Origin of the sequence: Mesorhizobium sp. CA4, assembly GCF_020165075.1 — a bacterium.
GTDB lineage: Bacteria > Pseudomonadota > Alphaproteobacteria > Rhizobiales > Rhizobiaceae > Mesorhizobium.
Genome location: NZ_JAIUHK010000021.1, coordinates 1 through 52,762, shown reverse-complemented (window position 1 = coordinate 52,762; position 52,762 = coordinate 1). Strand labels below are relative to the sequence as shown.

The following is a 52,762-nucleotide window of genomic DNA, read 5'->3' as shown; positions in this document are numbered from 1 at the left end:
AGCACCGCGCAGGGCACCGCGGCGCCGATCCGGAAACCATCAGCCGTTTCGGTGATGTCGGCCAGGCCGCCGATTGCCTTGATGTCGACGATCAGCTCGGGCTCGATGAAGCCGCCCTTCATCCTGACCAGAAGGTCGCTGCCCCCGGCCAGAATCGCGGCCGGGCCTACCGCCTTGGCGAGCTCGCCAACGGCATCTTCTATTGAAAGCGGACGTATGTAACGCATCGTCTCCCCTTGGTGATCGCTTTGTCAGCGACCGTTATAAAGCGTCTGGTTATAATGGCCATCCCGTTCGTGCATGTCCGGGTTGGGCCAGAGCCCTGTTCCAGATGCGCCCAGAGGGCGGGCCAGGGTGTTGCAGCTTCTCCCGTCTCCCGTCACTATGCGGGCAGAAGGTGCCCGAAGGGCGGATGAGGCGCGGCGCCGACGTTGGTCATTGCCCGTCCCCGCCGCAAACCGCAAAACTGTTATTCCCCTCAAGCAATCGCGGTTCCCGATGTCCATACCGGCTCGAACGACACATTGCGCAGCCCGGCCTTGCGCACCCGCTCGACGAACAGGTCATTGACGAAGACGGGGGAAGCCCGCATCGGCAGCTTGAACACCTCAGCGCTCCCGATCTCTTGCGGAGCAGGTCGGTTTCGGGCCCGCGCGGACCAATTCACGGCTGGGCACCGGCGATATTGTTATCACAGCCAGCGGCCTGTAAGAGCGGACATGACCTCCATCTCCCGTCTCGCCGCACTCGCCCTGCTGGCTCTCATCACCTTCGCAACGTTGTCGCCCATACAGTTGCGGCCGCATCTGGGCGACGCCAACATGGAACGCGCGCTGGCTTACGTCCTGCTGGGGCTGACCCTGGCGATCGGGTTTCCGTCCCGCTTGACGCAGACCGTGCTGTTCGTTTGCGCGGTGGCCGGCGTCCTCGAGTTCCTGCAGCTGTTGGACCCTGGCCGGCATGCGCGGGTTGTCGATGCCCTCGTCAAGGCGGCAGCGGGTGTGGTGGGGATTGTCTTGGCGCGCATTCTCATCGCGTTGACGAGCAGGGCCGCCGAGCGGCGCTAGCTCCCGCGGTCGCGGCTCGATGATGTTTCGACCGGATGAAGGTCGGATTCAGAAGGCCTGGCCCAGCGATTTTCGCATAATGTCCGGTTGAACGAGGACGGTCCCGGAGGAAGATGGCCAAGAAGTTCGCATTTCTTTTGGTGCGCGATTTCACTTTGTCGCCGCTGTCGCTGTTCATCGACACGCTGCGACTGGCGGGCGACGAGGGTGACCGCAGCCGCAGGATCGAGTTCGATTGGGAGATCGTCGGCGAGCGCGGCCTGCCGATCCGCGCCAGCTGCGGCGTCGAATTGCTGCCGACGCGGGCGATGGGCAATCCGGAGGATTTCGACAATGTCGTGGTGGTCGGCGGCCTGCTCGACACCAGCCGCAAGCTGAGCTCGGAAAAGGAAGCATTCCTTTTGCGCGCGGCCGAAAAGGGCGTATCGCTCACCGCGCTCTGCACCGGCAGCTTCGTGCTGGCGCGTTATGGCCTGCTCGACGGCTACAGTGCCGCGGTCAGCTGGTTCCACATCAAGGATTTCCGCGCAGAGTTCCCTGATGTGAACGCCCATGCCGACAGCCTCTATTCCGTCGACCGCGGCCGCGCCACCTGTGCCGGCGGTACGGGTGCCGCCGATCTTGCCGGCTACTTCGTCTCGCAATTCATCGGCCAGAAGGCGGCGGAGAAGGCCGCCAAGATCCTGGTGCTCGACCGTATCCGCTCCAGCCGTGACGTTCAGCCGGTCGGCGACCTTTTTCCCGCGGCCGCCAGTCGCGCGGTGAAGCGGGCGCTGCTCCTGATGGAAAGCAATCTCCAGGAGACGCTCTCGGTCGCCGAGATCGCCGCCAGACAGAACTGCTCGCGCCGTCAACTGGAGCGCCTGTTCGGCGCCGAGCTCGGCATCGGCCCGATGGCCGCCTATCTGGCGCTGAGGGTGCATTACGCCAAGTCGCTGCTGGAAGGCAGTGACCTGGCCATTGGCGAGATCGCCTATCGCTGCGGCTTCCCCAATGCCGGCCATTTCAGCCGCGTCTTCCGCCAGCAGACTGGCATCACGCCGACCCATCTCAGGCACCCAAATCGGGTTTTGGCGAATGACGTTGCCAAGTAGCGGTCCCCTGTACACGGCTCGGTAAAGCTGGCGCCGGTGTCCAGGCCAATGACAGCCGGCCGCTACGTTACAGCGATGACCTTTCCCGTCGCACCGAGGCGACATAGGACTTTCGCTTGTCGCACTCGGATGCCACCTCGAAGCGCATAGTTTATTCGCACCTCGATCGGCGCCGCCGGACCGGCTTTGCGTTGGCGCATCGGGCCGGCGCTGACCGCGTCTACGCGCACAGCGCCAAGCGGCATCGCCGCCGACATGATCGCCGCGCGGCATGCGCTCACGACTTTGCGCGGGGTGCCGGGCTTCGCTTTCAGCGATAGAAGGGGCGCAAAAGGATAACCCGCTCTAAACCGCCCGAACTCCCCGCCACCTGTGCTGGAAGGTTTGAGAATGGACGGTAGGCTGATCGCGGTTCTTGCGCTTTTGGCAGAGGAAACGGGCGGGTTGTCAGGCGGCGCGGTGCCTACGGTGCCGGATGTTGCCGTGCCGGTACTTGTCGAAACGCCCGCGCTTGCGCTGTCCGGAGCGTCACCAGCCGAAACGCCCGCGCCGACTGACCCGGTGCCGGCGTTCGCGGACGCGCCAATGCTTGTCCCACCGGCGCCTACTGAAGCGCCAACGCCGACGCCGCCCGCGCCCGCTGATGCCCCAACGTTTGCGCCGACCGAGCCGCCGACACGTGCCCCCACGCCCGCGGAAATGCCTTTTGATCCTGCGCTCACTCCAGCGGCAACGCCAAGGCCGCCGGCTTTGCCGCCACCACCGACATCAAGCGCCGCCGCTGGTCCGGTGGCGGCAGCGATCGTCAAGGCGACCGCCAGGTATTTGCCCATTTCAGGACCCTCCTGCGGCATGCGTTCGTGCCAATCCAAATGCACTCCTGGCCACCATCATCGAGGCGGAGTCGGAAGCAACGCGTCGGGGAGACTAATCGTCGTCGCCACCAGAACCCGTTTCGGTGATCTTGGAACCTTCGCTCTGTTTTTGTTCTGCAAGCCTGTTTGGCGGACAGGCTGGCCATTCTGGCTGGCAAGTGAAACTGCGGCGGGACGCGTCCTGGGTGCGCGCTCCATCTGCGCTGTGCGGCGCGCGCTTTGCGCTTTGACAAGGTCGATCGCCTTTCGCGCAGCGGTAAGGGACACGGACATGTCGGTCAGCTTTTGACGCTCTTGCTCCAACGCTGCGCTCAAGTCGACAGATCCCTGCTTCGCAGCGTCTCTTTCCCGACGGGCGCCATCGGCATCACTTGCGGCCGAAACCGCGCGCGCATGTTCCAGATCCAATGTTTCGTTGGCATGCTTTGCTGCAGCAACCGCCAACTGGAGGTCGTTTAGGGCGGTGGCCCGCTCGGCCGCAGCCAGATCTGCGCGTTTCTCATCGGCCTCGCCGGCCTGGCGGGCCATGGCGAGTTCGTGCTCGAGTTGTTCGATCTTATGCCGCTCTTCGGCAAGCGATTGATTTGCCTCGGCCAAGGACGCATCCTTGGCGTTACGTGCTTCGTTCGAGGAAATAGCTTCTGCTTTCAAGCCCTTGATGACGCGCTGCGCCGCTTCGAGGTCGAGTTTGAGGGCTTCGTTGCTTTGGGTCGCATCATTCAACGCTTTTGCCTGCTCCGCGGAGGTGCTGGCTAGCACTCTTGCCTGCGCGCTTGCGCTGCGCTCGGCGTGCTGGCTTTGGCCCAGTTGCGCTTTTGTCGACGCCAGTTCGCCTCGCGTGGCCGCGATCTGTCGCTGCATTTCGGCGCTATTGTCTGCCGGAGATATCAGCGCCAAGAGGAGGATGCATACGGGAACGGCGCTCCACCTCCAGTGGCGCATGCCGAAGCGAACCCATGCCGGGCGCGGGTCGCCCTCGAACTCCTCGTAGGATTCATGCATGAATGTCACTGGCCACGGTCCTTTGTCTGCTGGGCATTCCTCGCGATGCTCAAGAAGCGCGTCAAACCGGCTGCGCGTGCGCAAAATTAAGATTTTCGGTCTTAGCGGTTCGCTCCGTGTTGAAGTCATTCTACAGCCTTGAACAACCTGTATTTTGCCAAGTTGTCGGCTGGTTATACCAGACGCCTTTAGGCGCAGGACGCATCATCCAAATGAACTAGACGTCATGACGGATCGTCTCGGAGCAGAACTTCTCGATGGCGCGATGATCAATCGGGCAGTCTAAGCGCCCGGTTGCTGCGGCCGCGAAATGATGATGACCGGAATGACCCCTGGTCGGGTCGCATGACCGGTCTGGCCGATTGCGCCGGCGCGCAAACGAACCGTAGCTTCGTGACGGGCGGCGCGTCGCTGTTCCAACAGTTGAATTCGCCTTCGGAGAGCCATGCCGCATTATCCCGACGCCATGCCTGGATCGAAAAACCTGTTCGAGCGCGCCAGGAAGGTGATGCCGGGCGGCAATACGCGCACCACGGTCTTCGTCGATCCGTTTCCGATCTACGCTGCGCGCGGCGAGGGGTGCAGGGTCTGGGACGTCGACGGCAATGCCTATTACGACTGCATCAACAATTTCACCGCGATGATCCACGGCTATGCGCATCCCGATGTCACCGCGGCTGTTGTCGAGCAGCTGCCCTTCGGCACCGCTTTCGGCGCTCCGACGCTGAGCGAGATCGAGCTTGCCGAGCTGCTGGTCGAGCGGCTGCCCTCCGTCGACCAGATCCGCTTCACCAACTCCGGCACCGAGGGCGTGATGATGGCGATCAAGGCCGCGCGCGCCTTCACCTTGCGGCCGAAGATCGTCAAGATCGAGGGCGCCTATCACGGATCCTACGATTTCGCTGAAGTGAGCCTGGACTCCTCGCCGGCGAACTGGGGCGACCTGCCCAGGTCGACGCCCTATGCCAAGGGCACGCCGCGCGGCGTGCTGGAGGACGTGATCGCCGTGCCCTTCAACGACACCGAGGCGCTGCGCGCCGTCTTCGCCGCCGAGGGCGACAACATCGCAGCGGTGCTGATCGACCCGATGCCCAACCGTGCCGGCCTCATACCGGCGCGCCGGGATTACCTCCACGCCATGGTCGAGATCGCCCATGCCGCAGGTGCGCTCGTCATCTTCGACGAGGTCATCTCGTTTCGGCTGGGATGGTCTGGCGCGCAAGGCTTGTGGGGCATCGAGCCCGACCTAACGGCGCTGGGCAAGATCATCGGCGGCGGCTTCCCGGTGGGCGCCGTGGGTGGGCGCGCCGATATCATGGCGGTGTTCGATCCGACCGGAGGCAAGCCCGCGCTGCCGCATGGCGGCACATTCACGGCCAATCCGGTGACCATGCGCGCCGGCCTTGCTTCGATGCGGGCGCTGACGAAAGAAAGCTTTGCCCATCTCGATCGGCTCGGCGCATCCTTGCGCGAAGGGATTACCGCCTCATTCGAAAAGCATGGGCTTGCCGGCCAATGCGTCGGCCTCGGCTCGCTGTTCAAGGTTCATTTCACGTCGCATCCCGTCACCGATTACCGCTCTATCTATCCAGGTCCGGCCGAGCACAGGAAGTTCGACACCTTCCACAAGGGTTTGATTGGCCGCGGCGTCCTGTCCGCCAGCTACGGCCTGTTCGCGCTGTCGACGCCGATGACCGAGGAAGATGCCAACGCCATTCTTCAAGCGATCGACGAGACCCTGGGCCACGTCGCCGCGCAGTCGTGAAAACAGGCGGACCACAGATGACAGCTTCTCCTCATGTCGTGGTGATCGGCGCGGGCACGCTGGGCATGTGCACGGCGCTCAACCTCGTCGAGCAGGGCGCGCGCGTGACCGTGCTCGAAGCCCAGTCGATTGCTTCGGGATCGAGCGGCCGGTCCGTCGGCGTCGTCGCATCGCAACTGACCGACCCGTTCGAGATCATGCTGCGCGTCCATTCACTGCGCCGGTTCCGCCAATGGGAAGGCGAGGGGCTTCGGTTCAACCATATCGGCTATCTGCGGCTGGCCCGCACGCCCGCCCAGATGGAGCTCTTCGCCAAATCGGTCGAGATCCAGGGCGAGGCGGGGCTGAGATCGCGTCTGATCCATGCCGACGAACTCAGGGACCTCGTTCCTCACCTCAATCCTGACGGGCTCGAAGGCGGATTGTTCGGGCCCGACAACGGCTTCCTCGATCCCCACGAGATGTGCAATTTCCTGGCGGGCATCGTCCGCGCCAAGGGCGGCGAGATCCGTCAGTACCGCAAGCTGCTCGGGGTGCAACGACGCCCGGGCGGCTACACGCTCGAAACCAATGGCGGCCCGATCGATCGCGAGCGACGGCTGATCGATTGCGATGTCGTGGTGAATGCCGGCGGCGCCTGGGCGCCGCGGGTGGCCGAACTCTTCGGCCAGCACCTGCACATCTGGCCTGAGCGCCACGAGGCCGTCGTCATCCATCTCGACGAGCCGCTCGACTACACGATGCCGATGGTCATGGACCTGGTGAACGGCGAGGGCAGCGGGCTCAACTTCCGCCATGAAAAGCCGGGCGAGCTGATCGCCGAGATCCACAAGGTAAATTCGATCGCGCCGGAAGACCCCGATAACTACAACGACCAGTGCGAGGAGCAGTCGAAGGTCGATCTGGCCGAGCTGTTTTTGGAACGCCTGCCCGACCTGCCGGGCGCGCGGCTCGGCCGGGGCTGGGCGGGCCTTTATCCCGTCACCGCCGACCATCGCCCCTTCGTCGGACCGATCGATGCCTCCGAGCCGACGCTGATCACCGCCGCCGGCGCAGGTGGCTACGGCATCCAGCTCGCCCCGGTCATCGGCCAGATCGCGGCCGACTGGGTTCTTCAGGGCGCGCCGTTTTCGGTGCACGGTTCACAGAGCCTGGCGCCATCGGCAGAGCGCAACGTCCTCGGTCACTGACCGATGCGCCGGATCGACGGCCTCGAAGACATCGAAGCCGAACGCTTTGCATCGCAGCTCCACGGTAGCGTCGGCTCGGCCTGGGACCTGCTGCCTAGGGCCAACGGCAGGCCGCATTGGTCCCTGCCGCGTGGGCTTTGCCGGGCCAACTATGTAACACCCCCGTCATGAGGTAGACTGTCGCTGCGACTGGGCTGACCTTCACGAAGCGGGGGACATGCGATGCAGGCGATACCGATAGCGCATCCGGCGGAACCGCCGGCCAGTCGAGCGATACCGTCCTTCACTGGCTATCCCACCGCCGTGCTGTGCTGGCTGCTTTCGGCCGGCGTCTATATCGCGGCCAAATGGGTGGCGCCGGAAATGCCGCCCTGGGGACTGTGCTTCTGGCGGCTCTTGCTCGCCTGCGCCATTCTGTTGCCGATCGTGCACCGCCATCACGGCGCCATGCTGGCGCTGCTCAAATCGCGGCCGCTGGAGATCGTCGCCGTCGGCGCCATCGGCCTGACGCTCTGCCAAGGCATGATCTACCATGGCCTGAACGACACCGATGCGACCACGGCCGGCATCATCATGGCAATGTCGCCGATCATGACCATGGTGCTCGCGCGCCTCGTGCTGGGCGAACCGCTCGGCCTCTGGAAATCACTCGGCGCGGTTGCCGCGCTCGCCGGCATGCTGGTCATCGTCGCCCATGGCAAGCTGGACGCGCTGGTGCAACTGCGCTTCAACATCGGAGAATTGTGGATCGTCGGCAGCGCCTTCTGCTGGGCGCTCTACACCGTGCTGCTGCGCCGCTCCAAATTCGGCATCGAGCTCCTGCCGCTGGTAGTCCTTCTGCTCGGCGCCGGCGCGCTGGTGGCGCTGCCGTTCCATCTGTGGGAAATCGTCAACGACGAGCGCTCCGCCCTGAACGGGAATGGCCTGCTCGCGCTTGCCTATCTGGCCGGGCCCGGCGGCGCGCTGATGTATTATCTCTACAATAAAAGCGTCGAGACGCTGGGCGCGAGCCGGGCAAGCATGCTGCTCTATCTGCAGACGCTGTTCGTCGCCGTGCTCGCCTATCTGCTGCTCGGCGAGAGCCTGCATGACTACGATCTGCTCGGCGCGGCCTTCATTGTGGCTGGGGTCGTGCTGGCGACCGTCATCAGGCCGAGAGCGGTTCCGGCAAAGGCGTAAACGAGCGACCACGTGCCTTGATTGACATATGCTCCTGTCCGCGCCGCCGAGTCGATCTGGTCCTCGGGTCGCGGCGGTCCGGACCAAGCTTTCCTAAATTAGCCGATTTTGCTATTGGCTGCCCCTTCGCAGCGTCGGCCAAGGCCGAAGGGAGATCATGGCGATCGACAAGCGCGTGGACGCATGAAAGGCGGTCAGCACATGCTGGAACTGCGCGTTCTTGGCGATTTTCAGGTCACGCGCGACGGCGAGCCGCTTCTCCTGCCGCCATCCCGCAAGACGCGGGCGCTGCTCGCCTACCTTGCCGTCACCGGCAGGCAGCATCAGCGCGAGCGGCTGTGCGAGATATTCTGGGACATCCCCGACGATCCGCGCGGCGCCTTGCGCTGGAGCCTGTCCAAGATCCGCCAGGTCCTGGGCGCCGACGAATCCGTTCTTGCCGCCGATCGCAATGCTGTCGCGCTCAATGTCGAGACGGACTATGCGCGGCTGGCGCCGCTGGTGAAGGCCGATCTTTCCTCCCATCCGACCGAGGAGCTCGAAGCCGTCCTGGCCTCGATTCGCGGCGGCTTTCTTGCCGACCTCTCACTGGAGCGCTGCTTCGACTATGAAGCGTGGCGGCAGGCCATCGCCAGCGAGGTGGAAATCGTCGAGCTTGGTATCCTGCGCGAGCTGGTCGAGCGCCTGGGGAATGAGCCGCGACGCGCGCTGCCGTTCGCCCAGCGCCTGCGCCGCCTCGCGCCCGAAGATGTGCGGCTCGCCGCCGAGATCGAGGCGCTGGAGGACAAGGTCCGGTCGGCCGCCGCTCAAGCCACGGGACGCGCGCCGCAGTCCGCTCCCCTCGCGCCGCCGTCGAAGCCTGCCGCGTCGCCGCAGGATCCCGGCCGCGCCGTGCAGTTCTGCCGGGCTCTCGACGGCACCAGGCTCGCCCATGCCAGCACCGGCAGCGGGCCGGCGATCTTGCGCGCCGCGCACTGGATGTCGCATCTCACCTTCGACTGGGACAGCCCGATCTGGCGACATTGGATGCGGGAATTGTCACGTCACAACCGGCTGGTGCGCTATGACGAGCGCTGCAATGGCCTGTCGCAAAGGCACGTCGTCGACATCTCGTTCGAAACCATGGTATCGGACCTCGAATGCGTGGTCGAGGCAACCGGGCTCGACCGCTTCACCTTGCTCGGCCTGTCGCAGAGCTGCGCGGTTTCGATCGCCTATGCCATCCGCCACCCCGAGAAAGTGTCGGGCATGATCCTCTACGGCGGCTACGTCAAAGGCTGGCGGGCGCGCGGCGACGCCGGCGAGATCGCGACGCGCGAGGCCGTGGCGACGCTGATGCGCGAGAGCTGGGGCAAGCCGAACCCGATGTTTCGCCAGGCCTTCTGCTCCATGTTCATCCCCGGCGCCACGCACGAGCATTTCGCCTGGATGGACGATTTGATGCTGCGCACCGTCTCGCCCGACGATGCCTGGCGTCTTCAGAACGCCTTTTCGGTGATCGATGTCAGCGACTTGCTGGAAAAGGTGCGTGTGCCAACCTTGGTACTGCACGCGCGCGACGACAACGTAGCGCCGGTAGAATCGGGCCGCACCATGGCGGCCGGCATTCCCGGCGCGCGCTTCATCGAGCTCGATAGCCAGAACCACATCCTCCTCGAAGGCGAGCCCGCCTTCGAAGAGTTCATAGACCACGTCCGCGCCTTCATCGCCGAGACGGCGGGCGCGTAGCAGGCGCTCGCGCAGTTTTCAGCCCCTGGCCAATGGCACGGTGAACACCGTCGCGGTGCCGGTGAGGCAAAGCTCGCCCGCTTCGTTGCGCACCGATGTCTCCAGCTTGGTGATCGGCTTGTCGGCGCGCACCTCCTTGACCTCGACGCGGCCGGTGATCAGTTCGCCGACGCCGACGGCCCTGACGAATTTCCACGACACTTCGAGGAACACCGAGCCGGGGCCGGGGAGGTCTTCCGCCACCACCGCGTTCAGGATGCCGGAAGTGACGCCGCCCTGCACGATAAGCTTGCCGAACACAGAAGCCTCGGCCAGCGCCTTGTCGTAATGCAGTGGGTTGCGGTCGCCGGTCATCGCGGCGAAGGCATCGACATCCTGCGGCTGCGTGCGCCGCGAGCGTTCGGCAAAGGCGCCCACCTTTGGCCGACCCTTGATGACACCGACCCACCCGTCCTTCATCACGTGCACAGTCATGGTCTTGCTCCAGTTCGGTTGCGGGAAAGCTCGGCTGGCGGCTTGTCCTGGTTGGCCGCCGCCCGATAGGTCGAGGGCTTTGATGCGGCAGCGCGGCGGGCCGGCATGGGCTGCCCGGCCAGCGCCTGCACCTCTGCCTTCAGGATAGCGCTGAAGCGGCGATGCCGCTCGCCGAGATCGTCAAGCGTCCAATCGAAGCCGGCGATGGCGTCCGTGGTGTCGAGGATCTGGTTGGCGATCATGTCGCGCTGCTGCTGCCAGACGGCGAACGCTGCCTCGGACCCATTGAGGATCGCCCGCGCGAGGCTCTCGGCGTCGCGCAGCGCGTCGGAAATGCCATGCGAGGTGATCGGATCGCGGAAGAAGCCGGCGTCGCCCACCAGCGCCCAGCCCGGGCCATGCGGCTGGCGGATATAGCCCGGCACGCCGCGGAACGCCTGCAGGCGCGCATCCTTCGGTGCCCGGGCCGCCTGTGCTGCCAGTGCCGGGGAAAGCGTCTCGAGCACATCTATGCGGGCGCGGGCGTGGCCGAGGCGGAAGCGCTGGTCGAACAGGCCTGTCGGCACCGAGGCGACGATGCAGGCGAGGCTGTCATTGGTCGGGATGAACGAGCCGGCGATCCCGTCGCGGAAATACCAGTGGTAGCCGGCACCGGGCTCGACCGGCGCATAGCCATAGACATGGGCAGCCGACACCGCGCCGCGCCGCAAGGTCTGGGCGTCGACGCATTTTGCCACCAGCGAGCCGATGCCATCGGCGCCGACCACGATATCGGCGCTGACCCGCACGGCAGTACGGCCGGCGGCGCGGATCTCGATACCCCGCACCCGCCCACGCGTGTCGGCAAAGAGATCGCCGACCGCGACCTCGTGCAGCATCTCCGCGCCGGCCTTGCGCGCCGCATCGACCAGGATGCGGTCGAGCACGGTGCGCCGCGGCGCGATGAGGCCGGGCAGGTCCGAGCTGGCGGCGAGGGGGATAGTGATCTCCTCGTCGCCATAGTGGAAAGTCGTCGTCTCGATCAGCGGCGTGCCGGCCTTGAGCAGCGGCTCGAGCAGGCCCCAGCGCCAAAGCTGCAACACGGCCGGCCGCATCAGTGCATGTGTCGACAGTGTGTCGGATCCATAAGGCTTGCGGTCGATCGCCAGCACCTTGAGGCTGGCGCGCGCGAGCAGCATCGCCGTCGCGGCGCCAGCGCAGCGGGCGCCGACGATGATCGCATCGTAATGGCCGCGCCTGGGGGTGGCCATAAGTGAGATCGGGTTGCTTACCATGTTCGTGGTCCTCATGCCGCCTTGCGGCCGTTGCAATCGAGATAACGGGAGATTTCAGCGGCGATCGCCTCGGCATCCGCGCCGACGCCGCCGATGAAGTTGGAATCGCGTTTGCGCAGGAAGCGGAAGCCGAGCGCGTAGAGACCGGGCACGCTGGTGACGCCGCCCTGATGCGCCAGCTCGCCATCGGCGCCGAGCGCCAGCGGCTCCAGCCAACCGAACGAGCGCGCATAGCCGGTGGCCCAGACGATGCTACGGATCGATCCGTCCGCCAGCGACAGCCGTTCTGGGCGGGCCGATGGCGTGACAACCGGCTCGGGCCGGTATGGTGTCGTCACACCCGCGAAGCGGTCGATCTGGTCGAGCAGGCGCGCCTGCTTCGCTTCGGCTGCCGCAATGTGCTGGCCGAGACCGTCGGCGAAGGCGATCTCGCGGTCGCCGACGCCCCGCACTCGCCCGGCCAGCTCCACGCCGAGTGCCTGCAGCGTGGCGAGGTCTACATCGGCCCTGTCGGGTCGGCCGGCGAGCTGCAGCGATGGCTGACGCCGGGCACCCTCAGGATCGGCGAGGTCTTCCAGGCGCTGCGCCATCAGGCCGGTTGCGCAGAGCCAGAAGAAGATATCCTGGCCGCGCCATGTTCTGGGCAGGCGCGTATGCTTGCCCACTGAAAGCACCACGCGCCGCCCGGCGCGGGCGAGCTCGTCGGCGATCTGCACGCCGGAGGATGAGGCGCCGACGACCAGCACGCCACCGCCCGGTAGCTCGCCGGGCGAGCGATATTGCGAAGCGTGGATGCTGAGCGGTCCGCGAAGGGTCTCAGCCGAAAATGGGATGACCGGCCGGTCGCAATGTCCGGTCGCGACGACCACAGCGCGCGCCGACCAGTCGCCGGCGCTGGTGCGCAGGGCAAAGCCCTCGCCGGTCCGCCTGGCAGCGATGACCTCGATATTGGTCTCGACGGGCGCATGCCATTGCCAGGCGTAGCGTTCCAGGCTTTCCACAAAAGCCTCCTTGATCATGAAGCCGTCGGGGTCGCCGCCCTTGTAGGGCGAGCCGGGGAGGGCGTTCAGCCAGTTCGGCGTGAGCAGCCGCAGCGAGCGCCAGCCCTGCGCACGCCAGCGCTCGCCGATGCGGCCGCACTCCAGCACGGCATGGTCTATGCCGGCCTCGCCGAGGCAATGGCTGAGCGCAAGCCCGGCCTGGCCCGCGCCGATGATGACGACCGCGCGTTTCATAGTCATTTCCATCGATTGGCAGGCGGCCCGGATCGGTTCCGGACCGCCGGCCGGCCTACTGGATGGTCTTGATGCCGACGCTGACCGGAACACCCTTGGTCAGCACGTCGAACACGGCCGAACGGGCGCGCGACTGCTCAACCAGCTGCTGGAGCTTTTCGGCCGGCGCGTCGCCTTCGATCTCGAACGATACCTGGATGTTCTGGAAACCGTTTCGGACCTCGTCGGAGATGCCGAGGATGCCGCGCAGGTCGATGTCGCCGTCGACCGAGCATTTCACCTTGGTGAGCTTGATGCCGCGCGCGGCGGCGATGTTGGCGACGCCTGCCATCAGGCAGCCCGCCAGGCCGTGCAGCAGCCATTCGACCGGGGTCGGCGCATTGTCGGCGCCGCACAGGATCGCCGGATGGTCGGCATCGGCATAATGCGGCTTCTCGTGCTTCTGCTCCTGGCCGGCGCCGAAGAAGCCGTTCATGACGGTCTTGCTGTGCGTGCCCTCGATCCACTCGTTGTGGGCGCGGAACTGGAACTTGGCCAACTCCGGTTGCCCGGCGACGAAATTGATCGTCGCCAAAAGGTTCGGCGTGTCGACGCCATTGAGCGGAAGCCGTGCGGGTTTGGTGTTGGGTTGCATCGTCATCTCCAAAGGTTCGTTTGCGGCTTGGTTGCCGTGACGGCCTCTGTTTGCCGGTGGAGCGTTTGAACGAGAGTGGATGCGACCGTGGAATTTTTCATACGCCTGCCGTGGAAATTGGGTTGGGCGTATCGTTTGAAACGAAGCGTCTTGACCCGAATGCGCCGGACGCAAAAGCCCCGGGCGTGGGGAAGCCCGGGGTCTGTCGGCGGCGTGGCGACGATCGCTATCGGCGGTCAGTGGGCGTTGCGGATATCCATCCCGTCGGCGTCGGAGGCGTAGCGCATCGAGGTGTAATGATCGATTTCAGAACGGGCGATACCCAAGTCCTTGAGCAGATAATCGGGCATGGCCTGCATGGCGGCGCGGTCGCTGCGCATCCTTATTGCACGGTAGAAAAGCCTAAGTGAGCGGCCGGCAAAGCCGGTAAGGCTGAGGCCCGCGCGGCCGGTTTCATAAGCGGTGTGTTCCATGGTCGTCATCGTTCGTCTCCATCGTTTGCGGGGCGATCCTTCGCGTCGTCGATGGGGAGTGTCGCTGACGACCGGGGGAACCAGCGTGGGAGCGGGCGTCGAAATTACCGTGGAATCTGGCAGTTTCTCAGTTTGAAATATCGCTCTTTGCCAATGCGGCACGGAGCGCGTCGTAACGAAGTCCTTGCCTTCCTCTTATATCAGGATTCGCGTATATAACGCTGCGTTACTATGCTCATTTTCAGAGGGGAATTAAGTCATGCGCAAACAGAAAACGTTTGAACTGGTGCTTCTGGCTTCCATATCGCTTTCCTCGCAGACGCCGCCTTAGCGAAAGATGCCTACAAAACACCATGCAGGGCGGATGCTCAGCGATTGTGCAAGATGGTCGACAACGCAAAGGGATTGAGCTGCCTTAAACAGCACATCAGTGAGCTCACTCCTGCCTGCAAGGCGTTTCTCTCCAAGAAATGAGCTGTAATAGCCGTCCTGCCGACCGCCAAGGTGGTTCTCCGTCCGGAATTGCGTCAAAGCAAGGACATGGACCGCTCGCTGTTTCGGTGAAACGACGAACCGCTGACGGAAGGCCGCCGCTGTGCTGCATGCGTGGCAACCGCCCCATGCCTGCGGGAAGGTGACCGCCGCCTTCAGGAAATCCGCAGCCCGGCCTCATTCAGCAAAACGCAGTCGTCGGGATCGAAGCCGAGCTCGATCGATTCGCCTTCGCGCAGCACCCGGCCGTCGATCGGGGCGTTGGCGCGGATGTTCGCCTTGCCGCCTATGTCGACCTCGTAGATGGCGCTGCCGCCGAGATAGGAGGCCGACACGATCCGGCCGGGCAACCGGTTGGCGCTCGCTCCACCGACCGACAGTTTCTGCGGCCGCACCACGACGGTGACGGAGCTTCCCTGCGGCAACGCCTTGGGTGAAAGCACATTGACCGTCTGGCCGCCGGCGAGCGTGACAATGGTCGGCCCGTCGGACCGGCTCACCGTGCCCGAAAGCATATTGGCCTTGCCGAGGAAGTCGGCGACGAAGGCGGTGGCCGGCCGCTCATAGACCTCTTCCGGCGTGCCGATCTGCTCGGCCGAGCCGGCATTCATCACCACGATGCGGTCCGACATCGACAGCGCTTCTTCCTGGTCGTGCGTGACGAAGATGGCGGTGATGCCTGTTTCCTTCTGGATCTTCTTGATCTCGACGCGCATTTCCTCGCGCATATTGGCGTCGAGGGCCGAGAGCGGCTCGTCGAGCAGAAGCACCTGCGGCTCGAAGACGATGGCGCGCGCCAGCGCGATGCGCTGCTGCTGGCCGCCCGACAATTGCGAGGGCAGTTTCTTCTCGCTGCCCGGCAGCCGCACCATGTCCAGCGCCTGGCCGACCTTGCGCTTGATCTCGGGCTTGGCGACGTTGCGATATTTCAGGCCGAAGGCGACATTGTCGAACACGCTCTTGTGGGGAAAGAGCGCATAGCTCTGGAACACCAGCCCGATGTTGCGCTTGTAGATCGGCACGTCGTCGACCCGCCGGCCGCCGATCATGATCTGGCCCGCCGAAATGTCGACCAGCCCGGCGATGGAGCGCAGGATCGTCGTCTTGCCGCAGCCCGAAGGGCCGAGCAGCGTGACGAAGCTGCCCTTGTCGATCGACAGCGAAAAATCGCTCACCGCGACGAACTTGCCGTAGGCGATGTTGATGTTGCGGAACTCGACCGCAGGGCTGTTCGCCCCGGCGGCCGCGCTCACGCCTTCCGCCCCGGCCGAGGCCGGCCGGGGATTGAGTGTCGCGCCCTGGCTGTCAGGCACCTTTCGATATCCTGTTCCACTGCTTGGTCCAGGCGTCCTCGTTGGTCGCCCAATAGACCGGATCGGCAAAGGTCAGCGACTTCATGGTGCCCGTCTTATCGAAGGCCGGCAGCTTCTCGATCTTCTCGGTGAGCTTGACCTTGTTCGGGTCGAGCGACGGCGGATAGCTCTGGCCCTCGGCCACCGCGATCGAGGTCGCCGGGTCGAGCATGAAGTTGATCAGCTCCTCGCACTCGGCCATCGGCGAGCCTTTCAGGATCAGCATATCCTCCATCCAGGCGTAGGAGCCGGCCGGATCGAGATAGCCGATCGGATGGCCCTGGTCCTGCAGCGCCGCGACGCGGCCCGACCAGGCGTCGGTCACTACGATCTCGCCCTTGGAGAGCAGGTCCATCAGCTCCGCGCCGGAGCTCCAGAACTTCTTGGCGAGGTCGCGCGTCTCGCGGACCTTGGCCCAGATCGCGTCCATGTCCTTTAGGTTGTTGGGGTCTTGTCCGGTGGCCAGGGCCGCGTACCAGACGCGCGTCGTCATGTCGGCATAGCCGCCGACCTTGCCGGCATATTTCTTGTCGAGCAGAAGTGCCGCGCCCTTTTCCTTGGCTTCTTCCGGCGAGATCACCTTGGTGTTGTAGGCGATGCCGGTGGTGCCATAGTCGTAAGGCACGGCCGACAGCTTCGGCGTCAGCTTGCGGAACGGCTCGATCATCGGCTGCAGCACATTCGCCATGTTGGGAATGTTGGCCTCGTTGATCTCCGAGTTCATGCCGGCATTGATATATTTGATGTAGTAGTTGACGCCGGACGAATGGACGATCTGGAAGTCGCCGGGCTTGGCCGTCTTGATCTTGGTGATGATCTCGTTCTCGTCGCCGAACGTGCCCTGCACCACCTTGATCTTGGTCTTGGCCGTGTAGGGCTGGAAGGCATATTTGTCGATCGCGTCCTGCACCGTTCCGCCCCAGCCGTCGAAGCGCACCTGCTCGACCGCGGCAAGCGCCCGGCTCATCCACGGCATGGAGAGGCCGGCCGAGGCCGCGGCAGCCGCGGTCAGGCTCAGGAACGTCCGTCGGCTGAGATCGCCGTTGACATAGCGGTCGTGCAGCCGCTCCAGCCGCTTGGTGGTGGTCAGTTTCATCGTGCTTCCTCCTTGGGTTCGCCGCGTCTTCTCAGTTTTGTCAGGCTTTGCATTAGCACCCCGCCGATCAGCGGGATGCCGACGGTCACCACAATCATCACGGTGCCGAGCGCGTTGATCTCCGGGCTGATCGAGATTTTCAGCATCGAAAGGATTTGGGTGGGCATGGTCTCGACGCCTGCCGGCCGCCAGAACAGGCTGGCCGACGTGTTGTCGAACGAGATGGTGAAGGCGAGCAGCGCGCCGCCGACGACCGCCGGGATGAGCAGTGGCAGCGTGATCTCGCGGAAGGACGAAAAGCGCGAGGCGCCCAGCGAAAGCGCCGCCTCCTCATACACGCGCCTTATGCCGACCATGCGCGCCTGCGCGATCAGCACCACATAGGGCACCGCAAGCAGGATATGCCCAAGCACCAGGAGCAGCATGGTGCGCGGCTGGTCAATTGCCTTGATCAGCACCAGAAGACCGACGCCGAGAATGGTTTCCGGCACCAGCGCCGGCAGGATCACCAGCGTGCTCAGCGCCTGCTTGCCGCGGAAGGCGAAGCGCGCCAGCGCGAAGGCCGTGACGACGCCGATGGCCGTGGTGACGGCCGCAGTCACCAGCGCGATCCACAGCGAGGTGCGGAAGGCCGTCAGCACCGCGTCATTGTTCATCAGCTTGGCGTACCATTGCAGCGAAAAGCCGGTCATCGGGAAGCCGCCGAACATCGAGGCGTTGAACGACAGGATGACGGTCGCCACGATCGGCGCGAACATGAAGATGTAGACGCAGAGCGTGACGAAGCCGGTCAGTCGCCACGCCCATTTGCCTTCCTTGTTCGGTCGCGCAGCCTTCATCCGCCCAACCCCTTCACGATCTGCGACATGCCCATGTAGCGGGTGTAGATGGCGGCGAAGAAGCCGAGCACGAGGAACAGCACGATTGACAGCGTTGCGCCCATCGGCCAGTTCAATTCGCTCATGATGGTGTCGTAGATCAAATTGCCGAATAGCGCGTCGCGGCCCGAGCCGAGCAGCTGCGGCGTCACATAGCTGCCGGCCGCCAGCACGAAGCAGAGCAGCAGCCCCGCCGCGAGACCCGGCAGGGAGAGGGGCAACGTCACCTCGCGGAACGCCTGCGCGCTGGTGCAGCCCATCGAGCGGGCCGCCGAGATAAGCGTGCGGTCGATGCCCTCCAGGCTCACATAGACGTTGAGGATCATGTAGGGCAGCAGGAAGTGCAGCAGCCCGAGGATAACCGCGCCCTCGTTGTAGAGCACCGGCAGCGGCTCGTTGATGATGCCCATTTTGAGCAGCGCGACGTTGATGACGCCCTGTTCACCCAGGATGTTGATCCAGGAAAAGGTGCGGATGGTGAAGCTGATCCAGAACGGCACGATGAGCAGGAGCAAGAGCAGCCATTTGTGCCTGAAGCGCGTCGCCCAGATGAAATAGGCCGGGAAATAGCCGAGCACGCCGCACAGCAGCGCGGTGATCGCGCCGACCCGCAGCGTCTTCAGCAGGAAGCCCGAATAATAGCTGTCGGTGAAGAATTCGTGCCAGTTGGCGGTGGTCAGCGCGCTGGTTTCGACGCCGGCGGTGACGAAGGTAAAGAATGTATACGCCGCCATCACCGCGATCGGCAGCACCAGGAAGAAGATCAGCAGCAGAAGCACCGGTGCAACGAGCATCCAGGCCAGGCGTGGATCGTACAAGGTCCAGCGATTCTTCATGCGCACCCGAAGGTAGGCGCCTTCTTTGAGGCGCTTATGTTCCCGCAGCGAAGATTGTTTCATTGCCGCCGCGATGTCTACAGGCGCTGGCCCAAATTCGATTCAGCCAGGGAAGGGGCCGCGGATCGTCGTTCACAACGGAACAATCTATCTTTCGGGGCTGACGGCCGATGACAAAGAGGCCGACACGGCGGGCCAGACTAAGCAGGTATTGATCAGGGCCGATGCGCTTTTGAAAAGCGTTGGCGCGGATCGATCAACACTGCTGTTCGCGCAGATCTGGCTGAACGATGTCGGAGATTTCGACGCCGTGAACAAGGCCTGGGTTGATTGGCTCGACGGCACCGAACCGCCGGCCCGCGCCACGGTCGGAGCGAGCTTCGCGTTGCCCGATATCGGTGTCGAAATCCAGCTTACCGCGGCACGCTGAAGGCAGACGCAAATGTGCAGACGCACCTCTACCTTTCCCTGAACGCCCGTGCGAAAGAATCCATCATCGGGCGCACCAGATATTCGAAGAAGGTCCGGTTGCCGGTGCTGATGAAGGTGTCGACCGGGGTGCCGGGATAGAGCTGGTCCGCCTTCACGCCCGGGGGCAGGGCACCAGTGATCTTCAGCCTGGCGCGGAAATAGGGTTCGTGCGTGGCTTGGTCGATCAGCCGGTCGGCGGAAATCTCGCTCACTGTGGCCGGGACTTCCGGCGTGAGCCGCGTGTTGAGCGCGGACAGCCTGAGCTTTGCCGGCTGGCCGACATGCACCTGGTCGATGTCCTTCGGCCGCAGCCTGGCGTCGACCACAAGGCCCGAGGTCGTGGGCAGGATCTCCATGATCTTTTCGCCGGGCGCCACCACGCTGCCTTGCGAATTGTAGGTCGAGGAGATGACGATGCCCGCCGCCGGCGCGGTGATCGTCGTGCGCGCGAGCACCGCTTGCGCGGCGCGCATCCGCTCCTCGATGTCGGCGAGGTTGGTTCGCACGTCATCGAGCTTCGTCAACGCTTCCTCGACGCGCTGCGTGGTTGCGCGTTCGGTCTGCGCCTCCGCTTCCACGATCTGCGTGTTGGCCGAGGCGAGGTCCGCCTCCAGCGCCCCGGCCTGGCCGACGAGGTCGGCCTCGGAGCGCAAGAGCTGCGAATATTCGGTGCGATTGGTGAGGCCCTTGTCGAGGAGGTCGGTCTTGATGCCTAGCTCCTTCTTCACCACCTCGGCCTGCTGTTCGATTGCCGTCTTCTGCGCGTTCAGCCCTTTGACCGACTCGCGATGCATGGCGACGCGCTGCGCCAGGATCGACTGCTCCGAGCGGAACCGTGCAAGCCTGGCATCGAACTCCTTTTGCTGTTCGCGGATGAGATTTTCGAATTCCCGCTGGAACGGCGCCGGCGCGGGCTCGGCGATCGGCGCCAGCGTGGCGAGGCCGTCGCGCTCGGCCTCCAGTCGCGCCGCGCTGGCCTTGAGCGCGATCCATTGTCTTGTCAGCCGGTTGAGATCGGCCTCCGCGGCGGTCCGGTCGAGCAGGATGAGGTTCTGGCCTTCCCGCACGCGGTCGCCTTCATGCACCAGCAATTGCCTGATGATGCCGCCCTCGCGATGCTGGATCAGGATGTTGCCGCCTGTCGCCGCGATCGTGCCTTGCGTGATCACCGCGCCAGCTAGCGGCGCGCTCGCCGCCCAAAAGCCGAAGCCGCCGACCATCAGCGCGATCGCCGCGTAGCCGGCGAAGGCCGTGCGCCGGAAGTCGATGCGCGGGCGGCCTTCGAAGGTGAGACTCTGCGTCATCATTCAGGACCCGTGGCGGATGGTCGGCGCGGCACGGATGGTCGGCGCGAACGATCCGGTCACCACCGTGCTCCGCTGCGCGGCTTTACCCGGCTGCCGCAGCACCTCCGCGGTCGGCCCGAACGCCTCGATGACGCCGCCGCGCAAGACCATCACGCGGTCGCAAGCCGAGGCGATCGAAGGGCGATGCGTGATCACGATCGTGGTGACGCCCGCAGCGCGGGCCGCCGCGAGCACCGCTTCCAGTGCCGTCTCTCCGGCGCCGTCGAGATGCGTGCTCGGCTCATCCAGCACCAGGATGCGCGGATTGCCGTAGAAGGCGCGCGCCAGCCCGATCCGCTGCCGCTCGCCGCCCGACAGCGTGCCGGCGATCGCCGTCTGGTAGCCGTCGCGCAGCGAAAGGATCAACTCGTGCGCTTCGGCGCGTTTTGCCGCTTCGACGATTGCCGCGTCGTCGGCGTCAGCGTCGAAGCGGGCGATGTTGTCGGCAATCGAGCCGGGGAAAAGCTCGACCTCCTGCGCCAGATAGCCGATATGCCGGCCGAGCTGGTTTTCGTCCCAGGTCCTGAGCTCGGCGCCGTCGATCCTGACCGACCCGCCGCTCGGTTGCGCAGCGCCGACAAGCAGCCGCGCCAGCGTCGATTTTCCGGCACCGCTCGGGCCGACGATCGCCACCGCTTCGCCGGCACCGATGGCAAAGCTCAATCGCTTGAGGATGGGCTCGGCGCCGAACGTGGCATTCGGCGCGATGAAGAAAAGATCCTGCGCGGAGATCGCGCCGGTCGGTTCGGGCAGGAGGAGCTTGCTCGCTTGAGCCGGTTGCGCCGCAAGCGCGGCTTCCAGCCGCGTCCAGGCGCGCCTCGCCTCACTGAGCTGCCGCCAGGAACCGATCAATTGGTCGAGCGGCTGCAGCGCGCGTGACGACACCAGCGAGGACGCGAAGATCATGCCGGCCGTCATCTGGCCCTTGAGCACCAGCCAGGCGCCGCTGCCGAGGATCGCCAGCTGCAGCATCATGCGCAGCGCCCTGGAAGCGCCGCTGAAGACGGCGTTGGCGCCGGCCGAGCGGTCATGCAGGACAAGCGCGGTCGCCACATGCCGCCCCCATGCACGCGCGGCGTTCTCCACCATGCCCATGGCGCGCAGCGTGTCGGCGTTGCGGGCGAAGGCCTGCTCGGCCCGGCTGGCTAAAGCCGAACGCTCCGCCGACAGCGCATCGTTCCTGCCGATCGCGAGCTGGTTGGCGAAGACCAGCACGACCAGCAGCGCCGCGCCGCCGAGCGTGACCCAGAACAGCAGCGGATGGATCAGGTAGAGCAGGCCGAGGAAGACCGGCGCGAAGGGCAGGTCGAACAGCACCGAAACACCGCGCGAGCGGATGAAGGCGCAGACCGAGGCAAGGTCGGTGAGCGGCGACGGCGCGTTCCTGGAATCGAGCGAAGCGGCGAACGTTCTTGCGCCCAGCCTGTCATTGACCGTCGCCGCGACGCGCTGCGTGTAGACGGCGCGGACGGCGTCGAGGAAGCCGAGGAAGCCGAGTGCTGCGACCGCGATGACCGACAGATAGACCAGCGTCTCCACGCTTGAGGAGGGCAGCACCCGGTCATAGACTTGGAGCAGGTAGAGCGGGATCACCAGCAGCAGGAGATTGATGAGCAGCGAGAACAACCCGACATCGGCGATGGCGCGACGCAGGACGGACCGCAGTCCCGAGTGTCCAGTCATTCCCGCACTCCCTCTCGGAGCCCGATCACGGGCCGTCGCCTAAACATCCGATTCAGGCATGCTCGTTTGTCGTGTCGAGATGGTGCTGCGTGCTGCTTGTGGTGTGGCTGGACAGCGCCAGCGCCTGGCTTGGCAGGTCGTTCAGCGTATAGGCCCGGATATAGTCGATCTTCATTTCGGCCGGCGTGGCGAGATGGTCCGGCGGCGCGCCGGCCTGGCCACCGATCGCGAGGTCCACCAGCATGTACATCGGCTTGTTCATGTCGGACGGCGTCGCCGCTTCGGCGACCTGCACGCCGTCATAGGTCCAAACCAGCTTGTCCGGGGTCCACAGCAGGCCGTAGGTATGGAAGCCCGCGGTGTCCATGACGTTCACCGTGGATCCGACCGTCGTGTGCTGGCCCGTCTGGTTGGTATGCGCGGTCACCAGCAGCGAATTCGGGTTCTGTCCGTACATCTCCATCACGTCGAGCTCCGGCGGCCAGGAGCCGTCTTCCGGCAGCAGCCAGAAGGCCGGCCAGGCGCCGGCGTGTTCCGGCAGGTCGGCCTTCATTTCGAAATAGCCATAGGTCTGCGAGAAGGAATCATGCGTGGTCAGGATGCCGGAGGTGTATTGGTAATTGTTGATCAACGGCTTGATGTCGGCCGGCGCCTGCGCCGCGGTGATGGTGAGGACCCCATTCTGCACGCTGAAGGGATGCACCGAGCTGGTCGGGCCGTAATTGGCATCGATATACCACTGCAGCTCGCCATTGCGGGCTAGCGTGCTGCCGTTCGGCGCGCCCCACCAAAAGTTGGTGTCCCAGGTGCCGCCCTGGCTGTTGTGAAGGTTCAGCGTATTGAACTCGTCGCTGAAGGACAGCGTCATGCCGGACTTGTCGATCGGCAGCTGGAACTGGTTGGGCTGGAATTTGTCGATCGTGGTGTTCTTGAATTCGAGGATTTCGCCGGATCCGAGGTTCAGCACCACATTGGGTCCCGCCTGGATCATGTTCTCGTGGATGGCGGCGAACGAGGTGAATCCGTAGCCATCGAGCCGCACGGCATCGTTGGAGGCGAAATTGACGATCGAATCGCTCCCATTGCCCTTGGCGATGATGAAAATATCGGCGCCGCCGCCGCCGTCGATCAGGACATCATTGCCCGCGCCGCCGTCGATCGTCTGGCCGCCCGCCGTGGCGGTGATGATGTTGTCCAGCGCGTTGCCGAAGGCGTAATTGTGGGCGTTGGTGACGACGAGGTTTTCGACATTGTCCGGCAGCGTGTAGCTCATCCATGTGTTGATCGTGTCGATGCCCTGCCCAGGGTTCTCGACCACTTTGTTGCTCGCCGAATAGAGGTAATAGATGTCGTCGCCGGCGCCGCCATACATGGTGACCTTGACGCCGCTGGCGCCCCAGATGGAATCATTGCCGGAGGTGCCATACAAGGTAGGCCCGGACGAAGCCGCCGAGAGCCAATGGCTGGAAGCCCCGCTATAGTAAAGAGGAACGCCTACCGCGTTGACGACGAAGCTCATCGGACACTCCTTCCGCGCTGCCCCGCCCGGATGGCTTGTTGCAAGTTCAAGTGCCTGATCCGAACCAACTTGCAGCGCGGGCTATCGTTCCCGAAAACCATCATTTAGTACAGAGAAAATTGCCGGTATTTTTGTCGATAGTTTATAACGATAGAATAAGTGGCGCCTAACACAATTATGGCGCGAGTGATTCTCAATTTTACTTAATTTTTCAAGGTTTTCTTCCGCTCGCGCCTCGCCCATAGCCGCCGGGCAAAAAATTTGACAGCCTCTGTCGGATAGGCTGGGGGCCGCCCGTCCTTGGGGCATCGATCAACAAAGGAAGGATATGGAGATATGCCGAGCACCATCCAACTGCACCGGGTCCTGGCGACCAAGCCGGAGAAGGTCTACCGCGCGTTCGTCGAAGCCGATGCGCTGGCGAAGTGGCTGCCGCCGAACGGCTTCACCTGCACGGTGCACCAGTTCGATGGCAAGGTCGGCGGCGCCTACAAGATGTCCTTCCGCAACTTCACCACCGGCGACAGCCACGCCTTCGGCGGCGAATTCGTCGAGTTGGTTCCGAGCGAGCGCCTGCGCTACACCGATCGCTTCGACGATCCCAACCTGCCGGGCCAGATCGAAGTGACCGTGATCCTGAAGAAAGTGTCGGTCGGCACCGAGATCAATATCACCCAGGCCGGCATCCCGGACGCCATCCCCGCCGAGGCCTGCTATCTCGGCTGGCAGGAATCGCTGCGCAACCTGGCCAAGCTCGTCGAGCCCGAGATCAACCAGTAAGTCAGAGCATTTCCAGGAAAAGCGTGCAGCAGGTTCGGCGCGTTCGCCGTAACCTTCCGTCTGGAATTGCGTCAAGGTAAGAGCAGGCGGCGGCCGGTCTTCCGGCCGCCATCTTACCCAAGGTAAGCAAAATTTCACCAAGCGCTGTTAAAAGCCGCTTCCCATGGATCGCAACAAGAACAACGACCTCGTTGTCCTGATGGCGGCGCTCGCTGCGCTGGCGATCTACAACATTGCCTGCGGCATCCAGACAGGCGAAGTCCGGGGCAAGTTGCATTGGGTCGCTCTTGCGGACGATCCGACGCGCTTCTGGAACATCGTGGTCGGCAATTCGATCGTCCTGGTCGCCTCGATAGCCTTTCTGTGGGTGCTCAATTCCCGCAGGGCGGGATGACTCGAGGCGGCGTCCTCTTGCCTCACACCGCCCTTGTGATGCCGCCGTCGACGCGGATGTTCTGCCCGGTGATGTAGGCGGCCCCGTCCGAAGCCAGGAACGAGATCGTCGCGGCGATCTCCTCCGACGTGCCGTAGCGCTTCATCGGCACGCTGTCGCGACGCTCGTTCGTCGTCGGCAGGCTGTCGATCCAGCCGGGCAGCACATTGTTCATGCGGATGTTGTCGGCGGCGTAGGTGTCGGCGAAGATCTTGGTGTAGGCGGCAAGCCCGGCGCGCGCCACGGCCGAGGTCGGGAACATCGCGCTCGGCTCGAACGCCCAGGCGGTCGAGATGTTGATGATGACGCCACCCTTCTGCTTCTGCATCACCGGTGTCACCAACCGAGTCGGGCGCACGGCGTTGAGGAAATAAGTGTCGATGCCCTTGTGCCAGTCCTCATCGCTGATCTCGATGATCTGCGCGCGCGGCCCGTGGCCGGCGCTGTTGACCAGCACGTCGATGCGGCCCCAACGCTCCAGCGCGCCGTCGGTAAGGCGCTTCAGGTCTTCGTTCGATTGGTTGGAGCCGGTGACGCCGAAGCCGCCGAGTTCCTTGCCCAGCGCCTCGCCCTTGCCGGAGGAGGAAAGCACGCCGACCTTGAACCCGTCCGCCGCCAGGCGCTTGGCCGCCGCAGCCCCCATGCCGCTGCCGCCCGCCGTCACCAAAGCCACTTTTTCGCCTGCCATGTCGCTGTCCATCCCGGGTGTTTAGGTTGAAAGCGATCCTGTTAGCATGCGCAGGGCATGGGATGAACTGGATTGGATTGCGCCAACGGCATCGGCGGTTAACCAAGCTGCCAATCTTCCCACGGCGGAAATCAACAGCTAGCCTTCCACCCACGTATGCCTTCTCTCCTCCCTCGCAATCCGCGTCGGCGCGGGAAACGCCGGATCGGCGAAACAGCCCACCGCCACCCGCAACCGCGTCCGGCTTGCGCTCCGGCTCGCCTTTCTACAGCTCCTTCTCCGCCAGCTCCCTGAACCCGTCAGGCACCGAGCGCGTGCCTTCCAGCGCCACCGTGCCATAGCCGACGGCCTCCTTGCCGAAGCGCTGGCGGATCTTGTCGATGGCGCGGTCGGCACCGAAACGGGCGAGGCCCTTGCGGCTGCCCGGTTTCAGCTTCTCGTCGGCAAGGCCGAGCGGCAGTTCGAGCTGCAGCTCGGCTCCTTCCTCCAGATGCGAGACCGAGATCGCCAGCAGCGTGATGTCCCTCTCGCCCGGATGGGCGGCAAGCACGCCGCGGACCAGCTCCCCTGCGATCTCGGCAAGCATCGCGGTGGCCTGGATCGGCTGCTCCAGCGTGACGGAGCGGGTGACGGCGCGCATGTCGGCGAAACGCACACGCACCGTGACCGTGCGCCCGGGTCGGTCCTTGGCGCGCAACCGGCTGGCGACGCGGTCGGCTAGATGCAAGAGCGTCGGTACGAAGACGCGCGGCAGCGCGGGCGTGCGGCCAAGCGCAGACTGCGCGCCGGCCGAATGCGCGCGGCGCTGCGTCTCGAGCTTGCGCGGGTCTCTGTTCCAGGCGAGCGCGGCGAGCTTCTGGCCGGAGGCATGGCCGATCAGCCGCTCCAGCGCGCCGCTATGGGTGCGCGCCAGCTGCCCGATGGTCTCGACGCCGATCTCGGCGAGCCTGGCCTTGGTCGCCGGGCCTACACCCCACATCAGCGTGACGGGCAGGTCGTGCAGGAAGGTGAGCTCGGTGCCGGGCTCGACCACCACCAGCCCGTCCGGCTTGGCCACTTGCGAGGCGATCTTGGCGAGGTGCTTTGTGCGAGCCACGCCGATCGAGATCGGCAGGCCGAGCTCAGCCTTCACCCGCTCGCGGATTTTTCGCGCGATCTCTTGCGGCGATCCGAACAGATGCGTGCAGCCTGCGACGTCGGCAAAAGCCTCGTCGATCGAGATGCGCTCGACCAGCGGGGTGAAATCGCCGAGCACCTTAATCGCCGCGTCGCCGAGGCGCTGATACTCGTTGAAACGGCCACCGACGAAGATGAGCTGCGGGCAGAGCTCCCGCGCCTTGCGGCCGGGCATGCCGCCGCGCACGCCGAAGACCTTGGCCTCATAGGAAGCCGCCAGCACCACGCCGCCGCCCACGGCGATCGGCTTGCCGCGCAATGATGGATCGAGCAGCTGCTCGACGGAGGCGTAGAAGGCGTCGAGATCGGCATGCAGGATGGTGGCCGCAGCGGCGTTCGTGGCGAGCATCCTGCGCTCTCATGGTCATTTGTGTGGCATTGCAGCATTAGCTGCGTCTGTTGCAAGGGGAATTGGTAGAACATAAAGAGAACAAAAGCAGTTCCATGTCAAGCCTCCACGCGACCACATGCAAGTTTCCACAGCCTGACGATACAGCCGCGGATCGAGGCAGGTTGCGCGGCAATTCTCAGCTCTGAGGGGATGTGGCCTTGGGCCACAGAGGAGGCGCCTGGCATGAAGTGTCGACGACCATTTGCAGGTCGTTGCGCTCCACGCGCCAGAACCTCCTCTGCCGGCTTCGGTCACATTTCCCCCTCGAGGGGCGATCGCTTGCGCTATGCCGGCTTGGCGTATTGCTCGGCGCTCAAGACCTCAATGCACTGGAACGGCTGGTTGCCTTCGACCCAGGCGTCGTGGCCGGGCGGGATGGTGTAGGAAGAGCCGGCCTCGAAGGTCTTTTGCGTGCCGTCAGTCATTCGCACGGTGATCGAGCCGGACACGACATAGCCGACATGCGAGACTTGGCAGCTCTCGGTCTTGACCACCGGCTTGACGCATTCGGACCATTTCCAGCCCGGCTGCATGTTCATGCGCGCCAGCGAGTAACCCGGCAGCCGCACGATCTCGACACGCGTCTTGGCGGGCGCGCGGACCTCGTCTGGATTGTTGTGCGATTTGGATTCGAGTTTCGTCACCTTCATTGCAGCTTCGGCCATGGTAGTCCTCCCATATGTGAAGCGGCGCCTGACGTTGCGATCGTCGGCGACCGCTGTCTCATTCATACGCCTTAGGATAACGGATTGCTAATGTAATCAGGCAATGGCGAGCCCGGCCAAGCGCTTGGCGCGTTGTCGTGGAAGGGGGTGGTCCAGGCCTCCGGTCGACGGTCCGGGGCCATGTTGGAACCGAAGTCTCACCGCACGAACGCAGAGGCCCGAGGTGGCAATTTCCAGGAAACAACAGCAGCCCCATTTCATTGGCTAGCAAGCCGCCGGACAAAGTCCCTTCATCGGCGGTTGACCACGGCGTGCCCGCCATTCCTGCGATATGGCGGGCACTCCTTCCTGGGGCCGCTCTTGGAGTCGCTTGCCATGCAACCCGGCAAGAGCATCGCGAACCTGTTTGCTGCGCTGCTTTTCGCCGGCCTGGTCTGCGGCGTCTTCCTCCTCTTCGGCAAGCCGCTCTGGCCGCAACGCCATGCCCAGATGGTGGTCCCTCTTCCAATCGACACGACGGCCACCGGATCGGTACGCAAGGCCTGTGTCGAGCCATGCCTGCCGGTTCGCTTCGATCTGAAGCTCGCGCCCTTCAGGCCAGTCGATGAAAGCACGCGGGGGAACCAGTCCGCGGCTCATGCCGTTGAATGAGCGAAGGGATGGCGCTGGCGGAGGCCGCCATGGATAATTTCGAACTCATCGATCTTCTGTGCGTCATCGACGCTTGCGCGAGCGACCGTTTGGCGGGGCGTGTCGTGCCGATGTCGAAGGCAGTCGAGGAATTGCGCGTCCTGACCGGCGATTTCGTCTCGTCTGATGAGGACGCGACCAACGCCTTGACGCAGGTCGCGCTCGAGTGCGGCTGCGCGGTGCTTTTCGACGAGCAAGCGGGCGCGGATATCGTGGCCTAGGCGTAATCTCCTCCTGGAGGAGGAGGCTGGTGCTCATTTCGCCAGGGTGATCATCCGGCCCGCATACGCCGCCCGGCCCCCGAGTTCGGCCCTGCAATCCGACTTTACGGCCGAGTTCCCTATCATCGAGACAGTATCGCCGACCAGCCGCAGGCAACTGCCCTGCGCGTTCATGTCCGAATTTCCGGTATAGGTGATGGCGGCGTCGGGGGCGTAGATGAAGCCGCTCACCACCGATCCGGATCCGCCGTTGAGCGTCAGCGGCTGGGTATTGCCATGAGCCTGGAAGATGGTGATGCCGGCATAAGGGCCGCTCGCCGGCGGCGAGAGGTTCACCTGCTCGTTGGCGTTGATGATAAGCTGCGAGTTCTCCATCAGAAAGATCGTCACGCCCTGGCCGCTCAGGCTGCCGTTGCCGCCGGGCTTTATGGTGACGTTGCGCATGATGTAGGCGCCTGGATTGAGGGTGATCTTTCCCGACAAGCTCTTGTCGCAATAGGTGCCCGGCGAGAGCGTCACGGTTTTGCCATTGGGCACCGGCAGGCACAGCGTGTAGGCAGGCGGAACGATATCGGCCAGCGGATCGAACGAAGCATACTGGTTCTCCTGCGGCGCGCCGCAGGAAAGCGTGGCGTTCGGCGGAGTCAGCCCTTGCGTGCCGCCGACCGTCGAGACGCAGCCGGCGCTGACGATCGCCGAGCCGCCGCGATTGACGGCGTCGGGCGCGTCCGAATTGGCCGCGATCACGCAGCCGTTCATCGTCACATTGGTCGAGCCCTGCAGGTTGACCGCGCCGTCGGCATGCTGATCGAGCGCGAGCACGCAGGCTTGCGTGCCGGGTTTGAGCTTGACCGAGGCGGTGCGCGTCGCCTGCCAGGCCGGCATGCCGCTGATGAAGGCCGGCCGGCTGATGCTCGACGACAGCGAAATGAAATAGGCGCCCGGACCGCGGCTTGCACTGGCCTGGAAGGCAGCGAGGCTGCCCGATAGTTCCTGCGCGTCGGCCGCGCTCATATTGGCGGCGAAGAAGGTCTGGCCGAGTTGCTGCACGTCGCTTGCCGACATGCTCGGCAGGTATTTCGTGCCGATCGCCAAGCCAGCCGCATCCAGCGAGTTCTGCAACTGCGCGGCGTCGTCGCTCGTGCCTATCAGATCGACGGATGCTGCCACGCCAAGCATAAGCGGCACCATGGCGACCGCGGTCGCAATTGCAAAGTTGCCGCGCCTCGATGACAAAAAACGTCCCAACATTGAGCCCATCCTCGCAGCCTGCGAGATGTGATATGCGCGCCGTCTCAACGAGCGATTTGCAAAAAAGATAAAATGCAAGAAATGCTAAAATGGCATGTCTTCCCAATACTTATGCCTTAAGTCCTACGGGCCTTAGGCCTTAGGTCTTAGTGGGTGCGGCGCAAGGTAGGGACAGCGGCGCGCTGGGGTCCCACCGGCGCAAATCGAGCGAAATAATTAGGCATTCGTTCATATCGCAATGATGACGTGACGGCTGGGATAGCTTGGGCGCGCTTGGCCATGGCCTTTTCGGGTCGTTTCTTCGGACATCTTTTTTCTCGACTTTTTTTTCGACGCTTTTGCGAAGGCAAGGGCGGCAATGTCGCGACCATCTTCGCGCTCACCCTGCCGGTCGTCGTCGGCGGCGCGGGGCTCGGCGTCGAGACCTCCTACTGGTATTATTCGAGCCTGAAGCTGCAGGCGATCGCCGACGCCGCCGCCTATGCCGGTGCGTTGGAGAAGATCGCCGGATCCAACACGGATGCCATCACCGCCGCCGCCACGTCATCGGCCGCTTCGAATGGCCTTGGTGCGGGCACCATCGTCGTCAACACCCCGCCGGCGTCCGGACCGAACACGGCCAGGAAGGCGGTGGAGGTCATCCTCAACCAGGATCTCGACCGGATCTTCACCTCCATCTTCACGCAGACCAAGGTGCCGGAGCGGGCGAGGGCGGTGGCGCTGATCACCGATGCCTCCAAAGCTTGCATCGAAGCGCTCAATCCCTCGGCCTCCCAGGCGGCACTTTTCTCGGGCAGTACCAGCGTCAAACTGACCGGCTGCGTCATCATGGCGAATTCGATCGCCAACGACGCCATCAAGGTCCAGGGATCGGCCAGTCTTCAGGCTGATTGCCTAATCTCGGGGGGAGGCGTCGTGCTGAACAATCCGGTGCCGATGGTCTGCAAGGCCCCGATCACCCACGCGCTGCCGGCGGCCGACCCGTTCGCCAGCTTGCCGGCCCCCGCGACCTCGAACCCATGCCAGAAGATCAATGGCAACAAGACGACGCAGACGATCCAGCCCGGGACCTACTGCAGCGGCATGAACCTCAACGGCAATATCACGCTTTCTCCCGGTGTCTATGTCGTCCAGGGCGATTTGAAGATCAATGCGGGTGCCGTCATCCAAGGCAGCGACGTTACGATCTACATGGCCGGCAGCAACACTGTCAGTATGAACGGCAACGCCACTGTGACGCTGGCCGCCCCCACCACGGGCACCTATTCCGGCGTGCTGTTCTACGGCGACCGGACCGGGACGGCGGCGCAAAGCACTTTCAACGGCACCGCGACCTCGCTTCTGACCGGCGCAATCTATTTTCCCAGGCAGCAGGTCAATTATCTCGGCAATTTTTCGGGTAAGAACGGCTGCACCCAGGTCGTTGCCGATACCATCCAGTGGTCGGGCAATTCGACCATCAACCAGGACTGCTCGACCCTTGGGATGAAGGACGTCCCGGCCGCCCAGGCAGTCGCGGTGGTCGAGTGAAATCCGCTGCCCGTCGATTCATGCCGGCCATTCGCGACGAAGCGGGCATCGCCGCGGTGGAACTCGCGCTTGTCTTGCCTGTCTTATGCGCGGCGTTGCTCGGAATCATGGACGGTTGGTCCTATGTCACGGGTTCGCTGTCGATGCGCGCCGGCGTGAAAACGGCGGCCAACCTCGTGATGGCTGGCTCCGCTGACGACAGCGCGATCCAGGCTGCCGCCCTGGCAAGCTGGGAAAACAAGCCGTCCGACGCGCAAGTCGCGATTAGCCGCATCTACCAATGTGGAACCACAATAGTCGATGCTTCGACCTTATGCAGCGGGTCGAAAGCGCCATCCGTCTATGTCCAGATCCAGGCATCTGGCACCTGGATTCCGCCCTTCACCTTCGGCCCCTATCCGGACAACACCGCTCTCGGTCTGCTGCAGGTGATCCGTGTTCGCTAAAGGAAGATCCGGGGCATTTGAGCTTAGGGCATTTGGAACCAATGTCTCGGGCGGCGCTGGTCTCGAATTCGCGCTGGTCGCGCCTTTTCTCATCATGCTCCTGTTCGGCATCTTCGCCTTCGGCTGGTCGATGAACAGCATATCCAGCGTGCGCTACGCGCTCGAAGCCTCGGCGCGCTCCCTGCAGCTCAACAACACGCTGACGCAGGCCGACATCCAGGCGGTCGCAACGCAGAAGCTGCAGGCGCTGGGCCTGCAGAACGTGAATGTCACAATCACCACCGACCCGGCGAGCGGTGGCTTTCGCATGGCGCATGTCAACGCCAGCTATGCTTTCGTCATCAGCTTCCCCTATTTCAGCAATTTCCCGATCAGCTACACCACCTCGGTGACCGTGCCGCTGGTCGGTAGCTAGGCAGTGCTCGCTCTATCAATGGCGACCGCGTGCCAAGAAGCTCGCGTCCATCATGACCCACAACGAGAACGTTGACACCGACATGGTGGAGTGGACCATCCGCAAGTAGCTGCCTCCCGTTTCGCCGTTTCTGCGGCAACGGAGGTAGTTGACTGCTCGGGGCTAGCAGCCTTCCGTTGTCGTTTTCATCTGGCCGGGAGCGTTCGATTTGGCGCTGGTGTCCTGCTGGCCGGGGGCTGCCTGCTTTGCGCTGCCCGCCTGCTGCCCAGGCGCGCAATCCTTCGCGGAATTCGAGTTGGTCGAATTCGTCGTGGTCTGGTCCGTGTCCTGGCTGCTGGGCATCGTGGTCGTGGCCGACGACGATGAAGAGGCGCCCGACGACGTGCCCGATTGGGCCGTGGCCAGACCACAGGACAAAGCAACAAAGGCGGCAGTGAGAAGAATTCGGTTCATGATGACTGTCCTTTTTAGGCAATGTCCCTTCGCTTGTTTAACCTTGACCTCCCGACAGGGTTCCGATGGTCCATATATTCCCGATTGCGGGCGATTTTCGCGGCTGCAATTACCCCTTGGGACCATGGTCTGGCACGACAAGGGCCCTCATTGTTCCAAACGGCCCTAGGAGGTTCGGCCCTTTGTATTTTTGTTTAATTTCAATAGGTTAAAGGGAATTTTCGCGAGAATGGCCGGGCGGCGGCAGCCATGCTCTCATTTCGCGACCGCAATTGCTTAAAGTTTATCCGACGCCATTAGGAAATTCTCATAAGAGGCTGTCTAGCGGTTGGGCCAAGCGACGATTGATCTGCGGAGAAGCACAATGACATTGCGAAAGACACTCCTGGCATCCCTTGCCATTCTTGCGCTCGCGGCCGCGCCGGCGCTTGCAGGCGCCGGCGGTAATGGCGGCGGGAACGGCAGTGGTGGCGGCCACGGCAATGGTGGCGGCCACGGCAATGGCGGAAGCCATGGCGGCGGCAATAGCAATAGCGGCAACGGCGACGGCAATGGTAATGGCGGGGGCAACGGCAAGAGCGGCGCCTCGCACGGCAAGTCGGCTTCGGGCCACAACAAGAGCGCCGATGCCAGCGCGTCGGATGACAGCTCGACCGATGACGCGACGACTGACGATACGACTACGGCCGCCACGCCCAAGGAAAAGAACATTCACGCCAAGCTCGGCCGGCTGAACTCGCTGCAGCGCAACATCAACGCTTACATGAATTCGAAGAGCAAGAAGTTCGCCGGGATCCAGGCTTATGTAACGCAAGCCGCGGCGGCCCAGAACGCGCAGGCCGCGCTCGACGCGGCAAACGCCCAACTGACCGCCGACCAGAGCAAGCTCACCGGCCTCACTCAGCAGCTCGCTGATCTCAATGCGACCGACACAACGGGCTTCACGCCCGAACAGCAGGCGGCTCTCGATGCGCAGATCGCTGACGTTCAGGGGCAGATCGATGCGCAGAACGCGGCAATCACGGCCGACAACCAGGCCGTGACCGATGCTCAGACTGCGGCTGACAACGCGCCCGCCCCCACTGATGCCTCGTTGGATGCAGCCCTTGGCGACATGGCCAACAAGCCCGTCGACGCGGACGTCACCGCCTGGGCCAAGGATACGCTGGCGGGCAAGATAGACGCCGCTGCCGCCGCCACGGCGACGACGACCACATCGACGACAACGACCCCATAAGGCCGGCCGAACCGACCAGAGGGCGAACGAAAACGCCGCCGGGCCTCGCCCGGCGGCTTTTCGTTTGGGAGCGATGGCAACTCATTCGCGGTCTCGGAAAAAAATTGGTTCGCCTCGGTGTTTTCGTTCTTATCGGCTTTGGTTTGGTGAGACGGGCCAAATGCGGCAGCCCGTCGGACCTCAGTCACCTTGTGTCGATGAGACGAGCCCGCCACTGGTTCAGGGTCTGTAGGCGGGTTTTCGATGATCGGCCTAATCGGCGTGATTGAGGAGGCGAGTGGCGTCGGGGCGATCCCGGCCGTGCCTGGTCCCGGCGTGATCGATGCCCTCGACCGTGATGGCGAATGTTCCGTTTTCGGTTCTGCCGATGAAGCCCTTCGCCTTGAGATACCACAGATGGAATTCCAGGTGCTCGCGAGGGCAGCCTGACAAGCGCTCGAGCTCCTCGTCGCCGATGCCCGGATTGTTGACGTCGCGCCGGCGCCTCACATAGAGGAGTGACAGCAGATTGGCCTGGATGATGCTATCCCTCTCCATGCCGCCGCCATCGCGCGCTCCTTCCGTGAGCTCGTGACGAAGGCCAAGATGTTCGCGATACAGGATATCGTACTGTGTCCGTTTGACCGGATCGCGAAGCGTATTGTGGGCTTCCACGATCTCGCTGAAACGCGATTCATTGCCGGTTTCCCGATTGTCGGGATGGTAGCGCATGGCAAAGTAGCGGAAGATCCGCTCGATGGTCTCCGAATTGGCGTTCGGGCTTATTTCCAGAAGTTCGTAGTAGTCGATGAACATGTAATCGTGCTTCCGAAATTACGGAAACCACTCCCCCGAGCCGAAGCATTGCCCAAACGCCGCGCACTTGCAAGGCGCCCAGGCTGGTCTCGAACCGCTATGGCCGGCGCGAATGCCCGCCATACGAAAATGTAACATCGCGGCCACAATTGCGAGAACTTTCGAGCCGAATTCGGCGAACCTCCTCTCGACTACTAAGCAACGTGAAGGCGCAGGGCGTCTTGTACTCAGGAGAATCAATGGAAACCAGACGTGGATATTCGTTTTTTCAGATCGGCCTGCATTGGTTGACCGCAGCGCTGGTGTTATTTCAGCTCTTCTTCAGTGAGAGCATGACGGCTGTCGTGGACGCAGCTGAAGGCGGACAGGCGGTATCCGCGACGGACCAGGCGCTCGGCTCCGCTCACTACTGGGTCGGCCTGGCCATCCTTGCGCTTGTGCTTGTTCGATTGATCGTCAGACTGGCATTCGGCGCGCCGGCTCCCGCTGGCCGGGGACCGAGATGGATGCAGCTTGCCGCGCACGCATCCCACGGCCTGTTCTATGTGCTGTTGCTGGCGGCGCCCGCAATAGGCCTTCTTGCGTTCTATCTGGGCGACCCTTGGGGTGACATTCATTCGCTTGCCAAGCCGACGTTCATCGTGCTGATCGCAATCCACGCCGTGGCGGCGCTCTACCATCAGTTCTGGCTCAAGGATGGGACGCTGAAGCGCATGCTTTCGCCCGCCGGCTAGAAGGGAAGGGACGCCCCCGGTCGGCGAAAGGCTTGCTCCGCCACTGGGAAGCTTACCTGACCAACCCGCTGTCGCGGTGGAATAAATCCTGCATTCTGCTACGTTGGCCATCTTTGAAATCAGGTGGCAACCTGGATGGGGCCGACCTCAAGCCCGGCTCCCTTTTTTGGCTCGCGTCGAAAGAGGCGAGCCATTTTTTTGCGAGGCCCTCTGCCGGATGCTCGCCCCAACCTCGCTGCTTTCGCCCGATGGCCACGCCGACCTAAGTGTGTGATGGCTAATATGACTTGAGCGATGTAGACTGGGCTCGGGTTCACAGAGGCATTGGGAGGAGAACAAAATGCCACGGGTTTCGGAGCTTTTTTTCAAGACGGCCATCATCTTTCTTATCCTGGGCATCGCTGCCGGACTGCAGATGGCAATTTCGGGCGATCATGGCGCCTTCCCGGCGCATGCTCACATCAACCTTCTCGGCTGGGTCACCAGTGCTATTTTCGGCGGCTATTATGCGCTCAACCCTGCCAAGGCCGAGCGCCGCATCGCCATGATCCATTACGGCCTCTACACGGTCGGCATCGTGATCATGCTGCCGGCGCTCTACTGGATGCTGGCGGCAGGCCATCCTGAGATCGAGCCCGTCGTGGCGATCGGTTCGCTGATCGTCGCTGCCGCGGTCCTGGTCTTTGGCTTCGTCGTCTTCTCGTCGACGGAAACGGTGCGCTCGGCCACACCGGCCACCGCGCGCTAGGCGAAATCGAGCAGGGGTTTCAGGCGGGCGCGGATTGCAGCCTCCGATCAGGAGGGACTGCAAGCCGGCGTTTGGTTGCGCCGCATCGGCTTTGATGGCGGCGCATTTGGCGCCGATGCAAAGTGAATGGCGGTCTATCGGCTCCGATGCAATTGATTGCGCCTCGGCCCTGCCGAGGTACAACCCGGCCCCTGCGTTCGAACTGAGGAAGCAGCGGGCCGGACTATTGCGGCGTGGATGCCTGTCGCCAAGCAATAGATGATCGGCCTGCGGCCGACCGAGCGCGAGGTGATTAGGGAAGCAGTTTCGGGAACAGCCGCAAGATGAGAGCGTGGATGATGCCGTCGCGCTCGAACGGGCCGGGTATCTTGGCGGGTGCCGCGCTTGCGTCCGCTTTGCTTTCGTCGGTTACGCGGGTCTCACCATGCACGAGCCAGAGCACGGCCACGAAATAGCCGGCCTGCAGAACCACGGCCGCCAGGAATGTCCAGCCGATCGCCATCCAGACAGACCCCGTGGACATGAAGGTCCAGCCGAGGATGATCAGAAGCGTGCCCACCATTCCCACAAGAAACTGCGGAAAGTACATTTGCCCAACCGAGCGCCGCGACCACATTCGACCATCAGCGATCTCGCCCATATCTCTACCCATCGTGACCCATGCACCTTTTCCAGGTGGACCGCAAGCTTGAACGATTTTCCGGCGGCCCCGTCGCCCTTTGGTCGGCCCTGACAGGGACGACGGACGCAGGACTTCCGTCGTGACAACTGGCAATTGCGCCGGATCGTTCCCGACTCGGCGACATTCAAGTCCTGCCTAATGGACCGCAGTGCATGCGGGCGGCTGCCTGCCGGGTTTAGATGCCTGTCCACGCAAAAGGCCCGCCACCTGGGCGGGCCCTTATCCGCTATGCTGACCGGATCAGCTCAGGATCACTACGATCTTGTAGGTGTGCGGGTCGACGATGACGATGCGTCCATCGGCCAAGACGAAATACTCATAGTTCTCGTAAGCCGGAACGATCTTGACGATGCGTGCCGGCAGACGGTGCAGGCGCACCTTGTGGCGCGGCACCTCGACGCCGACCGAGATATCGAAGCTGACGTCGCGAACCGGTTCGACATGGCTCTCACGAATGACCTGCGTGATCTGCGTCTTCTGTTCCACCGTGACGTTGTTGATCGACGCTGTCTTGTTCTGGTCGGTCTCGACGTTGGTGTTGCCCTGAGCGTTCTGCTCGGTGGTGGTGCCGGTCTTACCCTGGGCATTCTGCTCAGTCTGCATCTTGGTGGTGCCACCCTGAGCGTTCTGCTCGGTGGTGGTGCCAGTCTTACCCTGAGCCTGCTGATCGGTCTGGATCTTCGTCTTGTCCTGGGCATTCTGCTGGGTGGTCGTACCGGTCTTGCCCTGCGCGTTCTGCTCAGTCTGCATCTTCGTGGTGCCCTGAGCGTTCTGCTCGGTGCTGGTACCGGTCTTGCCCTGTGCCTGCTGCTTCTTCTTCAGCTGTGTGTTGTCCTGGGCGTTCTGGTCGGTATTGGCGCCTGACTGACCCTGGGCCTGCTCGTCGGTCTTCATCTTGGTCTTGCCTTGAGCCTGCTCTTCGGTGTTGGCGCCGGCCTTGCCCTGGGCGTTCTTCTGGGTCTGCGACTTCATTTCGCCCTGGGCCTGGCCGCCGGCCTTACCGCCCTTTTGGCAATCGGCCGTGCCGGCCGCGCAATTGTTGTCGCCGCCGCTCGGCTGTGCGGATTCGGTCTGCGCCATCGCCGCGCCGCAACCGACGCCGAGCGCGATCATGCTTGTGATCAGCAGATGTTTCATTGGATTTTCTCCTCGGAAAGTCGGTCCCTTCGTATGGGTAACCCCACCCGAAACGCATTGTTCCGAAATAGTTGCAACCGGTGGGAGGCTTTGGTTCGCGGAACACGGCGGCAGCTGCTTTGCAGGCGCCGGTCCAGTTTTTGCAGGAACAAGGGTAGGCGAACCGCGTTACGACAATGCCGACCCGCTGTGGAAAATCGCAGGCGCAGCATCAAGGCGTTCAAATCCACATAGGAGAGACTACCAATGAAAATGCACCTCACCTCCGCCGCCGCTGGCTTCCTGCTGCTTGCTGGTATTGGCGCGGCTGCCGCGCAGGATGTCGTGATCGCGCCGGAGCAGGAAACCGTCATCAAGGAATACGTGCATAAGCAGCCGCTAGCCTCGGTTAAGGTTCCGGGCGTCGAGCTGAATATCGGCAGCACGCTTCCCGACACGGTCGAATTACACGAAGTGCCGAACGTGAAATACCGTTACGTCGTCGTCGATAACCGGACGGTGATCGTCGACCCCAGCACCCGCAAGATCGTCAAAGTCCTCGATTGATCGATAGCGCGCCAAATCGGATGGCCCCCCGCCCGGTGAGGGCGGGGGGCCGTTAACCGATTATTATTTTGTTACCATATGCTAACGGAACCTTCCTCCTGCGCTTGAGTTAGCGGCTCTGGTTCACGCTGTCCTCATAGACAACACAAACCAATGGCAGGGTGAAGATTCGGGCGGTGGCAACAGATACGGGCGGGGCGAGGAGGAGTTTACCAACATGTCGAAACGAGAAATCGGAACATCCCGTTCGCTCGGGCTGCGTGTCGCCGATCTCAAGGCCAGGATACGGGAGGCCCGGATCACCGAGCATGAGATGAAGGCCTTTCAGAAGGTCGCGGCCATCATGGGGGGCGGAGAGGGCTCCCTACGTATTGAGGCGGACGATCTGATCGCCGCGTCCTTCGTCACCGAGGCGCTGGGCGAATCGACGCCGACCTGACAGCGGCTACCCAGCCCGAATCACGGAGAGATGCAGTCGAGCGTCAGCCGGCGAGGCGCCGGTTGGAAGCGAACTGGTGCTCGGTGCGGTTCGAGGTGCTGCCCAAATCCGCATAGCTATCCGCCCGTTCGCTCCAGCCGGGCTCCGAGCCGGTCGAAGCGGCCTTGCGCCGCCTCGGCACTCGGGCCTACCCAGGCGCGTGGCGGTTCTGCGCCCGGCTTTCGCGGGCCCGGCTGCGCCTGATCTTTGCTTCGCGCAGCGTCACGACCGGATCGGCGCCGGTCCACTCAATCCCCGCCTTCTTCGCAAAAATCAGGAACGCCTGCCGCGCCTTGTCGAGATCGATCCCTCCGCCCCGCGCCGCCTCGCAGGCGCGCAGCGCCGTGACGTAGCTCGCGTCCCGCGCAGCCGGCGGCCATTCCTTGAGGAAATTCTGCATCGCGGTCAGTGAGGTGATCTCGCGCTTAAAACCGGCGCCGACGGCGATCGCCACCGGGGCCCGAAGTTCGATGTCGCTTCTGATGGAACCTTCGTGCATATACCTCGCCCTATGAATTCAAAGTCTTAGGGAGTTTCAATACCTTCCAATGCGGGGCCGATGCGAAGGTTCCGCCAAATCAATTAGTCGTCGCTGACGGAACAACACCTTGCCGAGGGCGTTGCCCCCGGGAGCTCCAACGTTCGATCTGCCGGTGTTTCCGCTCCCGCGGAGGCAGGCGGAGCTCGCCAACGCAACAGGAGAGAAACGATGAAAACCACCCTCATTCCCGCTGTCGCCGGCCTGGCTCTGATGGCCGGCATCGGCATCGCGGCCGCGGACGAGGTGATCGTCACCCCCGAGCAGCAGACCGTGGTCAAGGAATATGTCCACAAGCATCCGATCGCCTCGGTCAACGTGCTTGGCCTTGAGCTTGGTGTGGGTTCCACGGTACCTGACACTGTCGAGCTGCAGCAGGTACCGGACGTCCAGTACCGCTATGCGGTCGTCAATGACCATACGGTGCTGATCGATCCCGGCACGCGCCGCGTTGTTCAGGTGATCGAGTAGATCAGCCTTGAAGAGCCCGATCCCTCACCGAAGCATCGGGGAAGGATCGGGCTCTTTTCGCATCCGGGCATAAGGCCTAAGATAGGCAGCGGTTTGGGAGGCAACGAAGCGCGGAAGGAGTCGTTGCCATGCACCATCCACACGTCGAATCACCTGACATAGCACGCCAAGTCGACAAGCTTTTAGCCGAGCATAGGACTGGCCTGCTGTCGATGCACGAGGCAATTACCCTGTTGCGGAAACGCACGGGAACCGACCGCTCTGATGCGGATTTGGCCGGATTGATTACAAAGAAGGCAGCGCATCTGGGCATCGCGGTCGTCACCGACGGACGCTAAGCGCCGCTCAGGTCGGTCGCTATTCGTGATACCGAAGACGCCACGCGAAAATTCGGCTAATGTTCGCGCCGGGGAACCGTCCCAACATCAGGAGGCGACAGTGACGGACGACAGGCACGAACGCATTCGCCAGCGGGCACACGAGATCTGGGAGCAGGCGGGCCGGCCCGAAGGCGCTCACATGGAGCACTGGGACCAGGCGGTTGCCGAGGTAGACGGGGCCGGCAAGTCGGCGGCAAAAAGCCCGAAGAAGGCTGCCGCCAAGGCCGACAAGCCGAAAGCCGCCAAGCCGGAGAAGCCGGCCAAGGGCCCTGCCAAGGCGAAGTCTCCCGCCAAGAAGACCAAGGGCTGACCGCCCAGCCAAGGCCCGCACCCTTTCCACCGGGTCATGTGACGGTGCGCTCGACGCTCCGTGTGTGAGACCTGTGCCCGAAGGCTATGCGCGTGCGAAAAGTCGTCTTGATCATGACCATGTCGATCGACGGATATGTTGTAGGGCCGGTAGGAATGTCGACGGGCGGTTTTCCTGAACCGGCAGAGCTCAAGCGCTGGAAACTCGATCGCATCAGTCGCGCTGGCACACACATCATGGGCCGCGTGAGCTACGAGGAAATGGGGCCGTACTGGCAAAAATCCGAGGATGCCTATGCCGGGCCGATGAACGACATCCCTAAGGTCGTGTTTTCGAAAACGCTGAAGGAGGCGACTTGGCCAGAATCCACCACAAGCCGGCGGCGAAATCATTGCTTGGGGCGGCGCGGGGTTCGCCCAGTCATTGTCAAAGGCAGGGCTGGTTGATGAGTACGTCATCCTGACTCGGCCGATCGCCTATGGCGCCGGCAAACCCCTGTTCAGCGGTTTGGCGGACGCGCTCAAGCTAAACGTCCTCGTCACGGCGGCTTACGATAACGGCACCATGCTTCGCATCTACGCCCCCCGCTGAACCATCACGGATTTCTTCGGCGCGGCGTTGGCAACCTTGTTCAAGATGGGAGCGAAGTTCGATCCCGACTTCTCCTAAAGCCATGGCAGATTGACCCGCATTGCGCTGAAACCGCAAGACCTGGAAGCAAATCTCCGACCGAGTGTGGGTCGCCCCTCCGTTCCCGGCAAGACGGCGTTGGCCGCCCACGTCGACGACTTCGACAACCGCATCACCCGCGCCTTTGAGAACGCCTCGATCTCGGCCGCGCTTGCCGCGTCCAACCTTCGTTCAGGGCGAGCATTTCGGCCTGCGCCTCAATGGGCAATATCGGCGACGCCAATGCCTTTGGCATCACCGGCGCCGCGGTGCTGAGCGAAGGCTTCGAGCATGGCGGCCGACTGACCGGCACGCTCGGCATTGCGCTGCAGTTCAACTGGTAGGAGAGGCTACCGTTTTCCTTGATTTCCGGCGTATCGCGCGACCGCACACAGGAAGGCCAGCGCGGCCGTATCGCAAGCCGCCCGCGACGGCGACGGACCCTTGGCGAAAAGGACCGCGTCCGCGACGGGGATCGTCAGGCCGTGCTTCCGGGCGAATGAGGTGACTTCGTAAGGCTGATCGTCGGGTTGTATGCTGATGTCGATGCGCTGGTCCATCAAAACGAATTCCTCCCTGATATGCAGGCTTACCCTCCTTCGCCTGAGAGGAATTAACCATCGGCCGCTCACGCGCGTCCACCAATTGGCAATTGTGTGAAACGATGCATTTTTCGAGCCGCAGAGCCAAGGGTTGCAGCGACATGATTGTTCGCTTCTCGGATGGTCTTGGAGTTCTTTCCTCTCCACAACGGAAGAGGTGAGAACGCTCCTCACCAAGCGTCGCTCGACCGTGCAAACCTTACCCCTGCCGCGATCATCGCGCTTTCACAGTCGCTGATCAGCCTGAGGTTCCGCAGATACCGCGCCACTGTCTCCGGCAGCCAGGCTGCACAGGCCTCGACATAGGCGCGGCCATGCAGCAGCGTGCCGGTCGAAAGCCGCTCGTCCTTCTCGGCGATTACTTTCAGATATTGCCGGATGAAGCGGATGTCGTCGGCGATGTCCTGGCTGGCCATGCGCCAGGCGCCGGCAAGGCGTTCGCGCCCGGCGAGCGGCAGTGGCGACAGCAAGGGGCGGGAGAGATCAGCGAAAGCGGCATGGTTCGCGGTGTCCAAGCAAATTCCCTCAAAAGAAGGGAAGTATCGTACTTTATGTACGAAAAGCAATCAAGCGGGATTTCGTACGATTTGAACGATAAAGTGGCTCTAAGAAATCCGCGGAAAACTTATAACAAGCTGGCGCTCGACTGGACGGTCAACACACATTCAACTATCTGCCTTTTTCCTGCTGAACAGCCTTCTCAGCCACACCAGTGGCACCAGCAAGACGAAGGCGCCCTTCTTCAGCACCACGAGGGCGAGCGCGATCAGGCCGGCGCTGGCTGCCCCGCCATACTTGACGCCGAGCGTTGCCGCCAGCACGCCCAGCGCACCGTAGCCGGCCATCTTGTCGCCGCTGGAGAATTCAAAATAGGACGAGCCGGCCTGTGGCTTGTAGGCGGCGGCCGATGCCGCGACGATCTTCTGTACGTCATCGCTGGTGACGTTGCCGTTCACCGGCACGATCTTCATCGGGACATAGCCCTGCCGATCGAAGATCGAGACCGAGATGTTGATCGTCCTCTCGCCGCTCCAGTTCAGGATGTTGGAGTAGTAGAGAATGTTCTTGCCCTTGTCGATTTGCGGATAGACGAGCCAGCCGTCGAAGCGGATTTCCTGTCCGGACCGCTCCGATTGCGCTTTCACCGATTCCTTGAAGCTGTCCTCGATCGAGCTGATTTCCTGGTTGCGGTCACTGGAATCCCAGTCCGCCAGGCTCACATAGCCGTCCGACACCGGCTTCTCGACGGTCAGATTGTCGATTTCCGGGGTCAAGCCGAAGATCGATTGATCGATCGTGCCGCACTGGTCGTGGTCCCAGCCAAACTCCTTCACCACCAGATTGCAGCGGTCCTCTGGCTTCAGGTAGAAAGCCCCGCCGCCAGCTGGACTGGTCATGCCTCTTGCCACGCTCAAAGGCTGGGCAAAATCCTGCGGATGATAGTTCGCGTCCTCGGCATGCGCGATGACCGGCTGACCGACAGAGCAGACAAACGCCAGCAGAATGGAAATCAGATATTCCGTGACAGATTTGCGCACAAACCCCTCCACTAATGAGACCCCAGCCTCACGCAGCTACGATCTAACGGGATTTCAACGACAGGCACAAGACAGGAGAGTTCTTTTTTTGTTCTTGATGCCGGAGAATATTCCGTAATCCTCCTGCCAGTTCTTATCTGACCTGCAAGCCCGGCTTTCACTTGGATATCTGCCTGTAAGTGGCCAGAGCCGCCGACGGCTTTCGCGGTACATCGCACGGCAGACCTTCATCACATGACCAGTGCAGCGCCTGGTCACCGGGGCCTAATTCTTCACGATGGCGTAGAGCAGGGCGGTTTTGATGTGCCACCCGGGTTCGCCATGCATTACCAGGGCGGCCTCATAGAATCTTGCCATGGCCGGGCAGAGGCCTGGGAAGTCTTGGTTGGCGTTCGAGATAGCCTCCATCTCGGCCGGCGTGCCGCCGATCTTTGTGAAAACGTCGGCGACCAGCGACCAGTCCTGATCGCTAGGCACGGCCGCTGGCAGGCCGCTTCTTTTGGCGGCGCCAAAGGCGCGGAACAGCGTGGCGCCGATCCTGTCCAGGTCAGCCCGGAAATCGTAGCCGGGCGCACTGATCGCGTCCGGCCCGTTGCGCAGGTAATTGTTGCAGGTAGCCGGCGTTTCGCGCGCCATGACGTGATTGAGCATGTCGAGTTGCGCCGAAAGCGCTTCCGAGACGTTGCTGTCCGGCGCCGAAGGTAGGAGCGGTGCATATCTGTGCCTCAGATCGGCGACCGCCTGCCTGCTGGCATTGCGCACTTCTGTTTGGTTTCCGGTCTGGGCCGCGGCAGTGATCTTGCCCAGCATCGCATCGTAGTCGTCCGGAAATTCGCGGGCGATAGCCTCGAAGATCTGGAGATCCTGCTTCGGATTTCGGCATCGATGTCGGCGGTGGTCACCGGCTGGGGCGGCATCTCCACTGACTGATAGTGGTGATGCCTGCCGCCGCCGAACATCGTTGGCATCACTTCAATCCCAACGATGCTTGCGGGGACGACCGCCGCCACTTGCAACCATTTCCAAGGTGACATCTGCTGGCCCCCTGTAGCCGACGTTCAATTAGACTTGAGACTCGGCGCCTTCTTGCGATCGGCCTCGGCACGCTTATGGTTGCCCTTGGCCTCCCACACCAGGCACAACCATCCCTGCCAGCGCCAGGAGCAGCCCGCGCGGGACCCAGGCAACAAACGCGCGCATCAGCGCGCCGGTGCGGCGTGACATGATTAATCCCCCCGGAGTAATCGCGACTGTTCTCGCGGATACCTATACAGTTCTGTTTTTGTTCCCTAATGCAAGCAGAAATTGCGGTGGCTGCATTTATGCCGTTGGGGTGAGCCAAATGGAGCTTGGCGAGGACCTTGCAACAGGGGCATGAAGCACAGCAGCGCCTCAGGCTGCGGCATCGCTCCCAAGGGCTCACATATCGATCATCGACCGCTTCACCCGTCCGATGATGGTGATCGCGCCCTCCAGCTCCGGCGGCGGGATGTCCAGATAGGACGCCGGCTGGAACGGCGGATTGTCGTTCGGGCGATAGCGCTTGTAGGTGGCGCGCCCCGTCTCGTCGGCGATCACGTAGCAGCCATTGGTCACCAGCCGCTTGTCGCGCAGGTTAACGAAGATGATCGAATCCGGCGGCGAGATCTTGTTCATCGACGGCCCATCGACGCGCAACGCAATCCATTCGCCTTCCTCGAGATCGGCGGTGGGGATGGTCGGATAGTCGGAGAGGTTGACCACGCTGTCCTGGCTGCCGAGCTCGCCGGCGCTGATCCAGGACACGATCGGCACGTCGATGGTGACGGGCGAAGAGGCGAGGCTGACCGGCGCCGCTTCCGCGCCATCCGCGTTGAACAGCAGCCAGCCGGGATCGACGCCGAACAGCCGGCCGTATTTCTCCGCCGCTTTCCGAGACAATGGCCGGTTGCCGTTCTCGTGGCTGATCAGCGTGTTCTTGTTGATGTCGCGCAAAGCGCGGGCCGCATCGCTGGGCGAGGCATAGCCGGCCTGCGCGCGCGCCTGCTGCAATCTGTGCCGGGAATCCATCATCGTACAAAATGCCTGAAAATAATCGTCCAATATGTACGATTTTGCTTGCGCAGCATTCGTACATAACGTACGCTTAGCGCATGAATGAACATCCCGCAAGCATTTCCGCACTGCCGGTGATTCCGGCGCCGCCCACGAGCATCTCAAGGCTTGTTGGTTCCTCGCAGCGCATCGACGCTTTCGCCGCCGAGCAAGGGGAGGCGGCATGAACGCGTTGCCCCCGTCTTTCCAGTTCGAACTGTCTTGCCCGTTCGAATCGCCCGTCGAATTCCAATCGTCCGGACCGTCCCCGGTCCGGACGCATTCCGGGGCGCTTGCCCCGGATCCGGTCGAACCGCCCGCACCCCGGTTCACCGGAACGGCCGGAGCCGCTCCTCCCCCGGCTCCGGCCCCCATGTCGGGCACAAGCTGCATCCGCACCGAGGACGGCACCGTCATCCTGTTCGACAGGGTGACGGGCCGGGCGGTGTCGGGCCTGACGCGAACCGCCGCCGAGGCCGCGCTCCTTCGCTTGAAGGCTCCAAGCGTCGCCTGACCTTCAACGCTTTCGCTGACCTGATCCCCAACGGCCTTTCGGCCGAAACCCTGGCGCTTGGCCTGAAGCCTGGCGCTTCGCACTAAGCGCTTCGCAATCAATGGAATGAAACGATGGCAGCCGCCTACACCGAAAAGGAAATCGACGAGATCGCCGCGTTGCTGAAGGAGGGGCTGTCGGCCTCACGCATCGCCGGTCGCTTCAGCGCGCTGCGCGGCAGTCCGGTCTCGCGCAACGCCATCATCGGCATCGTCCACCGCAATGCCGGCTTGAGCGCCATCGGCTTCGCCAATCCCAAAGGCGGCCGCGCCGGCGGCAGGCCGAGAAAGTACGCCCGGCCCGATCGTCCTAGCCGGCGGGGCAGGGCGGCGACCGGAGGGATGGCATTGTCGGAGCCGGCCGTGCTTTCGAGATATGCCGAGCTGGCAGAGGGCGCCGGCGCGGAAGCTGCCAATCTTCCCCCTTGCGGGGGAGATGCCCGGGAGGGCAGAGGAGAGTGCTGTCCCGCCGACGCTCCGGTCTATGAAGTTCCCTCTGAGCCGAGCAACGTCACCGTCCGTACCCCCAAGCCCAAAAAGCCCAAAGCCCGCAAACCCGCGCTCACGCTGCCACCCGCCTGGCTCGCACCCAGCGCCCGCGAAAAATCCGAAGCGCATCTCTACAAGCTCCCGGCGCCGCCGCCTCCAGTGAACCCTGGCCGGCAGCCGCATGTCGCGGCCATGCGCTTCCTCGACTGCCTGTTCGGCCGCTGCCGCGCGCCGCTCGATCTTGCGCTGCGCGAGGATGCCGAATCCGATCCCGTTGGCGCGCGCCCGGGACCGGACATGCTGTGCTGCGGCCTGCCGACGTCGGCTACGCGCTCCTACTGCGCCCATCACCATGCAAGGTTTCACGGCCATCGCGGGAGCTGATGGCGAACCGGCGAAGACACAGCCAGCCTCCCTAAGTAGGGGAAATGCCCGGTCCGCCCGGCGCAGCTGGTGCGCAGGACGAGCATGGCAGGGAGGGCCGCGCCGTCCCACCAACCTTTTTCAATGCCATCTCACTGAAGGATCCGCCATGCCCCGCAAAGCCGTCAAAAAACCCCAGCCCCCAAAACTCCCCAAGGGCGAGGCAGAGCAGGTGCGCATCCGCCGCGAGATTGGCCACGACTTCGCGCTGAAGCCTGACGGCTTCGGCCGCCAGCGCCTCACCCCGGGCACTGCTGAGGCGCGCCGCATCTACGAGGTGTCGAACGGCGGCTACACCTCCACCGGCGGCGTCGTGCGCTTGCGCAATGTCGATCCGCTCACCGGCATCACCTCGCTGACGCGCCAACAGCGCGAGGCCGGCCAACGCTTCCGCGACGATTTCGAGCGCAGCCAGCGCGAGGGCCTGCAGCCGCAATCCTGGAGCGAGCGCGTCGATAGCGGCCGGATCGGCGGTGGCGTCCCAGACCGGGTGCTCTCAGCCGGCCGGGCGTATGCCCATGCCGCGGAGGCGCTCGCCCACTGGGAGGTGGCGGAGGTGGTGCGCAAAATCTGCCTTGAAGGCCAGTCGGTTAAGGCCATCGCCGAACGCAGCGGCGAGGGGCGCGATGTGGTTGTGAAGCTGCTGAAGGTGGGACTGGACCTGCTGGCGGTGCATTACGGGATGATGATGGGGAAGAAGGTTGGGTAGGGGGCGGCAAGGACGCGGCCAAATCAAGAGCTTGGCACAGCAAAGTGAATCACGGTGTGAGGTGGCTGACGCGAACTTGCAGAGGCATGGCGCTGCCCCTCATCCGCCCTTCGGGCACCTTCTCACCGTAAACGGGGCGAAGGAGAGGCGCGACGCCGGCGACGGCTACTTTCTCCCCGTTCACGGGAAAAAATGCCCGGCAGGGCAATGAGGGGCGGCGCTCACCTTCGACGTTATTTGCGAAGTCCGGTGTGAGTTTTGGAGGTTGGCCCCTCGCCACCCTCAGGCGGCGGCTCCCACCCAAATACACTCCGCCCGCCCAGCAAATGCGACTGGCCCATCTCGCCGGCCACGATCTCCTTCAAGCTCGGCCCCGTCACATAGCGTTCCATCCGCCGTGACTCGCCGTCCAGCCGCCTCAGCGCTTCCAACTCCTCGCCGCGTCCGAGCTTTGCCTTTCCCACCGCCGATTTCAGCACGGTGATCGTCTCGTCATAGACTTTTAGCGGCACGGGGAAGGGGTGGCGGTCCTTGCCGCCATGGGCGAGGGAGAAGCGCGCCGGGTCGGAGAAGCGGTAGGGGGCGCCGTGCACCACTTCCGACACCATGGCCAGAGCCCGCACCGTGCGCGGGCCGACGCCGGGGACCAGCAGCAGTTCGGGAAAATCCTTCGGGCCGCTTTCTATGGCCGACGCGATGTTGCCGTGCAGGCGGCGCATGACGACGTCGCTTTCGCGCACATCGTGATGCGCGGGCATGACGAGGTTGGGGAGCAGCGGCTGCGCGGCGGGCTCGGGTTCGGGTTGCGGCTCCAGCGCCGCGAGCTCGGTCACGATCTTCTCCGGGCTCATGGTCTTCAGAAGCTCGACCTGGCCGCCGCGGGCTTTTTCCGCGCGCCGGTCGGTGAGATTGACGATCTCGCCCTGGGTCTCGCCCTCGATCGCCGCATGCGGCTGGTCGACGAAGCTTTTGAGCCCTTCCGACAGCCAGTGGTAGCGGCGCGCCTGTCGGGCGTCGCCGTTCATGCCTTGCTGCACCACCACCCAGTGCCCGTCATCGGCGACGATGAAGCCGTGCAGGTAAAGGTCGTAGCCGTCCTGTACGGCGGCGCTGTCGACTTTGGCGACGAGGCGGCTGGCGGTGGCCAGGGCATCGCCGTCCAGGCCGACGCGATCGCCGATCGCCAGCAGCTCGCCCGGCGTCTTGCGCGAATGCGCGCCGCGTCCGCCGCAGACATGGATGCCGAGCTCGTTGCTGAGCGGATTGAGCCCGCGCTTCAGCGCGCCGATGACCGAGGTGGTGATGCCGGAGGAATGCCAGTCCATGCCCATCACGGCGCCGAAGGACTGGAACCAGAAGGGATGCGCCAGGCGCCTGAGCAACTCGTCCCGGCCGTAATGGTGGATGATCGCCTCGCACAGCACCGCGCCGAGCTTGGTCATGCGCTCGCCCAGCCATTTCGGGACCCGCCCGCCATGCAGCGGCAGGTCGGCGCTGCCGCTTCGCTGCGTCAAAGATTTTCTCCGTAGATGCCGGAGAGTTAGATGGCATTTCGGCGGGAATTTGCAAGGCGCCTGTCCAGCCGATAGATGGGTAACACTTTGAACCGGATACATGGGTTACAGTTTCCCCCTAAGTTGTTGTCCGCCGCGGTGCCGTCTGGTCGGGGTTGGACGGGGCTGCGGCGGACCAGTTTCTTGTGTCGGGCGTCGATGAAGCCGAGCGGATGGGCATAGAAGTGGAGCGCCCATTCACCCTCCTCGGTCTCGGTCGCGGCAACCGCTTCCCCGGCCAGGGTCTTCGAGACGTAGATGAAGTCGCCGTTCCACTTGACCTCGCCGTTTTGGCGCACGCTGCGCACCGCCGCCTCGGCGGGGTAGTCCGGTTCGGGTATCGCCTTGGGCATGGGTCGGGTTGATGGACGGTAGTGCTGTGCCGGCGTGTCCATGCGCAGCGCCTCATGCGGGCGCTGCTCGTTGTACTCGCGTCGGAAAGCCTCGAACGCCTTGGCCTGCGCTGCCCGGTCGGCCGCCGGCTCCTTGGCCAGTGGCAGCATGGTCAGGTGGAAGCGCTCATGACATCCATTCTGCTGCGGCTTGCCCGGCTTGATGCGCTCCAAGACTATGCCGAGCTTGATGAAGCGCACCGCCAGCGGCGTCAGCCCGCTGAGGCCGGCGACGCGAACGGCGCGCCATTGTCGCTTCTGAACCGATCCGGCAGGCCGTTTTCCTCAAAGGCTCGCTCAAACACCGGCCAGGCTTCATCTTCCGACGTCGAGCCGGTCGCCGCCAGCGCCAACAGATAGCGGCACGCCCCATCCATCACCGTCAGCGGCTCGCAGCGCCAGCCGTCTGCGGTCCGGAACCAGCCCTTGTGATCTCCCGTCCAAAGCGCGTTCGGTCCGGCCATGGGCCGTTGCCCGCCGCCCTCCAGCGGGCGCGGCGCCGCCCGACAAGACCATGCCGCTTCAGGATCTCGCCAGCCGTCGAAACCGCGGCCAGCCGCATGTTGGCTCGGCCCGCTTCAGCCGCGCTATGATCTTCTTCGGCCCCCACAGCGGATGCGCCTCCTTCTCCGCCAAGATACGCTCCACCAGCTCCGCTGCCGTGCTCGAGCGGCGCCCGCGGCTGATCGTGCAAGCCGTCCGGGCCAAACGCCCGGTAGCGTTCAAGCCATTTGTAGCCCGTCTTGCGCGAGATATCGAACGTCGCGCACAACTGCGTCATCGTCTCCTCGCCAGCAAGGCACTCCGAAACAAACCGAAGCCGCTCATCCATGATGCCAGTCTCTCGCCAAACCATCGCCGGTCCTCCCGGCAGACAAGAAAACTGTCACCCATCTAATCAGTCCATTCTGTTACCTATCTATCCGGTTCGGACACGCCGAAGCGATCTCCCCCACTGGGAGGGAGATCAGCCAGTCCGCCGGCCGCATCACCCGCTAATACCGGTAATAATGCCCGTGGTGATGCCTGTGGTGCCGGTAATGATGCCTATGGTGGTACCGGTGGGGATAGACGTAGTAATGTCTGTAATACCGATGATACCGGTAGTGCGGATAGCGGACCACGTAGCCGGGATAATAGTCATCATAGTAACGCGGGCCGTAATAGCGGCCGCCGTAATCGAAGAACGGGCCGCCGCCGTAAAAGGGACCACCGAAGAACGGGCTGAAGCCGCCGAACGGACCGAAGAACTGTGCATCCGCAGGCGCGACTGTGGCTGCGGCGGAGGCGATGGCAATCGCCGAAGCAAGTAACAGTTTTCTCATGGCAACCTCCTCCTGAAGGCCGATTACCAAATAAACGCGCCGCAGCAAGCGTATGTTCCCGATCACTAATATTCGCCGCGCGTGGTCGCCCTCGAGGTGGGTCGCAAAAGCGGCTAAAAAGCCAGCCCGCCGTTGCCAGCGAGCTCAATATCTGCAGACGCGGATCGCCTCGTAGACCCGGTGGTGATGACGCCAGTGTCTCACATATTCGACTTGGCAACGCCTGTGCTGCCGGAAATAGTAATTCCGGTAGTAGTGCGGCCTGTAGCTGTAATATTGGTGATAGTACGGCTGATACATGTACCGGTCACCGTAATCGTCACCGTAGGACGGTCCGTAATCCTCATAATCGTCATCATAATAGCCGTCGCCGATGCCGATCCCGAATTCGAAGCGTCCGGCGTTGGCCGGGCCGATTACGGCGGACGTCGACGCGATGGCTATAACGGAAGCGAGCAGGAGCTTTTTCATGACTGCCTCCTGGGTTGATCACCCCATAAACGCCCGGGAGGCAGCGTACGTTCCGAATCGCTAATATTCGCCCGCCCACCGCCGGCGATGGGCGGGTCGTCATCTCCCCTCGCGGTGGAGATCAGCAAATTGCGGGCACTAATCAGCGCTCGCAAATGCGGATTTTTTCAATGACGCGGTGGTGATGGCGCCAGTGCTTCACGATCTTGACCCGGCAATTATCGCGATAATACCGGCTATGATAGCGAACCACATAACGCTCACGATCGGGGGCATAGTAGTCGTCGTCATCATAGATGTGCCGGTAATAGCGGTGAGGGTAGTATCCGCCATAATAGTCGTCGTCATAGCTTGGACCGACGCCGATACCGAGTTGCACGCCGCCGGCGCTGGCCGGCGCGATCGCGAACGCCGAGGCGATGGCGATCATCGAAGCAAGCAGAAGCTTTTTCATCGCTGCCTCCTTGAGTTTCGAGGACGCCCCTTCACAAGCTAAACGGTTTCGAGGTGGCCGTGTTCCGAGGAAAATGCGCTGGGCTATCTCCCCTCGAGGGGCCTCAAGGGAGAGAGGGCGTCGCGCTTTGTCGCACCGCACCATGCAAGGCCTGCCGTTATCGGCTATGCCGTCGCAAGCCAATTCCGGCGAACCACAGGATCCCTCCATGACAGAGAAGACCATTCTCAAGCTCGGCGCTGTCGAGCATGCCGATGGCGGCGATCTGCCGGGCTGGATCGCGGTCGAGGGTTCCCCCACCATGCAGACGGCGGTCCAGCACACCACCGAGGATGGCAAAGTGATGTCCGGCACCTGGCGCGCCTCGCCCGGCACCTATCACGCCACCTACACCGACTATGAATTCGTCCACATGATCGCCGGCCGCATCATCATCACGCCCGATGGCGGCGAGCCGGTCGAGGTCGGCCCCGGCGATGCTTTCGTGGTAGAGGCCGATTTCAAAGGGACGTGGAAGATCCTCGAGCCGGTGACGAAGCACTTTGTCGTTGTGGTGGGCTGAGGCTGGTAATCTCCCCCTCGAGGGCATATGCGCTAAGATAGCTTTGGCATGGCTTGAAATTTGCGCTTTCGAGGTGGCTCGCGCCAACGATG

General features: G+C 63.3%; 64 protein-coding genes and 1 pseudogene (1 of these 65 cut by a window edge). 30 read left to right on the top strand and 35 right to left on the bottom strand.

What is annotated here, in order from left to right; translation table 11 throughout:
* A protein-coding gene (locus LB528_RS18065; RefSeq protein WP_224715794.1) for an FAD binding domain-containing protein crosses the window boundary here: on the bottom strand, positions 1-227 show its 5' end (the start). It extends 634 nt beyond the left edge of the window; 227 of the gene's 861 nt are visible here — the first part of the coding sequence; it begins with the start codon at positions 225-227; its stop codon lies off the left edge, out of view.
* A gap of 251 nt (positions 228-478) precedes the next feature.
* A complete protein-coding gene (locus LB528_RS30250; RefSeq protein ID WP_411962204.1) occupies positions 479-667 on the bottom strand; it encodes an imm11 family protein in 189 nt (62 codons plus the stop codon).
* Between the two features lie 52 nt (positions 668-719).
* Between LB528_RS30250 and LB528_RS18060 the strand changes: the two genes are divergently transcribed.
* Complete coding sequence (locus tag LB528_RS18060) at positions 720-1,067, top strand: VanZ family protein (protein ID WP_224513365.1); 348 nt, start codon at positions 720-722, stop codon at positions 1,065-1,067.
* Positions 1,068-1,180: 113 nt separating this feature from the next.
* Entirely contained in the window at positions 1,181-2,161 is a 981-nt protein-coding gene (locus LB528_RS18055; RefSeq protein WP_224715793.1) for a GlxA family transcriptional regulator, read from the top strand.
* 62 nt (positions 2,162-2,223) lie between these two features.
* Here LB528_RS18055 and LB528_RS18050 read toward each other — a convergent pair whose 3' ends face one another.
* Together LB528_RS18050 and LB528_RS18045 are read right to left on the bottom strand one after the other, a co-directional pair.
* A complete protein-coding gene (locus tag LB528_RS18050; RefSeq protein WP_224715792.1) occupies positions 2,224-2,994 on the bottom strand; it encodes a hypothetical protein in 771 nt (256 codons plus the stop codon).
* Positions 2,995-3,051: 57 nt separating this feature from the next.
* Positions 3,052-4,038, bottom strand: coding sequence for a hypothetical protein (locus LB528_RS18045; RefSeq protein ID WP_224715791.1), 987 nt, complete (start codon positions 4,036-4,038; stop codon positions 3,052-3,054).
* Between the two features lie 445 nt (positions 4,039-4,483).
* Here LB528_RS18045 and LB528_RS18040 point away from each other — a divergent pair, with 445 nt between their 5' ends.
* The 4 genes from LB528_RS18040 (at position 4,484) to LB528_RS18025 (ending at position 9,900) form a co-directional block, all read left to right on the top strand.
* Positions 4,484-5,803 carry an aspartate aminotransferase family protein gene (locus LB528_RS18040; RefSeq protein WP_224715790.1) on the top strand — a complete coding sequence of 440 codons (1,320 nt, stop codon included), beginning with the start codon at positions 4,484-4,486 and terminating at the stop codon, positions 5,801-5,803.
* A gap of 17 nt (positions 5,804-5,820) precedes the next feature.
* Positions 5,821-6,993, top strand: coding sequence for an NAD(P)/FAD-dependent oxidoreductase (locus tag LB528_RS18035; RefSeq protein WP_224715789.1), 1,173 nt, complete (start codon positions 5,821-5,823; stop codon positions 6,991-6,993).
* A gap of 222 nt (positions 6,994-7,215) precedes the next feature.
* On the top strand, positions 7,216-8,172 hold the full coding sequence (locus tag LB528_RS18030; protein ID WP_224715788.1) for a DMT family transporter: 957 nt from the start codon (positions 7,216-7,218) through the stop codon (positions 8,170-8,172).
* Between the two features lie 201 nt (positions 8,173-8,373).
* Entirely contained in the window at positions 8,374-9,900 is a 1,527-nt protein-coding gene (locus LB528_RS18025) for an alpha/beta fold hydrolase (protein WP_224715787.1), read from the top strand.
* Positions 9,901-9,918: 18 nt separating this feature from the next.
* Here the strand turns inward: LB528_RS18025 and LB528_RS18020 are convergent, their stop codons facing one another.
* From LB528_RS18020 to LB528_RS17980, 9 genes are all read right to left on the bottom strand, one after another.
* Complete coding sequence (locus LB528_RS18020; protein ID WP_224513377.1) at positions 9,919-10,374, bottom strand: MaoC family dehydratase; 456 nt, start codon at positions 10,372-10,374, stop codon at positions 9,919-9,921.
* The gene (locus LB528_RS18015; RefSeq protein WP_224715786.1) at positions 10,371-11,624 is read right to left on the bottom strand and encodes an NAD(P)/FAD-dependent oxidoreductase; all 1,254 of its coding nucleotides are present in this window, start codon (positions 11,622-11,624) and stop codon (positions 10,371-10,373) included. The genes LB528_RS18020 and LB528_RS18015 overlap by 4 nt, the downstream gene beginning before the upstream one ends.
* A gap of 35 nt (positions 11,625-11,659) precedes the next feature.
* Positions 11,660-12,883 carry a flavin-containing monooxygenase gene (locus tag LB528_RS18010; RefSeq protein ID WP_224715785.1) on the bottom strand — a complete coding sequence of 408 codons (1,224 nt, stop codon included), beginning with the start codon at positions 12,881-12,883 and terminating at the stop codon, positions 11,660-11,662.
* Positions 12,884-12,938: 55 nt separating this feature from the next.
* Positions 12,939-13,517: an OsmC family protein gene (locus LB528_RS18005; RefSeq protein WP_224513380.1), complete on the bottom strand. Its 579-nt coding sequence runs from the start codon at positions 13,515-13,517 to the stop codon at positions 12,939-12,941.
* 236 nt (positions 13,518-13,753) lie between these two features.
* On the bottom strand, positions 13,754-13,999 hold the full coding sequence (locus LB528_RS18000; RefSeq protein ID WP_224715784.1) for a DUF1127 domain-containing protein: 246 nt from the start codon (positions 13,997-13,999) through the stop codon (positions 13,754-13,756).
* A gap of 638 nt (positions 14,000-14,637) precedes the next feature.
* Entirely contained in the window at positions 14,638-15,795 is a 1,158-nt protein-coding gene (locus tag LB528_RS17995; RefSeq protein ID WP_224513383.1) for an ABC transporter ATP-binding protein, read from the bottom strand.
* Positions 15,788-16,930, bottom strand: a complete 1,143-nt coding sequence (locus LB528_RS17990) for an ABC transporter substrate-binding protein (RefSeq protein WP_224513384.1) — start codon at positions 16,928-16,930, stop codon at positions 15,788-15,790. The genes LB528_RS17995 and LB528_RS17990 overlap by 8 nt, the downstream gene beginning before the upstream one ends.
* Entirely contained in the window at positions 16,927-17,769 is an 843-nt protein-coding gene (locus LB528_RS17985; RefSeq protein ID WP_224513387.1) for an ABC transporter permease, read from the bottom strand. The genes LB528_RS17990 and LB528_RS17985 overlap by 4 nt, the downstream gene beginning before the upstream one ends.
* Entirely contained in the window at positions 17,766-18,644 is an 879-nt protein-coding gene (locus tag LB528_RS17980; RefSeq protein ID WP_411962206.1) for an ABC transporter permease, read from the bottom strand. The genes LB528_RS17985 and LB528_RS17980 overlap by 4 nt, the downstream gene beginning before the upstream one ends.
* Before the next feature lie 73 nt (positions 18,645-18,717).
* On the opposite strand from LB528_RS17980, the gene LB528_RS17975 reads away from it, so the two are divergent.
* Positions 18,718-19,074, top strand: coding sequence for a RidA family protein (locus LB528_RS17975; protein ID WP_224715782.1), 357 nt, complete (start codon positions 18,718-18,720; stop codon positions 19,072-19,074).
* A gap of 28 nt (positions 19,075-19,102) precedes the next feature.
* Here the strand turns inward: LB528_RS17975 and LB528_RS17970 are convergent, their stop codons facing one another.
* Genes LB528_RS17970 through LB528_RS17960 form a run of 3 tightly spaced genes read right to left on the bottom strand, consistent with a single transcriptional unit; the run spans position 19,103 to position 23,663 of the window.
* Positions 19,103-20,422: an HlyD family type I secretion periplasmic adaptor subunit gene (locus LB528_RS17970; RefSeq protein WP_224715781.1), complete on the bottom strand. Its 1,320-nt coding sequence runs from the start codon at positions 20,420-20,422 to the stop codon at positions 19,103-19,105.
* Complete coding sequence (locus tag LB528_RS17965; RefSeq protein ID WP_224715780.1) at positions 20,423-22,144, bottom strand: type I secretion system permease/ATPase; 1,722 nt, start codon at positions 22,142-22,144, stop codon at positions 20,423-20,425.
* 52 nt (positions 22,145-22,196) lie between these two features.
* Positions 22,197-23,663 carry a family 16 glycosylhydrolase gene (locus LB528_RS17960; protein ID WP_224715779.1) on the bottom strand — a complete coding sequence of 489 codons (1,467 nt, stop codon included), beginning with the start codon at positions 23,661-23,663 and terminating at the stop codon, positions 22,197-22,199.
* Between the two features lie 336 nt (positions 23,664-23,999).
* Between LB528_RS17960 and LB528_RS17955 the strand changes: the two genes are divergently transcribed.
* Entirely contained in the window at positions 24,000-24,443 is a 444-nt protein-coding gene (locus tag LB528_RS17955; RefSeq protein WP_224715778.1) for an SRPBCC family protein, read from the top strand.
* Positions 24,444-24,606: 163 nt separating this feature from the next.
* The gene (locus LB528_RS17950) at positions 24,607-24,837 is read left to right on the top strand and encodes a hypothetical protein (RefSeq protein WP_224513401.1); all 231 of its coding nucleotides are present in this window, start codon (positions 24,607-24,609) and stop codon (positions 24,835-24,837) included.
* A gap of 22 nt (positions 24,838-24,859) precedes the next feature.
* On the opposite strand, the gene LB528_RS17945 is transcribed toward LB528_RS17950, so the two are convergent.
* From LB528_RS17945 to LB528_RS17935, 3 genes are all read right to left on the bottom strand, one after another.
* Positions 24,860-25,564 carry an SDR family oxidoreductase gene (locus LB528_RS17945; RefSeq protein WP_224513402.1) on the bottom strand — a complete coding sequence of 235 codons (705 nt, stop codon included), beginning with the start codon at positions 25,562-25,564 and terminating at the stop codon, positions 24,860-24,862.
* 265 nt (positions 25,565-25,829) lie between these two features.
* Entirely contained in the window at positions 25,830-27,089 is a 1,260-nt protein-coding gene (dinB, locus tag LB528_RS17940; protein WP_224715777.1) for a DNA polymerase IV, read from the bottom strand.
* 326 nt (positions 27,090-27,415) lie between these two features.
* A complete protein-coding gene (locus tag LB528_RS17935) occupies positions 27,416-27,796 on the bottom strand; it encodes a cupin domain-containing protein (RefSeq protein ID WP_224513407.1) in 381 nt (126 codons plus the stop codon).
* Between the two features lie 375 nt (positions 27,797-28,171).
* On the opposite strand from LB528_RS17935, the gene LB528_RS17930 reads away from it, so the two are divergent.
* Both LB528_RS17930 and LB528_RS17925 read left to right on the top strand, forming a co-directional pair.
* Complete coding sequence (locus tag LB528_RS17930) at positions 28,172-28,447, top strand: hypothetical protein (protein WP_224715776.1); 276 nt, start codon at positions 28,172-28,174, stop codon at positions 28,445-28,447.
* Between the two features lie 29 nt (positions 28,448-28,476).
* A complete protein-coding gene (locus tag LB528_RS17925) occupies positions 28,477-28,707 on the top strand; it encodes a hypothetical protein (RefSeq protein WP_224715775.1) in 231 nt (76 codons plus the stop codon).
* A gap of 33 nt (positions 28,708-28,740) precedes the next feature.
* Here the strand turns inward: LB528_RS17925 and LB528_RS17920 are convergent, their stop codons facing one another.
* Entirely contained in the window at positions 28,741-29,958 is a 1,218-nt protein-coding gene (locus LB528_RS17920) for a TadE/TadG family type IV pilus assembly protein (protein ID WP_318012321.1), read from the bottom strand.
* Between the two features lie 279 nt (positions 29,959-30,237).
* Here LB528_RS17920 and LB528_RS17915 point away from each other — a divergent pair, with 279 nt between their 5' ends.
* The 3 genes from LB528_RS17915 to LB528_RS17905 are packed head-to-tail and all read left to right on the top strand — an operon-like array spanning position 30,238 to position 32,349.
* Positions 30,238-31,488, top strand: coding sequence for a pilus assembly protein TadG-related protein (locus LB528_RS17915; protein ID WP_224715773.1), 1,251 nt, complete (start codon positions 30,238-30,240; stop codon positions 31,486-31,488).
* Positions 31,485-31,934 carry a TadE/TadG family type IV pilus assembly protein gene (locus LB528_RS17910; protein WP_224715772.1) on the top strand — a complete coding sequence of 150 codons (450 nt, stop codon included), beginning with the start codon at positions 31,485-31,487 and terminating at the stop codon, positions 31,932-31,934. The genes LB528_RS17915 and LB528_RS17910 overlap by 4 nt, the downstream gene beginning before the upstream one ends.
* Positions 31,924-32,349 carry a TadE/TadG family type IV pilus assembly protein gene (locus tag LB528_RS17905; RefSeq protein WP_224715771.1) on the top strand — a complete coding sequence of 142 codons (426 nt, stop codon included), beginning with the start codon at positions 31,924-31,926 and terminating at the stop codon, positions 32,347-32,349. The genes LB528_RS17910 and LB528_RS17905 overlap by 11 nt, the downstream gene beginning before the upstream one ends.
* A 162-nt stretch (positions 32,350-32,511) precedes the next feature.
* Here LB528_RS17905 and LB528_RS17900 read toward each other — a convergent pair whose 3' ends face one another.
* Positions 32,512-32,802 carry a hypothetical protein gene (locus LB528_RS17900; RefSeq protein WP_224715770.1) on the bottom strand — a complete coding sequence of 97 codons (291 nt, stop codon included), beginning with the start codon at positions 32,800-32,802 and terminating at the stop codon, positions 32,512-32,514.
* Between the two features lie 328 nt (positions 32,803-33,130).
* Between LB528_RS17900 and LB528_RS17895 the strand changes: the two genes are divergently transcribed.
* Positions 33,131-34,039, top strand: coding sequence for a hypothetical protein (locus tag LB528_RS17895; protein WP_224715769.1), 909 nt, complete (start codon positions 33,131-33,133; stop codon positions 34,037-34,039).
* Positions 34,040-34,291: 252 nt separating this feature from the next.
* On the opposite strand, the gene LB528_RS17890 is transcribed toward LB528_RS17895, so the two are convergent.
* Positions 34,292-34,834, bottom strand: a complete 543-nt coding sequence (locus LB528_RS17890) for a DnaJ domain-containing protein (protein ID WP_224715768.1) — start codon at positions 34,832-34,834, stop codon at positions 34,292-34,294.
* A gap of 239 nt (positions 34,835-35,073) precedes the next feature.
* Between LB528_RS17890 and LB528_RS17885 the strand changes: the two genes are divergently transcribed.
* Entirely contained in the window at positions 35,074-35,568 is a 495-nt protein-coding gene (locus LB528_RS17885; protein WP_224715767.1) for a cytochrome b, read from the top strand.
* A gap of 340 nt (positions 35,569-35,908) precedes the next feature.
* Positions 35,909-36,316: a hypothetical protein gene (locus tag LB528_RS17880; RefSeq protein WP_224513424.1), complete on the top strand. Its 408-nt coding sequence runs from the start codon at positions 35,909-35,911 to the stop codon at positions 36,314-36,316.
* 292 nt (positions 36,317-36,608) lie between these two features.
* Here LB528_RS17880 and LB528_RS17875 read toward each other — a convergent pair whose 3' ends face one another.
* The gene (locus LB528_RS17875) at positions 36,609-36,956 is read right to left on the bottom strand and encodes an exopolysaccharide production repressor protein (protein WP_224513425.1); all 348 of its coding nucleotides are present in this window, start codon (positions 36,954-36,956) and stop codon (positions 36,609-36,611) included.
* A gap of 282 nt (positions 36,957-37,238) precedes the next feature.
* On the bottom strand, positions 37,239-38,135 hold the full coding sequence (locus LB528_RS17870) for a DUF1236 domain-containing protein (RefSeq protein WP_224715766.1): 897 nt from the start codon (positions 38,133-38,135) through the stop codon (positions 37,239-37,241).
* Positions 38,136-38,381: 246 nt separating this feature from the next.
* Here LB528_RS17870 and LB528_RS17865 point away from each other — a divergent pair, with 246 nt between their 5' ends.
* Positions 38,382-38,681, top strand: coding sequence for a DUF1236 domain-containing protein (locus LB528_RS17865; protein ID WP_224513427.1), 300 nt, complete (start codon positions 38,382-38,384; stop codon positions 38,679-38,681).
* Between the two features lie 217 nt (positions 38,682-38,898).
* The gene (locus LB528_RS17860) at positions 38,899-39,120 is read left to right on the top strand and encodes a hypothetical protein (RefSeq protein WP_224513429.1); all 222 of its coding nucleotides are present in this window, start codon (positions 38,899-38,901) and stop codon (positions 39,118-39,120) included.
* 187 nt (positions 39,121-39,307) lie between these two features.
* Here the strand turns inward: LB528_RS17860 and LB528_RS17855 are convergent, their stop codons facing one another.
* Complete coding sequence (locus tag LB528_RS17855; RefSeq protein ID WP_224715765.1) at positions 39,308-39,658, bottom strand: DUF982 domain-containing protein; 351 nt, start codon at positions 39,656-39,658, stop codon at positions 39,308-39,310.
* 210 nt (positions 39,659-39,868) lie between these two features.
* Here LB528_RS17855 and LB528_RS17850 point away from each other — a divergent pair, with 210 nt between their 5' ends.
* The 6 genes from LB528_RS17850 (at position 39,869) to LB528_RS30245 (ending at position 41,871) form a co-directional block, all read left to right on the top strand.
* Positions 39,869-40,168 (top strand): DUF1236 domain-containing protein, encoded by a 300-nt coding sequence (locus LB528_RS17850; protein ID WP_140541659.1) that lies wholly within the window; start codon positions 39,869-39,871, stop codon positions 40,166-40,168.
* Positions 40,169-40,296: 128 nt separating this feature from the next.
* Positions 40,297-40,506: a hypothetical protein gene (locus LB528_RS17845; RefSeq protein ID WP_224513432.1), complete on the top strand. Its 210-nt coding sequence runs from the start codon at positions 40,297-40,299 to the stop codon at positions 40,504-40,506.
* 100 nt (positions 40,507-40,606) lie between these two features.
* On the top strand, positions 40,607-40,858 hold the full coding sequence (locus LB528_RS17840) for a DUF2934 domain-containing protein (RefSeq protein ID WP_224715764.1): 252 nt from the start codon (positions 40,607-40,609) through the stop codon (positions 40,856-40,858).
* A 107-nt stretch (positions 40,859-40,965) separates the two neighbouring features.
* On the top strand, positions 40,966-41,304 hold the full coding sequence (locus tag LB528_RS17835; RefSeq protein WP_224715763.1) for a dihydrofolate reductase family protein: 339 nt from the start codon (positions 40,966-40,968) through the stop codon (positions 41,302-41,304).
* Entirely contained in the window at positions 41,282-41,449 is a 168-nt protein-coding gene (locus tag LB528_RS30580) for a hypothetical protein (protein WP_411962202.1), read from the top strand. The genes LB528_RS17835 and LB528_RS30580 overlap by 23 nt, the downstream gene beginning before the upstream one ends.
* A gap of 299 nt (positions 41,450-41,748) precedes the next feature.
* Positions 41,749-41,871: a hypothetical protein gene (locus LB528_RS30245; protein WP_263487331.1), complete on the top strand. Its 123-nt coding sequence runs from the start codon at positions 41,749-41,751 to the stop codon at positions 41,869-41,871.
* Positions 41,872-41,877: 6 nt separating this feature from the next.
* On the opposite strand, the gene LB528_RS17825 is transcribed toward LB528_RS30245, so the two are convergent.
* The 4 genes from LB528_RS17825 to LB528_RS17810 form a co-directional block, all read right to left on the bottom strand.
* Positions 41,878-42,087, bottom strand: a complete 210-nt coding sequence (locus tag LB528_RS17825; RefSeq protein ID WP_224513437.1) for a hypothetical protein — start codon at positions 42,085-42,087, stop codon at positions 41,878-41,880.
* Positions 42,088-42,299: 212 nt separating this feature from the next.
* Complete coding sequence (locus LB528_RS17820) at positions 42,300-42,644, bottom strand: hypothetical protein (protein ID WP_224715762.1); 345 nt, start codon at positions 42,642-42,644, stop codon at positions 42,300-42,302.
* A 150-nt stretch (positions 42,645-42,794) separates the two neighbouring features.
* Positions 42,795-43,667, bottom strand: a complete 873-nt coding sequence (locus LB528_RS17815; RefSeq protein WP_224715761.1) for a DUF2167 domain-containing protein — start codon at positions 43,665-43,667, stop codon at positions 42,795-42,797.
* Between the two features lie 264 nt (positions 43,668-43,931).
* Complete coding sequence (locus LB528_RS17810) at positions 43,932-44,318, bottom strand: hypothetical protein (RefSeq protein ID WP_224513440.1); 387 nt, start codon at positions 44,316-44,318, stop codon at positions 43,932-43,934.
* Between the two features lie 69 nt (positions 44,319-44,387).
* On the opposite strand from LB528_RS17810, the gene LB528_RS17805 reads away from it, so the two are divergent.
* On the top strand, positions 44,388-44,597 hold the full coding sequence (locus LB528_RS17805; protein ID WP_224715760.1) for a hypothetical protein: 210 nt from the start codon (positions 44,388-44,390) through the stop codon (positions 44,595-44,597).
* Between the two features lie 489 nt (positions 44,598-45,086).
* Here LB528_RS17805 and LB528_RS17800 read toward each other — a convergent pair whose 3' ends face one another.
* Positions 45,087-45,719 carry a helix-turn-helix transcriptional regulator gene (locus LB528_RS17800; RefSeq protein WP_224715759.1) on the bottom strand — a complete coding sequence of 211 codons (633 nt, stop codon included), beginning with the start codon at positions 45,717-45,719 and terminating at the stop codon, positions 45,087-45,089.
* Between the two features lie 394 nt (positions 45,720-46,113).
* On the opposite strand from LB528_RS17800, the gene LB528_RS17795 reads away from it, so the two are divergent.
* The 3 genes from LB528_RS17795 (at position 46,114) to LB528_RS17785 (ending at position 47,913) form a co-directional block, all read left to right on the top strand.
* The gene (locus tag LB528_RS17795; protein WP_224715758.1) at positions 46,114-46,254 is read left to right on the top strand and encodes a hypothetical protein; all 141 of its coding nucleotides are present in this window, start codon (positions 46,114-46,116) and stop codon (positions 46,252-46,254) included.
* Between the two features lie 113 nt (positions 46,255-46,367).
* Positions 46,368-47,165, top strand: coding sequence for a GcrA cell cycle regulator (locus LB528_RS17790; RefSeq protein ID WP_224715757.1), 798 nt, complete (start codon positions 46,368-46,370; stop codon positions 47,163-47,165).
* 148 nt (positions 47,166-47,313) lie between these two features.
* A complete protein-coding gene (locus tag LB528_RS17785) occupies positions 47,314-47,913 on the top strand; it encodes a DUF6456 domain-containing protein (protein ID WP_224715756.1) in 600 nt (199 codons plus the stop codon).
* 233 nt (positions 47,914-48,146) lie between these two features.
* Here the strand turns inward: LB528_RS17785 and LB528_RS17780 are convergent, their stop codons facing one another.
* From LB528_RS17780 to LB528_RS17750, 5 genes and pseudogenes are all read right to left on the bottom strand, one after another.
* Complete coding sequence (locus LB528_RS17780) at positions 48,147-49,427, bottom strand: DUF763 domain-containing protein (protein ID WP_224715755.1); 1,281 nt, start codon at positions 49,425-49,427, stop codon at positions 48,147-48,149.
* Between the two features lie 125 nt (positions 49,428-49,552).
* Positions 49,553-50,714: pseudogene (locus tag LB528_RS30575) on the bottom strand (integrase core domain-containing protein); the annotation flags it as partial.
* 139 nt (positions 50,715-50,853) lie between these two features.
* Positions 50,854-51,183 (bottom strand): hypothetical protein, encoded by a 330-nt coding sequence (locus tag LB528_RS17760; protein ID WP_224715751.1) that lies wholly within the window; start codon positions 51,181-51,183, stop codon positions 50,854-50,856.
* A gap of 144 nt (positions 51,184-51,327) precedes the next feature.
* On the bottom strand, positions 51,328-51,654 hold the full coding sequence (locus tag LB528_RS17755) for a hypothetical protein (protein ID WP_224715750.1): 327 nt from the start codon (positions 51,652-51,654) through the stop codon (positions 51,328-51,330).
* A 142-nt stretch (positions 51,655-51,796) separates the two neighbouring features.
* Positions 51,797-52,108 (bottom strand): hypothetical protein, encoded by a 312-nt coding sequence (locus LB528_RS17750; RefSeq protein WP_224513455.1) that lies wholly within the window; start codon positions 52,106-52,108, stop codon positions 51,797-51,799.
* 208 nt (positions 52,109-52,316) lie between these two features.
* Between LB528_RS17750 and LB528_RS17745 the strand changes: the two genes are divergently transcribed.
* Positions 52,317-52,670, top strand: coding sequence for a cupin domain-containing protein (locus tag LB528_RS17745; RefSeq protein ID WP_224715749.1), 354 nt, complete (start codon positions 52,317-52,319; stop codon positions 52,668-52,670).
* Positions 52,671-52,762: the final 92 nt, after the last annotated feature.

Excerpts from the sequence above, each read along its gene's own strand:
- LB528_RS18060 (WP_224513365.1), top strand. The coding sequence starts at position 720 with ATGACCTCCATCTCCCGTCTCGCCGCACTCGCCCTGCTGGCTCTCATC.
- LB528_RS18055 (WP_224715793.1), top strand. The coding sequence starts at position 1,181 with ATGGCCAAGAAGTTCGCATTTCTTTTGGTGCGCGATTTCACTTTGTCG.
- LB528_RS18050 (WP_224715792.1), bottom strand. The coding sequence starts at position 2,994 with ATGGGCAAATACCTGGCGGTCGCCTTGACGATCGCTGCCGCCACCGGA.
- LB528_RS18045 (WP_224715791.1), bottom strand. The coding sequence starts at position 4,038 with ATGCATGAATCCTACGAGGAGTTCGAGGGCGACCCGCGCCCGGCATGG.
- LB528_RS18040 (WP_224715790.1), top strand. The coding sequence starts at position 4,484 with ATGCCGCATTATCCCGACGCCATGCCTGGATCGAAAAACCTGTTCGAG.
- LB528_RS18035 (WP_224715789.1), top strand. The coding sequence starts at position 5,821 with ATGACAGCTTCTCCTCATGTCGTGGTGATCGGCGCGGGCACGCTGGGC.
- LB528_RS18030 (WP_224715788.1), top strand. The coding sequence starts at position 7,216 with ATGCAGGCGATACCGATAGCGCATCCGGCGGAACCGCCGGCCAGTCGA.
- LB528_RS18025 (WP_224715787.1), top strand. The coding sequence starts at position 8,374 with ATGCTGGAACTGCGCGTTCTTGGCGATTTTCAGGTCACGCGCGACGGC.
- LB528_RS18020 (WP_224513377.1), bottom strand. The coding sequence starts at position 10,374 with ATGACTGTGCACGTGATGAAGGACGGGTGGGTCGGTGTCATCAAGGGT.
- LB528_RS18015 (WP_224715786.1), bottom strand. The coding sequence starts at position 11,624 with ATGGCCACCCCCAGGCGCGGCCATTACGATGCGATCATCGTCGGCGCC.
- LB528_RS18010 (WP_224715785.1), bottom strand. The coding sequence starts at position 12,883 with ATGAAACGCGCGGTCGTCATCATCGGCGCGGGCCAGGCCGGGCTTGCG.
- LB528_RS18005 (WP_224513380.1), bottom strand. The coding sequence starts at position 13,517 with ATGCAACCCAACACCAAACCCGCACGGCTTCCGCTCAATGGCGTCGAC.
- LB528_RS18000 (WP_224715784.1), bottom strand. The coding sequence starts at position 13,999 with ATGACGACCATGGAACACACCGCTTATGAAACCGGCCGCGCGGGCCTC.
- LB528_RS17990 (WP_224513384.1), bottom strand. The coding sequence starts at position 16,930 with ATGAAACTGACCACCACCAAGCGGCTGGAGCGGCTGCACGACCGCTAT.
- LB528_RS17985 (WP_224513387.1), bottom strand. The coding sequence starts at position 17,769 with ATGAAGGCTGCGCGACCGAACAAGGAAGGCAAATGGGCGTGGCGACTG.
- LB528_RS17980 (WP_411962206.1), bottom strand. The coding sequence starts at position 18,644 with ATGAAGAATCGCTGGACCTTGTACGATCCACGCCTGGCCTGGATGCTC.
- LB528_RS17975 (WP_224715782.1), top strand. The coding sequence starts at position 18,718 with ATGTCTACAGGCGCTGGCCCAAATTCGATTCAGCCAGGGAAGGGGCCG.
- LB528_RS17970 (WP_224715781.1), bottom strand. The coding sequence starts at position 20,422 with ATGATGACGCAGAGTCTCACCTTCGAAGGCCGCCCGCGCATCGACTTC.
- LB528_RS17965 (WP_224715780.1), bottom strand. The coding sequence starts at position 22,144 with ATGACTGGACACTCGGGACTGCGGTCCGTCCTGCGTCGCGCCATCGCC.
- LB528_RS17960 (WP_224715779.1), bottom strand. The coding sequence starts at position 23,663 with ATGAGCTTCGTCGTCAACGCGGTAGGCGTTCCTCTTTACTATAGCGGG.
- LB528_RS17955 (WP_224715778.1), top strand. The coding sequence starts at position 24,000 with ATGCCGAGCACCATCCAACTGCACCGGGTCCTGGCGACCAAGCCGGAG.
- LB528_RS17950 (WP_224513401.1), top strand. The coding sequence starts at position 24,607 with ATGGATCGCAACAAGAACAACGACCTCGTTGTCCTGATGGCGGCGCTC.
- LB528_RS17945 (WP_224513402.1), bottom strand. The coding sequence starts at position 25,564 with ATGGCAGGCGAAAAAGTGGCTTTGGTGACGGCGGGCGGCAGCGGCATG.
- dinB (WP_224715777.1), bottom strand. The coding sequence starts at position 27,089 with ATGCTCGCCACGAACGCCGCTGCGGCCACCATCCTGCATGCCGATCTC.
- LB528_RS17935 (WP_224513407.1), bottom strand. The coding sequence starts at position 27,796 with ATGGCCGAAGCTGCAATGAAGGTGACGAAACTCGAATCCAAATCGCAC.
- LB528_RS17930 (WP_224715776.1), top strand. The coding sequence starts at position 28,172 with ATGCAACCCGGCAAGAGCATCGCGAACCTGTTTGCTGCGCTGCTTTTC.
- LB528_RS17925 (WP_224715775.1), top strand. The coding sequence starts at position 28,477 with ATGGATAATTTCGAACTCATCGATCTTCTGTGCGTCATCGACGCTTGC.
- LB528_RS17920 (WP_318012321.1), bottom strand. The coding sequence starts at position 29,958 with ATGTTGGGACGTTTTTTGTCATCGAGGCGCGGCAACTTTGCAATTGCG.
- LB528_RS17915 (WP_224715773.1), top strand. The coding sequence starts at position 30,238 with ATGGCCTTTTCGGGTCGTTTCTTCGGACATCTTTTTTCTCGACTTTTT.
- LB528_RS17900 (WP_224715770.1), bottom strand. The coding sequence starts at position 32,802 with ATGAACCGAATTCTTCTCACTGCCGCCTTTGTTGCTTTGTCCTGTGGT.
- LB528_RS17890 (WP_224715768.1), bottom strand. The coding sequence starts at position 34,834 with ATGTTCATCGACTACTACGAACTTCTGGAAATAAGCCCGAACGCCAAT.
- LB528_RS17885 (WP_224715767.1), top strand. The coding sequence starts at position 35,074 with ATGGAAACCAGACGTGGATATTCGTTTTTTCAGATCGGCCTGCATTGG.
- LB528_RS17880 (WP_224513424.1), top strand. The coding sequence starts at position 35,909 with ATGCCACGGGTTTCGGAGCTTTTTTTCAAGACGGCCATCATCTTTCTT.
- LB528_RS17875 (WP_224513425.1), bottom strand. The coding sequence starts at position 36,956 with ATGGGCGAGATCGCTGATGGTCGAATGTGGTCGCGGCGCTCGGTTGGG.
- LB528_RS17870 (WP_224715766.1), bottom strand. The coding sequence starts at position 38,135 with ATGAAACATCTGCTGATCACAAGCATGATCGCGCTCGGCGTCGGTTGC.
- LB528_RS17865 (WP_224513427.1), top strand. The coding sequence starts at position 38,382 with ATGAAAATGCACCTCACCTCCGCCGCCGCTGGCTTCCTGCTGCTTGCT.
- LB528_RS17860 (WP_224513429.1), top strand. The coding sequence starts at position 38,899 with ATGTCGAAACGAGAAATCGGAACATCCCGTTCGCTCGGGCTGCGTGTC.
- LB528_RS17855 (WP_224715765.1), bottom strand. The coding sequence starts at position 39,658 with ATGCACGAAGGTTCCATCAGAAGCGACATCGAACTTCGGGCCCCGGTG.
- LB528_RS17850 (WP_140541659.1), top strand. The coding sequence starts at position 39,869 with ATGAAAACCACCCTCATTCCCGCTGTCGCCGGCCTGGCTCTGATGGCC.
- LB528_RS17845 (WP_224513432.1), top strand. The coding sequence starts at position 40,297 with ATGCACCATCCACACGTCGAATCACCTGACATAGCACGCCAAGTCGAC.
- LB528_RS30245 (WP_263487331.1), top strand. The coding sequence starts at position 41,749 with ATGGGCAATATCGGCGACGCCAATGCCTTTGGCATCACCGGCGCCGCG.
- LB528_RS17825 (WP_224513437.1), bottom strand. The coding sequence starts at position 42,087 with ATGGACCAGCGCATCGACATCAGCATACAACCCGACGATCAGCCTTAC.
- LB528_RS17810 (WP_224513440.1), bottom strand. The coding sequence starts at position 44,318 with ATGCTCAATCACGTCATGGCGCGCGAAACGCCGGCTACCTGCAACAAT.
- LB528_RS17800 (WP_224715759.1), bottom strand. The coding sequence starts at position 45,719 with ATGATGGATTCCCGGCACAGATTGCAGCAGGCGCGCGCGCAGGCCGGC.
- LB528_RS17795 (WP_224715758.1), top strand. The coding sequence starts at position 46,114 with ATGTCGGGCACAAGCTGCATCCGCACCGAGGACGGCACCGTCATCCTG.
- LB528_RS17790 (WP_224715757.1), top strand. The coding sequence starts at position 46,368 with ATGGCAGCCGCCTACACCGAAAAGGAAATCGACGAGATCGCCGCGTTG.
- LB528_RS17785 (WP_224715756.1), top strand. The coding sequence starts at position 47,314 with ATGCCCCGCAAAGCCGTCAAAAAACCCCAGCCCCCAAAACTCCCCAAG.
- LB528_RS17760 (WP_224715751.1), bottom strand. The coding sequence starts at position 51,183 with ATGAGAAAACTGTTACTTGCTTCGGCGATTGCCATCGCCTCCGCCGCA.
- LB528_RS17755 (WP_224715750.1), bottom strand. The coding sequence starts at position 51,654 with ATGAAAAAGCTCCTGCTCGCTTCCGTTATAGCCATCGCGTCGACGTCC.
- LB528_RS17750 (WP_224513455.1), bottom strand. The coding sequence starts at position 52,108 with ATGAAAAAGCTTCTGCTTGCTTCGATGATCGCCATCGCCTCGGCGTTC.
- LB528_RS17745 (WP_224715749.1), top strand. The coding sequence starts at position 52,317 with ATGACAGAGAAGACCATTCTCAAGCTCGGCGCTGTCGAGCATGCCGAT.